The sequence below is a fragment of the Caulobacter sp. GW821-FHT10A10 genome (genome assembly GCF_059415745.1).
Genome location: NZ_JBWKNV010000004.1, coordinates 228,028 through 285,698, shown reverse-complemented (window position 1 = coordinate 285,698; position 57,671 = coordinate 228,028). Strand labels below are relative to the sequence as shown.

Genomic DNA, 57,671 nt, shown 5'->3' with positions numbered 1-57,671 from the left:
GGGCACAAGGCCCAGGAAGGCGATCGTTGGTACGCGAACGGGCGGTGCGCCCGCTCGCTAATGTCGATCTGGCCTAGACCGCGCTCGCCTCCCCGAACCTGGCGGCGGACCAGGGCGCATCGGCGACGTCGAGCGCGATCAGTTCGAGGATTGGCGCCGGCGCGCCATGCCCTTCCGCCAGGCCGTTGTCCGGCCGCGAGGGGCGGACAGCGGGCCTGGCCTTCGGCGCAGCGACGTCGTCGAGAGGGGCGGGCATGGCTATTCCGCCGCGATCTGGCCCGGCGTGCGGGTCCAGCGGTTCTCCGGAACCGGCAGGCCCAGGTGGCCGCGCAGGGTGTCGTGCTCGTACTCGGTGCGGAACAGGCCCTTGGCCTGCAGCAGCGGCACCACGTCCTCACGGAACCGGGCGAAGTCGCGCGGGCCGGTGACGTGGAAGATGAAGCCGTCGACGGCGCGTCCGACGAACCAGCGCTCGATCTCGTCGGCGACGGTCTGGGGCGAGCCGACGAAGTTGGCTTTCCAGCGGCCGAAGCGCTCGGCCGTCTGACGCACCGTCAGGTTCTCGGCCTGGGCCGTGCGGACGATGCGCTCGGCGTGGCCCTTGTAGCTGTTGAGGCTGAGCTGGCTGACGTCCGGGAACGGACCATCCAGCGGATATTGCTTGAAGTCGTGGTAGCCGAACGCCCGGCCGAGCTCGACGAGCAGCTTGTCGATCTCGCGGCTGCCGGCCCGGGCCTCGGCGATGGCCTGGGCTTCCTCGTCGGTGTCGGCGATGATCGGCGCGATGCCCGGCAGCACGCTGATGTGGTCGGGATCGCGGCCCTGCGCCGCCGCGCGGGCCTTGAGGTCGGCGTAGTATTCCACCGCGTCTTCGAAGGTGTCGACGCCGGCGAACACGCCCTCGGCGATGCGGGCGCCCAGGTCGCGGCCCGCGCCGCTGACCCCGGCCTGGAAGATCACCGGTTGGCCCTGCCTGGAGCGGCTCAGCGCCAGCGGTCCGGCGACCGAGAAGTGCTTGCCCTTGTGGTTCAGCGCATGCTGCTTGGTCTTGTCGAGGAAGACCCCGGCGGCCTTGTCGCGCGGGAAGGCGTCGTCCTCGTAGCTGTCCCACAGCCCCTGCACGACATCGACGAACTCGCCGGCCCGCTCGTAGCGCACGGCGTGGTCGAAGTGCTCGTCGCGGCCGTAGTTGCGCGCGGCGCCTTCGAGGCCCGTCGTCACCACGTTCCAGCCGGCGCGGCCCTTGCTGATGTGGTCCAGCGAGCCGAACTGGCGGGCCACGTTGTAGGGCTCCCAGTACGAGGTGGTCAGGGTGCCGACGAGGCCGATCTTCGAGGTCGAGACCGCCACCGCCGAAAGCAAGGTGAGAGGCTCCAGCCGGTTGAGGAAGTGCGGCGCGGTGTCGGGGGTGATGAACGGGCTGTCGACGATGAACACCAGGTCGAACTTGGCCGCCTCGGCCAGCCTGGCGTTGTCGATGTACCAGTTGATGTCGATGCTGGCGTCGCCGGCCAGGTCGGGATCACGCCAGCGGGTGTGGTCGGTGCCGACGCCGGCCAGGATCGCGCCGAGTTTCAGTTGGCGCTTCGCGTCATTGGTCATGATCGCCTCCATGTTTCCGTTCGAGCCTTAGCGACGGGCATGAAGTCCGAAAAATCAGCTCTTCTCATGAGCCGTATTCGAGCCGTTCAATCTTTGTGATCCGCCTTGGGTTTTCAGGCTTTCCGTCGCCTTATCTTCAGGCGGGATCAGAATTACTGGGCCTGAAGGCGCGAGACGTTCGGCGGCGCGGCCCGCCGCCGAACGTCCGGCCCTGCTAGTGCGCGCCGGCGACCATCAGGATCTGCGCCATGGTGGTGGCGATGCTCTCGACGTCGCGGTCCTTGTTGACCTCCATCCCTTCCTCCAGTGAGTGGCCGCGGAAGGTCACGAAGCCCGCGCCCAGCGTCACCGCCGGCTTGCCCAGGCTCATCGGGATGTTGGCGTCGGTCGAGCCGGCCACATAGCCCATAGGCTTGCCCAGGGCGTCGCCGACGGCGGCCAGCTGTTGCACGAACGGCGTGGTGATCGCGGTCTCGCCGACGGGGCGATCGCCGACCATCTTGTTGTCCAGGCTGATCACGCCGCGCTTGGTCGAGCGGGCGGCGTTCTCGGCCTCGACGGCCTTGGGCAGGATGGCGAGGTAGGCGTCTTCCACGGCCTTCAGCTCGGCCTTGCCCGACGAGCGCATGTCGACGGTCATCGACACCGCGAACGGGATCGAATTGACCGAGGTGCCGCCCTCCAGCAGGCCGATGTTGTAGACCGTGCGCGGATCCTCGGGGACCTTCAGCTGGCCGAATTGGCGCGCGGCGTCGGCCAGGGCGTAGGCCGGGTTCACCGTGCCGAAGTCGCCCATGCTGTGGCCGCCCGGACCCTTGAAGGTGGTCTTGTAGCGCTTGGACCCGACGCCGCCGTTGACGATCACGGTGGGGCCGCTGGGCTCCAGCGAGATGAAGGCGTCGATCCTGTCCTTGTAGGGGCCCTTGAGGAACAGCTCCTTCATGCCGCGCAGGTCGCCCGGGCCTTCTTCGCCGACGTCGCCGACGAACAGGATGTCGCTCTTGGTCTGGATGCCGGCGGCGTTGATGGCGCGCAGGATGGCCAGGATCGAGCCCAGGCCGACGGTGTCGTCGCCGATGCCGGGGGCGTAGAGCTTGTCGCCGTCGCGGCGGACCTTGGTGTCGGTGCCGGCCGGGAACACGGTGTCGAGGTGGGCGGCCACCACCAGCAGGCCGCCGCCGCCCGTACCCTTGCGCAGGCCCATGACGTTGCCGGCCGCGTCGGTCTCCAGCTCGGTCAGGCCTTCCTTGGCGAGCATGGCCAGATAGGCCTTGCCCTTCTCGGCCTCGCCGAACGGCGGGGCCGGGATCTCGGTCAGGGTGACGATGTCGGCCAGGGTCTGGTCGTAGCCGGCCGCCAGGGTCGCCTTGGCGGTCTTGAAGCCCTTGCTGGCCAGAAGAGCCTTGGCCTGCTTCGTGTAGGGCGAGGTCGGGGCCGGCGGCCGGACGTTGCCGAAGTCGACCTGGGCGGGCGGCTTGGCCGGTGTTTGGGCGGGCGCCTGGGCCAGGGCCGCGGTCGCCGCGCCGGCGCAAAGGACGGCCAGGACAGCCGCCGGGATCATGCGATGTTTCATGGGATAATCTCGATACTGATGATGGGGGATCAGAAGGTGCGGCGGACCATCACGCCCAGGGTGCGGGGCGTCAGGCTGACGACCTGGTCCAGCGCGCCGGCGGCCGAGGTGATCGAGACCGGGCCGACCGAGTTGGTCAGGTTCTGGGCGAAGGCGTAGGCGCCCCAGCCCTCGCCCTCGACGCCCACCCGAGCGCCCACGACCGTGTAGGCCGGGACCTTCTCGTAATAGACGTAGGTCGGACGGAACTGAGAGGCCGTGCCGCCGGTGTAGCTGGCGTCGAGGTGCACGAGACCGTTCATGCCGTCGGCCACCGGCCAGGTGTAGTCGGCGTTCAGCGAGCCGCTGAACTTCGGCACGAAGGGCAGGCGATCGCCGCGCAGGCCGGTCGAGCCCGACACCGTCACCGACGAGTTGGTCATGTCCTCGGTCAGCTTGGCGTCCGACACGCCGATGGCGCTGCTCAGGGTCAGGCCGGTCATCGGGCGCAGGGTGGTCTCCAGCTCCAGGCCGCGGATGCGGGCCGCGCCGGCGTTGGTGATGATGAAGAAGTTCGCGCCGACGTTGGCTTGCGCCTGCACCTGGATGTTGTCCCAGTCGATCTGGTAGGCCGACATGTTCACGGTCAGGCGACGGTCGAACCAGTCGCTCTTCACGCCCGCCTCGTAGTTCCACAGGCTGTCGGGCTGGAAGGCCACCAGGCCGCTGGTCAGACCCGGGATGTTGTTGGCGCCGCCGGGGCGGAAGCCCTTCGAGGCCTGGGCGTAGACCATCAGCGACTTGTTGAACTCGTAGTTGACGTTGACCCGCTCGACCCAGCCCTTGGCGCTGGCGTCCACCTGGCTGAAGGCGGTGACCGGCGAGTTGGAGATGACGTTGCCGATCGTCACCGCGCCCGAGACGGTCTTGTCGTAGTCGAAGCGACGGGCGCCGCCGGTCACCGTCAGGGCGTCGGTGACGTGATAGGACAGCTCGCCGAAGAAGGCGGTCTGCTTGACGTCGTTGTCGATGTAGCGCGCGCCCAGGGCGTCGAACGGCGTGACGGCCATGCCGGTGGTGGCGTCGGCGCGGGTCTGGATGCTGTCGACGTGGTCCTTGCGGGTCTCGTAGTAGACGCCGCCGGTCCAATCGAGCTTGTCCTCGAACAGGCTGCCGGCCATGCGCACTTCATGCGTCCAGGTCTCCAGGCTCATCGGCTGCCAGGAGACGGCCGGGCCGCGCGAGTCCGCCCAGGCGGTGTATTGGCTCAGCTGGGCGCTGGAGCAGGTCGCGCCCGACAGGCCGAAATAGCGGCCGCAGGCGGCGCTGCTGGTGCGGTTGTTGGCGATGTTGTTGGTCCAGTCGCTGTTCCGCAGCATCTTCCACTTGTAGTAGGACGACGTCGCCGTCAGCGTCGCGAAGTGCAGGTCCCACTCGGCGGTGACGTTGTAGAGCGCCAGCTTGGAGTTGCTCTGGGCGATGGTCTTGCGGTCGGACTTGTAGCGGCCCGCGGCGGCCGACCAGCTCGACTGGCCATCCACTTCCTCGTTCTGCAGCGCCGCCGTGGCGCGCAGCGTCAGATCCTCGGTCGGTGTGAAGGTGAACATCAGGCGGCCGCCGCTGGAGGTCGAACCGTTGATGTCCTGCTTGTTCAGCGGAACGCTGTCGACATAGCCGCCGCGCTCTTCACGATAGAGCACCAGGCGCGCGCCCAGCTTGTCCTGGATCAGCGGCACGTTGACCATGCCCTTGCCGTAGAAGCCGCCTTCGCCGCTCTTGGTGGTCGTCGCCTGGGCCTCGACCGCGCCGGCGTAGTCGTTGGTGTCGGCCTTGTTGAAGATCACCCGCAGGGTGCCGCCCATCGAGCCCGAGCCGTACAGCGTGCCCTGCGGGCCGCGCAGCACCTCGACGCGCTCGACGTCGAACAGATTGATGTCCGGCGTGGTCGAGCCGGCGTCCTGGGTGGTGCCGGTCGGGCCGGTCAGCGGGGTCTCGTCGTAGTAGAGGCCGGTGGTCGCCTCGCCGGCGCTGCGCACGCCGCGCAGGGTGATGCGGCGGTTCGACGGCGTGCCGCCGTCCAGCGCCAGGTTCGGCACCTGGCGGAAATAGTCGTTGATGCCGGTCGCGCCGATGCGGCTGAGCTGCGTCTCGCCCACCGCCGAGATGCTGAGCGGCGTCTCCTGCAGGCTGGTCGAGCGCTTCAGGGCGGTGACGATGATCTCGTCGACGGCCACGTCCGGCTGGGTGGCGGCTTCCTGGGCGTGGGCGCCGGCGGCGACCAGGCTGGCCAGCGCGCTGGTGGCCAGGGCCACGCTGCGCAGCGTGCCAAGAGCGGTGCGGTTCATGTTCTTATCCCCTTCGTTGAGGACCGGCCGTGAGCTCGGTTCCGGGCCGCAAGACGGGCGAGGGGCGTTTGCCCTTGCGACTTTTTTCGCCTCTCGGTGCGAAGGCGCGGCTCTGGTCAGGCTGTGCGCAATTTGGGCGCCTGCTGATGAAATGGGCGGCGCGGGCGGGAAACTGCGAGGCCTGGGGTGGTTCGCTCATCGCCACGCGGCCAAGTTCGCTTAGCCGGTCCTCCCGGCGGCGGGAGTACGGGGTGTCCGGACAATCGAGTTTGAGTCAGGCGACCTTCGGCCAGGCGGCGCCCGGCCAGACCCGGTCCGACGACATTGACCAGGTCGTCCGACGATATGAGGGCGTGCTGCGACGGTTCATCGCCCTGCGCGTCGGCGGCGGGGCCGATGTCGACGATCTGGTGCACGAGGTCTTCCTGCGCTTCGCCCGGCGTCCGCCCGACGAGGGCGTCGAGCGGCTGGACTCCTATCTCTTCCAGACCGCCGCCAACCTGATCCGCGACCGCGCCCGCCGCCAGCAGGTGCGCCGCCTGGCGGTTCCCGAGATCGAGGAGGCCGCCGCTTCCCAGGCGCCGGCCACCCCCGAGCAGACCCTGATCGACCGCGAGACCCTGACGGAGGTCCGTCGGGCCCTGGCCGACCTGCCCGAGCGCACCCGGCACGTCTTCCTGCTTTACCGGATCGACGGACTGCGGCATCAGGCCATCGCCGACGTCCTGGGGGTGTCGATCAGCACCGTGGAGAAGGACGTGCGACGGGCCATGGCCCATCTGACCCGACGGGTTCGCCGTCCATGACGCCCGTTTCCCAAACGCCCGACGAGGGCCTGGCCGACGTCTATGACGCTGCCGCCGACTGGCATGAACGCCGGCGCGCGCCGGGCTGGAGCCCGGCCGACGAGGCGGCCCTGACCGCCTGGCTGGAAGCCGACGCAGAGCACGTCGAGGCCTACGCCGCCATGGCCGAGGTCGAGGAATTCGTCGACGACGCCGTCGCCGCCGGCGGGCTCGAGCGCGAACTGGCCGAGGCCCGAGCCGCTTTCGCGGCCGGCAAGGCCCGCCGCTCGCGCCGCGCCTTAGCCTTGATGGCGGCGAGCGTCGCCGGCCTGGCCGTGCTGGCGGGCGCCGGCGGCCTGGCCTGGCAGCGCGCCGGTGTTTCCGAACAGAGCTACGCCGCCGCGCCGGGCCAGCGCAGCGCGGTGGTCCTGGCCGACGGTTCGCACGTGACGCTCGACGGCGGCGCGCGGCTCACCGCCCGCATCGACCGGCGAAGCCGCGCCATCACCCTGGTCGGCGGCCGGGCCTTCTTCGACGTCGCCCATGACGCCGGCCGTCCGTTCGAGGTCAGCGGCGGCGGCCATGTGGTGCGCGCCCTGGGCACGGCCTTCGAGGTCGACCTGACCCCGGCCGTGGGCGCCTACCGCGTCGCCCTGCTGCATGGCCGCGTCCGGGTGTCCGGCGGCTCGGCCCAGCCCGTTGAATTGGCTCCCGGCGAAGTCCTGCGGTCGGACGGGACGGAGGCCGGCTCGGTCTCCTCCGCCGACGTCGCCGCCGCCACCGCCTGGCGCGAGGGCCGGCTGGTGCTGAGCGGCGAGGCGCTGACCGACGCCGCGGCCGAGATCAACCGCCGGGGAGGCCGCCGGATCATCGTGCGCGGGAGCGCCAAGACCCTGAAGGTCAGCGGAGCGTTCGGCGGCGACGATCCCCTGGCCTTCGCCCGCGCGGTGGCTGTGATCCACGGCCTGACGATCGGCGAGGCGGCCGACGGGGCGATCGTCCTGTCTCCCGCCAAGGACGCCGGTGCGGCCGCGGACTGACTGGGCGGCGCGGGCCCTCGCGGGCGCCGTGCTGCTGGCTTCGGCGTCGCCGGCCCTGGCCGCGCCGCTTCGCTTCGATGTCCCGGCTGGCGCCATGGACGCCGCGTTGCAGGCCTATGCCGAGCAGACCGGCGTTGATCTGCTGTTCGCGCCCCAGGCCGTGGCCGGTCTGCGGTCGCCCGGCGGCCGCGACGTCGCCGAGCCCGAGGTGGCGCTGAAGCGCCTGCTGGGCGAAAGCGGGCTGACCGCGCGCCGTATCGGATCCGGGGCCTTCGCCATCACGCCGGCCCCTCGGCCGCGTCCGACGAAGGCCGCCGGCCGCAAGCCCCAGACTGTTCCGGCGAGCGATCCGGCCGAGGCGCTCGACGCCGTGCTGGTCCAGGCCCGCCGCCGTGACGAGCGCTTGATCGACGTGCCCGCCTCGGTCGCCGCGGTCTCGGCGGCCGATCTCGACCGGCTGGGCGGCGACGGCGTCCTGGCCCTGCGGCGGGCGGCGCTGGGGCTGACGGCCGCCGGCCAGGTCTCGACCGAGACCCCGACCCTGGTCATCCGCGGCCAGCGCCGGGCGACGGCCGGGGAGTCGGCCCTGTCGGTGATCACCTATGTCAACGAGGCCCCGCTGCCCAACAACGGCTCGATCCTGCCGTCCTTCGACCTGGCCGAGGTACAGGTGCTGCGCGGGCCGCAGGGCGTGCTGTTCGGGCGCAACACCACCGGCGGGGCGCTCTTGATCCACACCGCCGAGCCGGGGCGCCGTGGTCACGCCGGTGTCACCGTCGGCTCCTATCGCCTGCGCGAAGTCGAGGCGGCCGGCGATCTCACCCCATCCGGGGCGACGCTCGCCGCGCGGCTGGCGGTCTACGTCCTCAAACGCGACGGCCTGGTCGAGAACCTCGGCGCCGGCGACGATCTCGACGACCGCAACCAGGCGGCGGCGCGGCTGTCCCTGGCCTGGCGTCCAGATGGCCCTCTCTCGGCCCTGCTGGTGCTCGACGGCTTCCGCGCCGACGAGACTGGCAGCGCCACCATCCTGTCGGGGACCTATCCCAACCCGCCCGACGTCACCGGCGGCGGCACGGGGCGCACGCCCGAGGCCGCGCCCTATTTCGATTGCGGCGTGGCGGGATGCGACATCGACATCGCGCTGGCCCGGCAGAAGGCCTGGGGACCGCGCAAGACGCAGGTCGATCTCGCGCCGCGCTCGGACCGCCGCAACGACGGCGCGACCCTGCGCCTGGACTGGCAGGGGCAGGCGATAAACCTGCGGTCGGTCACGGCCTATCGGCGCAGCGTGCTCGACAGCGCGCTGGACTCCGACGGCTCGCCGCTGCCGCTCAATCAGCTCGTCCGCCACATCGACCTTGGCCAGCTGACCCAGGAACTGCGCGCCAGTGGGACGGGGGAGGGCGGCGCCTGGCAGGCCGGCCTGTTCTACCTGTCGACGACGCCGATCGGGGTGCAGAAGAGCCTCTGGGCCAGCGCGGTGACGCCGACCAATCCGGCGCGTGTCGAGTTCCAGTACCGCCGCGGCGAAAGCCTGGCCGGCTTCGTCGACGTCACCCGGCGCCTGGGCCGGGGTTTCGAGCTGGAGGCGGGCCTGCGTTACACCCGCGACGTGTCGAGCGCCTGCCTCGTCCGCGTCGCGGCCCCGGCGGCAGACATCTCGGAAGACGCCTGCGGCGAGGCCGGGCGCGCCCAGTCATCGGCCCCGACCTGGACCCTCGGCCTGACCTGGCGCGGCCAGCCGAACCTGACGGTCTACGCGGTGACGCGGCGGGGCTACCGCGCCGGCGGGGTCAATGCGCCGGCGTTCGGCTCGCTGCTGTCGGCCTATCAGGTCTATGCGCCGGAAAGCCTGACCGACGTCGAGCTGGGTCTGAAATGGGCCGGCGGCGCGGGCGACTGGCGCCATCGAGTCGATGCGGCCCTGTTCCGCGGCTGGTCGCGCGATGTCCAGCGGGCGCTGTTCCCGGCCGAGAACTTCGACGGCGACGGGATCGCCGCCAACGATCCGCCCAGCTTCATCATCAACGCCGGTTCTGCGACCATCAGCGGCCTGGAGCTGGGCTGGAGCGGCCGGTGGGACGATCGCCTGACCCTGTCGGCCTCGGCGACCCTGACGAAGGCCCGCTTCACCGCCCTGACCGTCCCGGCGTCCTTGGCCAGCCTGACGCCGACCGATCCGGACTCGCTGCAGTTTTCCTATTCGCCGCCCTACACGGTGCGGCTGGCGGCCGAGTGGCGGGCGGTCCAGTCGGCGCGGCTGGGCCTCTGGACCCTCTGGGGCGACGTCTACCAGAGCGGCCGCGTGCGCTATGTCGAGCGGGCGCATGACAGCAACGGCCTGCAGCACGCCTTCGCGGTCGCCAATCTGGGTCTTGACGTCAGGCCGCCGGGACGCGGCGACCTGACCCTCTCCATCGCCGTCCAGAACCTGTTCGACGAGGTCTACGCCGCCGGCGGCGGGGCGATCACGCCCGCCGTCACGGCGACGACCCTGATCTATGGCGAGCCGCGCACCGTGTCGGTCGGCCTGCGCAAGCGCTTCTAGCTGGCGGGCCCGCCGCCCAGCGCCCGCACCAGATCGACCGAGGCCTGCAGGCGTCGGGTCTCCAGCACCAGGGCCGAGCGCTCGGCCTGTAAGGCCGCGGTCTGGGCGGTGACGACCTCCAGGTAGTTGGCCGCGCCCTGGCGGTAGCGGATCATGGCCAGTTCTTCGGTGCGCTTGGCGAAGGCCATGGCGTCGTCCTGGTCCTTGGCCTCTTCGGCCAGGCGGTTGGACAGGGCCATCTGGTCTTCGACGTTGCGGAACGCCGCCAGCACCACGCCGCGATAGTTTTCGGCGGCCTGGGCGTGGGCGGCCTTGGCCGCCTCGACCTCGGCCTTGCGCTTGCCCGCGTCGAAGATCGAGCCGGCCAGTTGCGGCGCCAGCAGCCAGACTGCGTTGGGCGCGCTGAACAGATCGACCCCGCCGTCCGACTGCCAGCCGGCCTGGCCGGCGATGGTCAGGGTCGGGAAGCGCGCGGCCTGGGCCACGCCGATCTGGGCGTTGGCGGCGGCGGCGCGGCGCTCGGCGGCGGCGATGTCGGGCCGCCGCTGTAACAGCACCGACGGTACGCCGACTGGCGTCCTCGGCACGGTCAGCGACGCCTGGACCGGCGGCAGGTCGAAGCTGGAAGCGGTCTCGCCGACCAGGGCGGCGATGGCGTGCTCGTAGAGCGCCCGCTGGGCGGCCACGTCGCTGAGTTGGGCCTTGGCGGTCGACAGCTGGTTCTTCGCCCGGCTGACGTCGAGGCCGGTCGCCGCCCCGCCGTCGTGACGGATCTGGGTGAGGTCCAGCGCCTTCTGATAGGCCGCGACGGTGTCGGCCAGCAGGCGCGACTGGGCGTCGAGACCGCGCAGGGCCAGATAGCTGTCGGCCAGTTCGGCCTGCAGGCTCAGGCGCACCGATTGTAGGTCGGCGGCGCTGGCCTGCGCCTGGGCGCCGCTGGCGGCGACCTGATTGCGCACCCGTCCCCAGAGATCGATCTCGTAGGACGCGCTGGCGACGGCCTGGCGGGTCGAATACTCGTCCACGCCGCCATTGCGCAGGGGCGCGTTGTCGGATCGGCGCTGGCGGCTGGCCAGGGCGCCGCCGTCGATCGATGGGAACAGGCCCGCGCGCGCCTGGCCGGCCAGGGCGACGGCCTGATCGTGGGCGGCGGTCGCGGCGGCGAGGCCGGGGTTGGCCTTGGCCGCTCGCGCCTCCAGGTCGTTCAGCACCGGATCGCCGTAGACGGCCCACCAGTCGCCGCGCGGCTGGTCGTCGGCTGGCGCGGCCGGGGTCCAGGGGCCGGTCTCCTTGAAGGCGACGGGCGTGGTGATAGCCGGCGCGACATAGGCCGGAGCGCTGGCGCAGGCGGCTAGCACCGAGGCGGCGGCCGCGACCAGAAGCAGGGTACGCGCCTCAACCCTTCGCATGGGCCGCTCCCTGAGCGGCGCCGGCCACCCGCACGAGGTCGCCGTCCGACAAGGCTTCAGGCGGATTGTCGATCACCCGCTCGCCCGCTTGCAGACCCGCGCCGATCTCGACCTCGGTCCCCAGGTCGCGGACGATGGCGATGGTGCGCACCTTCACACGGCCGTCGCCGCCGACCACGGCCACGGTCGGGCCACCGTGCTTGAACAGGATCGCCGTCGCCGGGATCCGTGTCGTGGTCGCTGCGGCCGGCAGCTTGAACGCCGCCTGGGCGTAGGCGCCGGGCTTGAGGCGGCCGTCGGGATTGTCGATCTGCAGCTCGACCAGCATGGCGCCGTTGCGGCCCACCGACTGGGCGTCGTTGACCACCGAGGCGGTGAAGGTTTGGCCCGGATATTCCGGCACGCTCAGCTGGGCGCTCAGGCCGCGATGCACCAGGGCCGAATAGTTCTGCGGAACGCTGACATAGACCCGCATGCGGTGCTGGTCGGCCACCGTAAACAGCGCTGTGTCCGCCGAGCCGCCCACGGAGATCAGCTGGCCGATGTCGGTGTTGCGGGCTGTGACCACGCCGTCGAACGGGGCGGTGATGCGCTTGAACGACTGCTGGGCCAACAGGCGGGCCAGATCGGCCTGGGCGGCGTTGACCGCCGAGCTGCGGGCGGCCAGGTCGCCGGTCTTCTCGTCGGCCTCCTGGCGGGAGACGGCGTCCTGGGCGACCAGGCCCTCCCAGCGCTTGGCGGTCAGGGCCGACAGCCGCTGGTTGGCCTGGGCGGTGGCCAGGTTGGCGCGGGCCTGCAGCACCTGCTGGTCGAGGTCGGGCGTGTCGATCTCGGCCAGCACCTGTCCGGCCTTCACCCGCTGGCCGATGTCGACGTACCAGCGCTTGAGATAGCCGCTGGTCCGGGCGTGGATCGGGGCGGTGTAGAACGCCTGCACGTCGCCCGGCAGCACCAGGTCGGCATGGCCGCCGCCGGCCACCGGCGCCAGGGCGACCGTCGGAATGGCCTGGTCGTGGGTCCAACTCTTCAGCGACTGGTCGGCGTGGACGCGGGCGGCGAGGCCCCCCGCCACCACCACGGCGGCCAGGACCAGTCCGGCGGCGCCGGCCAGCTTCAGCCGGCGGGTCGAGATCGCGCCGTGCGAAGGAGCGGCTTGTTGATCAGGCATGGGACGATGCTCCGGTGGTCGGTCCGGCGGGAAGGGTTTGGTCGGCGGTCTTGCGGCCGTGGACGAGGCGGAAGACCACGGGCACGAACAGCAGGGTGGCGGTGGTGGCGAAGATCAGGCCGCCGATGACGGCCCGGCCCAGCGGCGCGTTCTGCTCGCCGCCTTCGCCCAGACCCAGCGCCATCGGCGCCATGCCGATGATCATGGCCAGGGCCGTCATCAGCACCGGGCGGAAGCGGGTGAAGCCGGCCTCGATGGCGGCGGTCAGGGCGTCGCCGGTGGCTTCCAGCCGCTCGCGGGCGAAGCTGACCACCAGGATCGAGTTGGCCGTGGCCACGCCCATGCACATGATCGCCCCGGTCAGGGCCGGCACCGAAAGCGTGGTGCCGGTGGCGAACAGCATCCAGACGATGCCGGCAAGGGCTGCGGGCAGGGCGGTGATGATCACGAACGGGTCCAGCCACGACTGGAAGTTCACGACGATCAGCAGGTAGATCAGCACGATCGCGGCGACGAGGCCGAAGCCCAGGCCCGAGAAGGCGGCGTTCATCGTCACCATCTGGCCGCGCAGGGCCACCGTCGCGCCCTTCGGACGCTCCTTGGCCAGGTCCTTCAGCACCTTGTTGATGTCGGCCGTCACCGCGCCCAGGTCGCGACCCTGCGGGGTGGCGTAGATGTCGAGCACCGGCTGGATGTCGTAGTGGCTGACCACGGCCGGCGCCGTGTCGCGCTTGATCACGCCGAGGCCGCCCAGCATCTGGGCGTGCTGCGCATTGGCCGCCGTCCCGGTGATCGGGATGCCGTTCAGATCCGACAGCGAGCCGGCGCGGTATTCCGGCACCTGGGCGACGATCGGATAGGACACGCCGTTCTTGGGGTTCAGCCAGAAGGTCGGCGAAACCTGCGAGCTGCCGGCCAGCGAGGCCACGACGCTGTTGGTCACGTCGCGTTCGGTCAGGCCCAGCTGGGCCATGCGCGAGCGGTCGACGTCGACCCGCAGCTGCGGCGCGCCTTCCGGCTGGTGCAGGCGCACGTCGGCCAGGCCTCGGATGGTCTTCAGTCGCGCCAGGATCTTGGCGGCGTAGGCGCGGTTGGCCGCGGCGTTAGGGCCGGAGATCTGCAGGTCGATGGGCGAGGGGGCGCCGAAGTTGAGGATCTGGCTGATGATGTCGGCCGGCAGGAACGAGAAGGTCGCGCCGGGGAACTGGCGGGGCAGCTCCTCGCGCAGCTTCTTGACGTAGTCCGCCGTCGGGCCGTGCTCGGGCTTTAGCGCGACGAAGATGTCGCCGTCCTGCGGGCCGATCAGGCCTGAGTTGCTGTAGACCATGTTGATGGCGCTGTTGGGGATGCCGATGTTGTCGACGATCGAGCCCACCTCGTCGGCCGGCACCACCTTGCGGATCGCCTCTTCCACCTGGCCGAACAACAGCGAGGTGTCGTCCAGCCGCGTGCCGACGGGGGCGCGGACGTGCAGGGTGATCTGGCCGGCGTCCACCGTCGGGAAGAAGTTGCGGCCCAGGAACGGCGTCAGGGCGAAAGAGGCCACGACCACCACCATGAAGCCGATGATGAACACTCGGCCCGAGCCCAGGGCCATGACCAGCAGGTTCTTGTAGCCTTCCCGCAGCTTGCCGAAGGCGGTCTCGAAGCTCCGCTGGAAGCGCACCAGCGGGTTGCGCGAGGGCTTGCCCGCGCCGCCGTGCTCGGCCGCGTGCTCGTAGTCCAGGCGCTCGCTGGCATGGGGCTTCAGCAGGTACATCGCCAGGGTCGGCACCAGGGTGCGCGACAGGATGAACGAGGCGATCATCGCGAAGACCACGGCCTCGGCCATCGGCACGAACAGGAATCCGGCCACGCCTTTGAGCATGAACATCGGCACGAAGACGATGCAGATGCAGAGCAGGGAGACGAAGGCCGGAACCACGATCTGGGCCGCGCCGTCGAGGATGGCCGTGCGCACGTCCTTGCCGTGCTCCAGGTGCCAATTGATGTTCTCGATGGTCACCGTGGCGTCGTCGACCAGGATGCCGACGGCCAGGGCCAGACCGCCCAGGGTCATGATGTTCAGGGTCTGGCCGATGGCCGACAGGGCGGCGATGGCGGCCAGGATGGCCAGCGGGATCGACACGGCGATGATCACCGTCGAGCGCCAGCTGCCCAGGAACAGCAGGATCATCAGGCTGGTCAGGGCCGCGGCGATGACGCCTTCCTTGACCACGCCCTCGATGGCGCCCTTCACGAACAGCGACTGGTCGTTCAGCGGCGTGATCTTGAAGTCGTCGGGCAGATTTTCCTTCAGGGCCGGCAGGCGGTCCTTGATCCCCTGCACGATGGCCAGGGTCGAGGCCGAGCCGTTCTTCAGGATCGTCGACAGCACCGCCCGCGCGCCGTCCACGTGCACCACGTTGGTCTGCGGGGCCGAGCCGTCGCGCACCTGGCCGACGTCGCGGATGTAGATCGTCGCGCCGTCGATCGTCTTGATCGGCAGGCTGTTCAACTCCTCGATCGTCTCGGCCGCGTCGTTGAGGCGGACGTTGTACTGGAAGGTGCCGATCTTGATCGTGCCGGCGGGCAGGATCTGGTTCTGGGCGGCCAGGGCGTTGGAGACGTCCTGCGCCGACAGCCCCTTGGACTGCAGGGCGACCGGATCCAGATCGATCATGATCTGGCGGACCTTGCCGCCGTATGGATACGGAATGGCCGCGCCGGGCACGCTGATCAGGTTGGGGCGCACCACCGTCTGCGACAGGTCGAACAGCTTCTGTTCCGACAGGCCCTTGCCCGACTGTGCCAGCTGCAGGATCGGCACGGTGGCGGCGCTGTAGTTGATGATCAGCGGCGGGGTCGTGCCGGCCGGCATCTGCTTGACGGCCGTCTGCGAAATCGAGGTCACCTGGGCGGTGGCCGTGCGGATGTCGACGCCGGGCTGGAAGTAGATCTTCACCACGCCGATGCCGGGCAGCGACTGGCTCTCGATATGGTCGATGTCGTTGACCGTCGTCGACAGCACCCGCTCATAAGGCGTGACGATGCGGCCCGACATCTCCTGCGGCGACAGGCCGGCATATTGCCAGGCCACGCCGATCACCGGCACGCGGATCTCGGGGAAGATATCCGTGGGCGTGCCGAGGGCCGCCAGGACGCCGAAGATCAGGATCAGCATCGCCATCACGATGAACGTGAGCGGGCGTTGCAGGGCGATGCGGACGATAGCGTTCAAGCGGCCTGCTCCGGACTTGCAGCAGTGGACGATCCCGCGCGCCCTGCGTCCGGGGGGGAGGGGCCGGGCGCGCGGAATCTGCGCGTACTCAAGCTGCGCCGCCGGGTGATGCGCCCGCCCGCCTAAACCTGCCGTCTCAGCCGGATGAAAATCCTGTCATGTTGAGGGCGCGGGACGAAAAATGGGCTGGACCGCGTCGGCCCCCGCAGTTGCGCTATTCGAGGTCCAGCCGGTAGCCGTGGCCGCGCAGGGTGGTCAGCAGCGGCCGTCCGAAGGTGGCCTCCAGCTTCAGGCGCAGGCGCGCCACCGCCGTGCGCACCCGTTCGGGGCGCGGATCGTCGCCTTCGCCCCAGACGTGCTTGAGGATCTGCTCGGCGCTCAGAACCTGGCCGGCGTGCTCGGCCATGTAGGCCAGCAGCGCGTATTCGCGGCTGGGCAGGACGAGGCTGGCCTCGCCCAGCGCGACCTTGCGGCCGGCGGCGTCGAACCGCAGGCCCGTCGGGGCCGCCGGACCCGGCGCCAGGCGGGCCAGCGCGGTCAGGCGAGCTTCAAGCTCGACGACATGCACCGGCCGGATCAGGCAGGCGTCGGCTCCGGCCCGCAAGGCGGCCGTGCGGGCGGCGGGCGAGGCCTGGTCGGCGATCAGCACCAGCAGGGCGCGCTCGCCCCGGCGCGACAGGGCGGCCAGCGGGGCGTCGGCCGGCGCGGCCACTTCCAGCAGCACCGCGTCATAGTCCTCGCCGGCGCTGGCGCTGGCCGCGTCGTCCAGGCTGTCCAGGCTCTCGACCACATGGCCGGCCTGGATCAGGGCCCGGGCCAGGTAGAGGTCGCGCGGCCGGTGGCTGGCGTGCAGCAGCCGCATCTAGGCCTCGAGCCCGCGCGGCCAGCAGTCGATGGCGATCCGCAGGCCCGGCTGCGCGTCCTCCAGCGACAGGGTGAAATGGTGCATGCGGGCGATGGCCGCGACGATGCTCAGACCCAGGCCCGAGCCCGGCCGATCCAGCGTGCGCTGCGAGCGGTGGAAGCGGTTCAGCACCGCCTCGCGCTCGTCCTCGGGCACGCCCGGCCCGTTGTCGACCACCTCGATGCGCGGTCCTTCGTCGAGCGCCAGCAGGCGCAGAGTCACCCGCCCGCCGCGCGGGGTGAACTTCAGGGCGTTGTCGACCAGGTTGCTGACCGCCTCGAACAGCAGGGCCGGATCGGCGAAGACGGTCGGGGCCTCGGCCGCGAAGTCGGTCTCGATAGCCACGCCCAGATCCTCGGCCGCCGGGTCGTGCAGCTCGAACACCTGCTCCAGCACATCCTGCAGCCGCACCGCCTCGAAACAGGCCTGGCGGTCGCGGCGCTCGATCTCGCCGATGCGGGTCAGGGCGCGGAAGCGCACCAGCAGTTCGTCGGTCTCCTCCAGGGCCCGCTCAATCATCTCGCGCCGCCCGGCTTCGTCCGGGCTCGTGTCCTGGGTGGCGCGGTAGAGCGCCGCGCGCAGCCGGTTCAGCGGCGTACGCAGGTCGTGGGCCACGTTGTCGCCGACGCTCTTGACCTCCCACAGCAGGCGCTCGGTCTCGTCCATCATGCCGTTGGCGAGGCTGGCCAGCATGTCGATCTCGTCGCGCCGGTGCGACACCGGCAGGCGCACGCCCAGCCGGCCGGCCAGCGCCGCACGGCTGGCGGTCCGCAACTGCTCCACCCGGCGCAGGGGCGGAATGCTGAGCAGGGCGGCGGCCGACAGGCCCAGCAGCAGGATCAGCGCCCCGCTGACCATCAGGGCGTTGACGATGATGTCGCGCAGCCCCGTCAGCACCTTGGCGTCGTGGACGATGAACAGCTGCTCGCCCCAGGGCAGGCGGCGCACCAGGCCCCGCGCGCCGGGCTGCAGGCCGGGTTCGTTCAGCGTGCGCGGCCGGTTGTCGGCCTCGGCGTTGTCGGGCAGGCGGCGGACATTGCCGGTGATCCACACCCCGTCGGCCGAGAACAGGCCGTAATAGGCGATCGCCCGGCCGTCGGCGGCCACGGCGGCCCGCACCCGCTCGGGCAGGGTGTCGGCCGGGCCGTTGGCCAGGACGGTGCTCTCGCTGACGATGATCGCGTCGAGCTGGCGGGTGATGTAGCCGGCGGTGCGCCAGTAGATCATGCCCAGCAGGGCCATCACGGCCACGGCGAACACCGCGCCGTTCAGCAGGGTCAGGCGGAACGGGCTGGCCCGCCAGAGGTCACGCGGGCGCATGCAGCGCGTATCCCGAACCCCGGACGGTGTGCAGCAGCTGCGGCGCGCCCGGCCGGTCGACCTTCCTGCGCAGGCGGCCCAGATGCACGTCGATGAGGTTGGTGCCCGGGTCGAAGTGATAGCCCCACACCGCCTCGAAGATCATCGTCCGGGTCAGCACCTGGCCGGAGTTGCGGGCCATGAACTCCAGCAGCTTGTACTCGGTCGGCATCAGCCGGATCTCGACCCCGCCGCGATGGACGGTGCGGGCCAGAAGGTCGATTACCAGGTCGGCCACGGTCAGGGTGGTCTGGCGTGGCGCGCTGGTCCGGCGGCGCAGCAGCACCTCCAGCCGCGCGGCCAGCTCCTCGGAGGCGAAGGGCTTGGTCATGTAATCGTCGCCGCCGGCCCGCAGGCCCTTCACCCGCTCGTCGACGTCGCTGAGCGCGCTGATCATCAACACCGGCGTCTCGACGCCCGCCCCGCGCATGACGGTGACGATGGCCAGGCCGTCCAGGCCCGGAAGCATGCGGTCCAGGGTGACGGCGTCGAAGTCGCCGCTGGCCGCCCGGATCAGGCCCTGGCGGCCGTCGGCCACCAGCTCCACCTCGAAGCCGTGCTGCTCCAGCTCGGCGACGATCTCCTGGCCGGTGCTCGGATCGTCTTCGATGGCGAGGATCTTGGGCATCTGGTCCCGCACTACTCCCTCCCGCCGCGCCCCTCAAGCGCGCCGAGAGGCGACCTTCGCCGTGCACTCGGTCTTCGGCGACGGGGCGGGGATCCATGACGCACCGCATGGCGAACGTCCGCGCGGGGTGCTAGAGGCCCGCGCGACGACCTCAGGAATTCGAGAAAACCAGGCGATGATTCAACCGGGCGCGACCTTCAAGGACAATCTTCAGCAGTTGCCGGCCATCGACGGCGTCGAGCGCATCGATCTGGTCGACGCCGATGGAGCGGTGGTCGCCAGCATCGAGAACCAGCCCGGCAAGCAAGGCTCGCTCGCCGTCTACCAGCATCTGAAGCAGCGCTTCGGCGCACTGAACGCGGAAGCTGCCGAGCACGGCCTGGCCGTGTTCGCCGAGCACTCGGCGGACGCGCGCGAGCGTCCGGGCGCGCATCCGAACGTCGACCGCCTGCTCGCGATCGCCGCCGGCGGCGCCCCGCTGAGCATCGAAGTCGTCGCCGTCGGCGGCTGACCGCTAGGCCGATGTCCCGCCCGCGTTCGGACGGGCGGCGTTCTGGAACGCCGTGATGTTCGCCGGCATCTCGGGCGGGATGTCGAAGGCCGCTTCGCCTGCCAGATTGCCGGTTCTATGGAGGTTCAGCGCCTGGGCCCGGCATCTTGACGGCGTGACGCCGTAGGCGGCGCGAAAGGCGCGCCCTGCGGCCGTGTGGCTCTCGAACCCCCAGCGGCGCAAGATCGTGACGATCCGTTCGCGTGCCTGAGAAGGGTCGGACAGATCGCGGAACACGCCGGTCAGCCGACGCCCGAGAATGTATTTTCCGATGCCTCCGTGTGGTTCGAACATGCGGTAGAGGGTCGGGCGCGTCACGAAGAACTGGGCGGCGAGGGCGGCCGGGCCGAGTTCGGGGTCGCCGATCTCCCTGTCGATGCGCCGGCGGATGGCCCGGAACTGGCTCCTGCGCAGCTCGGCGCGGGTCGCCGCGCGGCTCTGGCTGTTGGCCCGCACGACGCCGGCCAGCAGGGCCGCTGTGGCCTGGCTCCATTCCAGTCCCTGGGCGAGGGTCAGGCTCGAGCCTTGCCGCCACATCTCTTCCAGGTGTTCGCGAACGGCGACGCCGGCCTCGCTGTCTCGGCGCAGCACCAGCCCGTGCACGTCGCCCGCGTCCGCCAGCAGCGGCAGGAGCAGGTCGCGAGCGACGATGGCCGACAGGTTGTCGATCCCGTCCGTGCGCAAGGCGGCCGGGCGGGACAGGTCGAGCACGCAGACGTCGCCCGGTTTCACCGCGTGCTCGGCGCCGTCCAGCGTCAGGACGAAGCCGTGGGTCCGATAGAACTGGACATGGAAGTGATCGACGCCGGTTCGCGCGATGGTCTGCGGGCTACGGACCATGATCGACGCGGGGGCCTGGGACATGCCCAGCTTGATCGGCCCGTAGTCGTAGAGGGCGAAGTCCATGACGTAGTCGGCGCGGACCTCGGGCGACGGCGCTTCCAGCTCGAACATCGTCGCCAGCAGTTCGCGGCAGGCGGCGAAGCTGTCGGCGTAGTCGGCGCCGATCCGGGCCGCCAGGTGCGGCAGACGATCATCCTGGGCGCCGTTCGCCATGCGTCGAATCCCCGTGGCCAAGCTGTCGGCGACACCCTTTTAGCGCGGTCTGAACCTCGATCTTTCGACCAGGTGTCTCAAACTGCATCCCATCAGCGGCGTCTCAAGCCGATTGCGCGCCGGGCCGCCGGTCCTCGACGACGAAGCGAGCGAGGCTGGCCGTCGCACCGTTCGGATCGGCCTGGTCGGAGACCGCGCGCAGGTCGACCTCCAGCCGGTCGGGCCGCGCGTCGAGCAGCAGGTAGCCGGACCGCTCGATATCCGCAAAGCGCAGGTGCGGGTTGCGGGCGCGGGCCTCTCCATAGCGGGCGCGTGGCGCATGGCTGGCGGCCAGACAGGTGGTCACCAGTTCGGTGGCGACCACCGGCGTCTCCGGCCGTTCGGGCGTCGCATGCAGGTCGGCGACCAGGAAGGCGTGGATGTCGCCGCCCAGGGTCACGGGATTGCGGACGGCCGGCTGGGTCAAGGCGCCCATCAGCCGGCGCCGGGCGGCGGGGTAGCCGTCCCACTGGTCGGACATCACGCCCTCGGGCGTTTGGATCGGCGCGATCGGGGTCTGCTGGGCCAGCAGGGTCCAGCGGGCGGTCTCGCGCTCAAGGCCCTCGGCCAGCCAGGCCTCCTGGGCCGCGCCGAGCATGGTGCGGTCGGGCGCGTCGAGCTGCGCGCAGTCGCGGCGAGGGCGGTTGCCGGCCTGGCGCGGGGCGTTGCAGGCCTGGGCCGAGCGGTACTGGCGGCCGTCCAGGACCGGCAGGGCGACGAGGTCGCCCCAGGCCAGGCGGCGATAGAGCCTGGGCGCATCCGGTCGCGCCCACAGGCTGGGCCGCACCGGCATGTGCTCGAAATAGGCCTGGTAGGCGGCCTGCCGACGGCGGGCGAAGACGGGCGCCTCCAGCGCCTTCAGATTGGCGAGATCCGCATAGTCGTTCTCGACCTCGTGGTCGTCCCAGGTCACCGCCCAGGGCAGCAGGCGGTGGGCCTCGCGCAGGTCGGCGTCCGACTTGTAGAGCGCGTGGCGGCGGCGATAGCCCTCAAGATCCACTGGCTCCGGGCCGTCGAACGACCGGACCTTGGGAAACTGGGCGTAGCTGTTCTCGTAGATGTAGTCGCCCAGCTGGACGACCAGGTCCGGCTCGGCGGCGACGAGGTCGCGATAGGCGGTGAACCAGCCGAGCTCGAAGTGCTGGCACGAGGTCGCCGCGATCCTGGCCCGGCTCGCCTGGCGGGGCGCCGTGGCGGTGCGGCCGACCGGGCTGACCGCGCCCAGGGCGTGGAACCTGTACCAGTAGGGCCTGCCGGGACGCAGGCCAGTGATCTCGACGTGCACGGCGTGGGCCAGGGACGGCGACGCGGCCCGCCGCCCCTTGCGGATGATGCGGGTGAAAGTCTCGTCCTCGGCGACCTCGTAGGTCACCGGCACGGACGGCGCGTCCAGCGGCGCGCCATGGGCGCTGAGCCGGGTCCACAGCACGAAGCCGTCGAGACTCGGATCGCCGCTGGCGACGCCCAGCGCGAAGGGATCGAGGCCCGCCCTGCGGTCCATCTCCATCCCCAGCACGGCGTCGGCGCGCGCCAGGGCCAGGGCGGCCGAGGCGGCCACCAGGCCGCGGCGGGTGAGATGGGTCATGGCGGGCCTCCCTTGGCTCACGACATCAGAAGTCGAACCGCGCGCCGACGCCCCAGGTGGCCGGCGCCCCCACGAGGCGCGCCGCGCCGTTCAGTTCGGGGAAATAGACCTCGTCGGTGATGTTCTTGCCGTAGGCGTAGAGCGTCCAGTTCGACGGGGTCGCCAGCTCCATCCGCAGATTGACCAGGGTGTAGGGCTGGGCGGTGTTGCCCGGCAGGGCGTTGAGGCGGTTGCTCTCCTCGCCGTGATGGGTGACGCCCAGGCGGCTGCGCAGGTTCCAGCCGCCGTCCAGGAACAGCACGTGGTTCAGGGCCAGGGTCGCCGAGACGTCCGGGGCGCCCGGCAGCGGATCGCCGACCGTCGCCAGCACGTCGGCCACGCGGTTGGAGCTGAACGACAGCACCTCGGTGTCCAGCCAGGTGGCGTTGGCGTCCAGTTGCAGGCTCTGGCGCTCGCTGCGCAGCACCTGCACGTTCAGGCCGACCTCGAAGCCCTCGCTGCTGGCCTTGCCGACATTGGCCCGGCCGTTGGTGTCGTTGGCCAGACGCGTGGTGGCCTGCAATTCGCTGAACCGGTAGCGGAAGGCGTCGAGCGACAGGCGCACGCGGCCGGTGGTCCAGCGCAGGCCGGCCTCGTAGGCCTTCACGGTCTCGGAGGCGAAGGGCTTGGTCTCGGCGACCGTGAAGATCGAGGTGCCGTCGAAGCCGCCGCCGCGATAGCCTGTGCCGGCCGAGACGAAGACGTTGAGGTCGTCGGTGACGTCGTACTTGGCGGTCAGGCGGCCCGAGACGTTGTCGTCGTTGAAGGTCTCGTCCCACGAGAAGTTGGCCGTGGTGGCGAAGGTGGTCGTGAAGGTGCTGATGCCCCACGGATTGCGGTCGACGTTTCTGCCCTTGTAGTCGGCGTCGTCGCGCGTGTAGCGCAGGCCCGCCGAGATCTGCAGGCGCTCGATGGGCCGGTAGTCGACCTGGCCGAACAGGGCCAGGCTGGACCGCTGCTGCTTGTGCAGGTTGTCGTAGACGGTCAGGGCCGTGTAGCTGATCCAGTTGGTGTCGAACTTGACCTCGTCGGTGACGTAGAAGGCGCCGGCGATCCAGTCGACCTTGCCGCCGGTGTCGTCGGCCAGGCGCAGTTCCAGCGAGGCCTGGCTCAGCTTTTCGTCGGCGTCGAAGTACGAGGCCGGGTAGGGCGAGCCGTCGCCGTTGCCCTGGATCGACCGCGTCGAACCCTGCCAGCCGCCGACGGCGGTGAAGTTCAGGTTCTCCTTCACGCGATGGGCCAGGGTGGCCGAAGCGCCGTAGATGTCGATGCTCTGGGTCGGATAGCCGGTCGAGTAGAACTCGTAGGGGTCGGCGTTCTCGCCGGCGTTGGCGATGGTGGCGTCCTGGCTGCGGGCGATGCGGTCGTACTGGCGGGTGTCGCCGCGGTCGCGGCTGCCGAACAGCTTGACCGTCAGGTCGGTCTCGGGGGCGAGGGCCAGGTCGATGGTGGCGCGGGCGGCGAACAGGTCCTTGTCGCCGAAGCCTTCGCGGCGGCCGGGATCGGTCAGGGCCGGCACCTGGGTCTGGACCACGCCGCGCACCGACGGCTGGTAGCCGGCCAGCGTGCCGGCCCCCGCGCCGGTCATGAACCCGCCGCCGTTCTGGGCCAGCACCGCGATGCGGACGCCGAGGTTGTCGCTGACCGGACCGCCAGCCGAGGCCTCGAACTCGGTGTAGTCGTAGCTGCCGTATTCGACGCGGGCCGAGCCCTCGAAGTCCTTGCCGGGGCCGCGGGTGATGGCGTTGATCACGCCGGCCGTGGTGTTACGGCCATAGAGCGTGCCTTGCGGGCCTTTCAGCACCTCGACGCGGTCCAGATCGAACAGCGGCATGCCGAGATAGGCGTTGGAGGTCTGGTAGACGCCGTCGACGTGCAGGGCGACGGACGGGTTGCCGTTGGGCTTGTAGTCGTCGGCCCCGCCGATGCCGCGGATGCTGATCAGGCCGTAGTTGGTGCCGCCGAAGGCGTAGTTCACCGACAGGCCGGCCACCTCGTCGACGAGGTCGGTGACGCTGGTGACGCCCCGCCGCGAGGCGTCGGCGCCCTCGACCACGGCGACGGCCATCGGCACGTCTTCGATAGCGGCCGAGCGCTTCTGGGCGGTGACGACCACCTCGTCGAGTTGGCTGACCTCGGCGCGCTCTTCGACGGCGGCGGTGATGGTGAAGGTGCGCTCGCCGGTGGCGACGGCCTTCAGGCCGGTGCCGGCCAGCAGGCGCTCCAAGGCCTCGGCCGGGGTGCGGGCGCCGGCCACCGTCGCGCCGCGCTTGCCGCGCACCAGGGCGGGCGCATAGAGCAGCTGGATGTCGGCCTGGCGGGCCAGGGCCGGTAGGGCCAGCTCCAGCGGCTGGCTTTGCAGGCTCAGCGCCGCGGGGCCGCTCGTCTGGGCCAGGGCCGGGGAGGCCAGGCCCGACGCCAGGCCGAGGGCGGCCACCGCGCCGCAGGCCAGCAGGTTGCGTCGAAGCGCACGTGTAGTGAAGCTCGTCATGGATATGGTCCTAAACAGCCGCCGGCCCCCTGACCGATCGACTCCAGGAACCGCCGCCATGGACGAACCCTCATCCCGTCGTGAAAATTTCACGCAGCGAACGGCGGTCTCTAGGTCGCGGAGGCGGCCGTGATCGACCAGGTCGAGCTCCCGACCTGGCGCACGTCGAGGCCGAAAGCCGCCTGCATGGCCTGGGCGAATTCCCGCGCGCCGTCGTAGCGGAACGATCCGGAGATGCGGATCGACCCCAGTTCCGGCTGGGCCAGCACCAGCTGGTCGCGGGAATAGCGGTTGAAGGCGGCCACGACGTCGGCCAGCGCCTCGTCGTCGAACACCAGTCGCCCCGTCCGCCACGCCGTCAGCCCCTCCGCGTCCGACGCCGTCGTGACGGCCGGAGCCTCGGCCGGACCGGAGACCATCTGGCCGGCGCGGATCGCCAGCGGCCGGGCGCCGCCCGCGTCGGCGGCGACCTGAAGGGCGCCGTCCTCAAGCAGGATCTGCGCCCGCGCGCCGTCGAGCGAGACCTGGAAGCGTCCGCCGGCGCTTTCGGCGACCCGGTCGCCGGCGATCAGCCGGAACGGTTTGCCCTGGCGGATCTCGAAATAGGCCTGGCCCTCTTCGAGCCGCGCCGCGCGCTTGGAGCCGCCATAGCCGACCCGCAGTTTCGACAGCGGCGCCAGGGTGACGCGCGAGCCGTCGGGCAGGGAGGTCGTCAGCCGCTCTCCGGGACCGGTGCGGATCGTGGCCTGGGCCGCGCCGGCCATCATCAGACCGACCCCGCCGGCGATCGCCGCGGCGGTCGCGCCGCCGGCCATGCCGAGGACCGCCCGCCGGCTGGGTCCCGACGCCTTGCGCAGGGCGGCCGAGCGCATGCGCAGCAGCTCGCGGTCGCCGCCGGCCTCGCCCAGCGCTTCCCAGCTCCGTTCCAGTTCGTCGAAGGCCCGGGCGTTGTCGGCCTCGCCCAGCCAGTCGGCGAAGTCCCGCTGCTCGTCCAGCGACAGGCGGCCGCCCTCGACCTTGGCGAACCAGCGGGCCGAGGCGTCGGGAGCTTTCGGGGCGCCGGCCATCAGACCTCCTCCCGCAGGGCGTCGCGCAGCACGATCATGGCCCGGGCCAGATGCTTTTCGACGGCGCTGACCGAAATCCGCAGGCGGGCGGCGATCTCGGCGTGGGTCATGTCCTCGAACCGGCGCAGGATCACGATCGTCCGGGCGCGCGGCGGCAGCGACTTCAGGGCCGTGCGCAGCCGCGCCAGGTTCTGGCGTCCGCCGACCACCTGCTCGGCGCCCGGCAGGTCGTCGGCCGGATCCAGCGTCTGAAGGTCCACAGGACCGCCCTCGAGCCGCGCCCGGTCGCGACGCGCCTTGTCGCGCAGCAGGTTGGCGGCCGCCTCGAAGACGTAGCCGTCGACGTTCTCCAGCGCCATCAGGCCCCGGCGACGCAGCAGCCGCAGGAACAGGTCCTGCACCAGTTCCTCGGCGTCGAGCCGCGAGCCGGTGCGGCGGGCGAAGTAGCTGAGCAGCGGCGCGCGCAGGCGGCGGGTCAGGGCCTCGAAGCGCTCGGCGCCGTCGATGTCGCCAGACTCTCGAACCGCACAGCCGTCATAAAGGGGCAAGGGCATGGGCGGCCCATGCCAGCGGGCGGCGACAGTCGTGTGACACTCTGGGCGTCGCCACGCGGATCACATCGGCGCCGAGCGCGAGCCCCTATCGGGCCGGCGCGCGGTATTCGGCGTCCGTCACGGGACCCAGCCAGGTCACGCTCTTGCCGTCCAAGGCCTCGGCCACCGCCACGTGGGTCATGGCGCTGGCGGGCGTCGCGCCGTGCCAGTGCCTGACGCCGGGCGGCGTCCAGACCACGTCGCCGGGCCTGATCCGACGAACCGGCTCGCCCTCGGCCTGGACCAGGCCTTCCCCTTCGGTGACGATCAGGAGTTGGCCCAGTGGGTGGCTGTGCCAGTTGGAGCGCGCGCCCGGCTGGAAGGTGACGGTGGCGCCGCCGAGCCGCGCCTGTCCGTCGCCCTTGAACGGCGAGGCGACGGTGACCGCCCCGGTGAAGGTGGCGGCCGGCCCCTGGATCGGCTGAGCGCCCGGCGGAATGATCACCAGGCCTTCGGCGGCGGCCGGCGCCGGCGCGTTCGCGTCCAGGCCCTTGAACACCTTGTCGGCCACGGCGACCGCGGCGGTCGCCTTAGGCCAGCCGGCGTAGAAGGCCAGGTGGGTCAGCGCTTCGCCGACCTGCGCCCGCGTCAGGCCGTTTTCGAGGCCAAGGCCGATGTGAAAGGCCAGCCCGGCCTCATCGCCATTGGCCGCCAGCGCCGCGATCGTCGCCAGGCTGCGGTCGCGCGGGGTAAGATCGGGCCGTCGCCACAGGTCGCCGAACAAGACGTCGTTGGTCAGGGCCGCCAGCTTGGGCGCGACCGGCCCGATCGTCGCCGTCACCGTCCGGGCGCGCGCGGCGTCCGAAGCGGGAACGGGCAGGCTGGCGCTCGGCGGCGCGTGCAAGGACGCTATGTCGACGCCTCGGTCGGTGAACACCTTTTCGACGACCTCCAGCGACGACACCGCATTGGGCCAGCCGGTGTAGAAGGCCAGATGGGTGACGACCCCGGCGATCTCGCCGGGTTTGACGCCGTTATCCAGCGCGCGGCCCAGATGGCCGGCGAGTTGGGCGGTCTTGCCGGTGGCGATCAGCACCGACACCGTCACGAGGCTGCGATCGCGCGGACTGAGCGCGGGGCTCACCCAGACGTCGCCAAACAGCACGTCGTCGGTATAGCCGGCGAGGCCGGGGGCGACGGCCTGCATGGCCTTGGGCGCGACGGACTTGCGCTCCTGGGCCTCGACCGGGGTCGCCAGCGTCAGGGCCGCCATGGCGGCGACGACAGGCTTCATGGGAAACTCCTTCGAGTAGGAATGAGCATCAGATCTTGGCGGGGGCTTCGACTTCCGAGAAAGCCAGGACGCCTTCGGGGAGCCGCAGTCCCTGAATCTGGATCGCCGAGGCGGCGGCGTTCAGTTCGCCGAGCTCGGCGGGCGTGAAGCGGATGGCCGCGGCGCCGGCGTTGTCGATCATGTGCGCCATCTGGGTCGTGCCCGGGATCGGCACGATCCACGGCTTCTGGGCGAGCAGCCAGGCCAGGGCGATCTGGCCGGGCGTCGCCGACTTGCGCTGCGCCCAGGTCTTCAGCAGATCGACCAGGGCCAGGTTGTGGGCCAGGTTCTCCGGGGCGAACCGGCCTTCAACCTTGCGGATGTCGCCGTCGGCGAAGCGCGTGCCCGCGTCGATGGCCCCGTTGAGGAAGCCCACGCCCAGCGGGCTCCAGCACACGAAGCCGATGCCCAGTTCCTCGCAGGTCGGCAGCACCCACTTTTCCGGGCCGCGCCAGAGCAGCGAATACTCGTTCTGGACGGCGGTGACGGGCAGGGCGGCATGGGCGCGGCGCAGGGTTTGCGGGCCCATTTCGCTGAGCCCCCAGTGCAGGATCTTGCCCTGCTTCATCAGGTCCTGGATCGCGCCGGCGACATCCTCGATCGGCACGGCCGGATCGACGCGGTGCTGGTAGAGCAGGTCGATACGGTCGGTGCGCAGGCGCTTGAGGCTGCCCTCGACCGCCACCTTGATGTGCTCGGGACGACTGTTGAGGCCCGGGCCGCGCCGGCCGGTCTCGGGATCGATGTTCCAGCCGAACTTGCTGGCGACCGTCACCTTGTCCCGGAACGGCCGGATCGCCTCGCCCAGGATCCGCTCGTTCTCGAACGGACCGTAGGCCTCCGCCGTGTCGAAGAAGGTGATCCCCCGGTCGTGCGCCGCCCGAAGGATGTTCAGCATCTCCGGCCGGTAGGGGACCGTGGTCGGATAGGCGCGGTGCATGTTCTGCACGCCCATGCCGATGCTGGACACCTCCAGCTTGCCGAGCATGCGGTGGTCGCCCTGGGCCGTGGACGTTCTAGCCCTGGCCGGCGTTGCCGACGCGCCGGTAGCCGCAGCGGCGGCCGGCAGCGCCAGGCTGAGCGCCAGGAGATCGCGGCGTCCGACACTGATGGTCTTGGATGTCTTGTCGTCCATGGAAATCTCCTGTCGCGGCGGAATGGATCAGCGGCCGGTCTGGGCCAGGACGGCTTCCGGCAGGCGCGCGCCCTGGATCGGAATCTTCGCGGCGGCGCCGGCGATCTGGGTCAGGTCCGAGGCCGTCAACTCGACGCCGGCAGCGCCCAGGTTCTCTTCCAGTCGATGGATCTTGGTGGTGCCGGGGATCGGGATGATCCAGGGCTTCTGGGCCATCAGCCAGGCCAGGGCGATCTGAGCCGGAGTCGCTTGCTTCTGTTCGGCGATGGCCTTCAGCAGATCGACCAGCGCCATGTTGGCGGCGCGGGCGTCGGTGGCGAAGCGCGGCGAGATCGAGCGGAAGTCGGTCGGGTCCAGCTTGGTGGTCTCGTCGATCTTGCCGGTCAGGAAGCCGGTCCCCAGCGGGCTGAACGGCACGAAGCCGATGCCCAGTTCCTCGCAGGCCGCGAGGATCCCGTTGTGCTCCACGTCGCGGGTCCACAGCGAATACTCGTTCTGCAGGGCGGCGACCGGCTGCACGGCGTGGGCGCGTCGCAGCGACTCCACGCTAGGCTCCGAAAGTCCGAAATGCCCCACCTTGCCGGCCGCGATCAGGTCCTTCACGGCGCCCGCGACATCCTCCATTGGCACGGCGGGATCGACCCGGTGCTGGTAGAGCAGGTCGATATGGTCGGTGCGCAGGCGTTGCAGTTGAGCCTCGACGACCGCCTTGATGTGCTCGGGCCGGCTGTTGAGGCCGCCGGTTCGCGCCCCGGTCGCCAGATCGATGTCGAAGCCGAACTTGGTGGCGATCACGACCTCGTCGCGAAACGGCGCCACGGCCACGCCGACCAAAGCCTCGTTGGCGAAAGGACCATAGGCCTCGGCCGTGTCGAACAGGGTCACGCCGCCGTCGAACGCGGCCTGGATCACGGCGATCGCTTCTCCGCGCGGCGTGGCCGGACCATAGGCGGCGGTCAGCCCCATGCAGCCGTAGCCTAGGGCGGAGACTTCCAGGCCGGCCTGGCCGAGTTTGCGCTTTTGCATGTTGGTTCTCCGAGGATTGAGGGATCAGGCGCGGGCGATCTGGCCGAGCCAGTCGCGGACCTGGGTCATGGTGCGGCGCTCCTGGTCGGCCTCCATCGAGAAGGCCGGAGTCAGGCTCGCGTTCGGGGCCAGGCGCTTGAGGACCGCGAGGCTGTCGCCAAGGCCGTAGCCACCGTGGGTGATCACCGGCCGGACGGTCTTGCCCGAGAGGTCATGGGCGGCCAGGAAGCTGCGGACGACCGGCGGGACGGTCTCGCCCCAGATCGGAAAGCAGAGAAAGACCGTGTCGTAGGCGGCGAGATTGCGGACGCTCGCCTGCAATGGCGGCCGCACGCCAGCGTCCCGTTCCTGACGCGCCTGCTCGACCGTCTGCTCGTAGTCGTCGGGGTAGGGCGTGGCGGGCAGGATCTCGAACAGGTCGGCCTTCAGCTCGCGATGCAGCTGGCCGGCGATGACCCGGGTGTTCCCCGAGCGCGTGAAATAGGCGACCAGGGTGCGCGAACCGGCGACCCGGTCTTTTGCGGCGCAGGCGCTGGTTCCGGCGGCCAGGACGATGGCGGCGGACGCTCCAAAGGCGGTGCGGCGCGACATGCCCGGATCCTGGTCTTGCATTCGGTGCTCCTGACGTTCGCGAACGCGGAGCCCCCAGCGCCTTCGCATGACCGGCAAGATAGGCCTGGCCCGTTCCGGCGATTAGGCCCCATAATCGCGATGTCGTTTTTAGTGAGACTAACAAATGGGGCAGGGCTTCGACGAACTCGCCGTCTTCGCCGCGGTGGCCAGGGAGCGCAGCTTCACCCGCGCCGGCGCCAAGCTGGGCGTCTCGCCCTCGGCGCTCAGCCAGACGATCAAGGGCCTGGAAGGGCGGCTGGGCGTTCGCCTTCTGACGCGCACGACCCGCAGCGTCGCGCCGACCGAGGCCGGAGATCGCCTGCTTCAGACCATCGCGCCGCGTTTCGAGGAAATCGAACAGGCGCTGGTCGCTCTGGCCGAGATGCGGGAGCGTCCGGCCGGCACGATCCGCATCACGGCCGGCGAGCATGCCGCCCGTTCGGTTCTGCAGCCCGGCCTGGCCAGGCTGTTGCCGGACTATCCCGACATCCGCGTCGAGATCGTCGTCGACTACGGCATGGTCGACATCGTATCGGAAGGGTTCGACGCGGGCGTGCGCCTGGGTGAACAGGTGGCCAAGGACATGATCGCCCTGCGCATCGGCCCGGACATGCGGATGGCCGTGGTCGGCTCCCCGGCCTATTTCGCAAGCCGCCGGAAGCCGGAAAGCCCCCAGGACCTCACCGATCACAACTGCATCAACATGCGCCTGCCCACCTATGGCGGCCTCTTTCCCTGGGAGTTCGAGAAGGACGGCCGCGAGGTGAAGGTGCGGGTCGACGGCCAGTTGATCTTCAACACCATCCGCCAGCGGCTGGACTCGGCGCTGCAGGGCCTGGGCCTCGCCTACATGCCAGAGGACGTCGCCGCGCCCTGCATCGCATCGGGCGAGCTGGTCCGGGTGCTGGAGGACTGGTGTCCGCCGTTTTCCGGCTACCATCTCTATTATCCGAGCCGGCGCCACGCCTCGCCGGCGTTCGCCATGCTCACCGATGCGCTCCGGTTCAAGGACCGCTGACCGGGGCGGTCGGTCGATTTGTTAGAAGAGCTAACGAGACCAAGTCCTTTCCGCCCGCTAATCGCGCTTTCCGGGGCGCGATAGTCTTTCTTCGACACCGAAGGGAGACCCATCGTGGACCGGACGAACAGCTTTTCATCCCGCGCCGGCGTCCTGGCGCTCTGCGCGGTACTGGGCCTTCCCTTCGCGGGGACCGCGGCGGCGCAGACACTGAAGTCCATCCAGACGCCGGGCAAACCGCTGGTGCTGAAGGCCAGGGGCAGCTTCTTCGTGGGCGGACGATCGGTCGAGCAGAAGGCCGGGGAGATCCTGCTGGGTCCCGACGACAGCGTCACCGTCGACCAGATGTATGTCGAGTACATGGTCCCGACCGGCAGGACCAAGGTCCCGGTGGTGATGATCCACGGCGCGGGCCTCAGCGGAAAGAGCTACGACACCACGCCCGACGGCCGCATGGGCTGGTACGAGTATTTCGTCCGCAAGGCCCATCCGACCTATGTCGTCGATCAGGTCGGCCGGGCGCGGTCCGGGTTCAATCAGGCGGCGATCAACAACAGGCTGTCGGGCGCAAGCAGCGCGCCGTCGGGAGCGGTGGCGCCGACCGCGCCGGGCGCGCCAACCGCGATCGGGCAGGGGGCCTTTCGCTTTGGCGACCGTGTCGGCGTCTGGACCAACTTCCGCTTTGGGCCGAAGTTCGGTGAAGCGTTTCCGGGCGCCCAGTTCCCCATCGACGTCGTCGGCGAGCTTTCCAAGCAGGCCATCCCCGACCTGACCTCTCAGCTTCCCTCGCCCAATCCCACGTTCAAGGCACTGTCCGATCTGGCCATCGACCTGGATGGCGCGGTCCTGATCAGTCACTCCCAGTCCGGACCCTTTCCGATGGACGCGGCGCTGGTGAACCCGCGGGGCGTCGCGGGCATTGTCGCCGTCGAACCGGGCGCCTGCCGGGCCAGCTACACCGACGAGCAGATCGCCAGGCTGGCCAGGATCCCGACCCTGGTGGTGTTCGGCGACAACCTGTCGGTCCAGACCGGCCTTGGCGGCATCACTTGGCAGGACCGGCTGGAGGGGTGCCGCGCCTACGCCCGGCGCATCGAGGCGGCCGGTGGACGGGTGGATATCATCGCGACGGCCGAGCAGGGCGTCCGCGGCAACAGCCACATGTTGATGCAGGACCGGAACAACCTCCAGATCGCCGACCTGATCCTGGCGTGGATCGACAAGCGGGCCGTGCGCAATCCATAGGTCGGTTCCCGAGCGGCTGGACGCGGATCGCGCCAGGAGGCAAGACTGAGCCGTATCAGCGAGGCGGCTCATCCTGCACCATCACCATCACGTCTGGACCTTCGTCGCGCTTTCGTTCGGCGTCGCGGTCTTCGGCTCCTGGACCGCGCTGGACCTGGCCCGGCGCGTATCCGGCCATCTGGGCCGCGCGCGGCTGGTCTGGACCAGCACCGCCGCCATCGCGATGGGCCTGAGCATCTGGTCGATGCACTTCATCGCCATGCTGAGCTTCGATCCCGGCGTCCCGGTCGCCTATGATCCCGGCCTGACGCTTGCTTCCCTGGCCCTGGCGGTCGGTTCGACCTGGGCCGCCTTTCTCAGCGCGACGCGCGAGCGGGCGGGGCGGGCGAGCCTGCTGGCCGCCGGCGCGGCCATGGGGGGCGGGATCTGCCTGATGCACTATGTCGGCATGGCGGCGCTGCATTCGGCGGCGTCGCTGGGTTATCGGCCAGGCCTCGTCGCCATCTCGCTGGTCATCGCCGTCGTCGCCTCGACGGCCGCGCTGGTGGTCGCGCGGGGCGCCCATGGCGCGGCGGCCAGGCTCCTGGCGGCGGTGCTGCTGGGCGCGGCCGTGGTCGGCATGCACTACACCGCCATGGCCGCCCTGGAGCTGGCGGTCGTGGGAGGAGGGCGGCATGCGTCGCCGCCCGGCGTGCAGCCGTTCCTGGTCGGGGTGGGCGTGGCGGCCGGCACGCTGCTGGTTCTGTTCCTGGCGCTGATGGCCTCGCTTTACGACCAGCGGGGCAACGTCCTTCAGGCCCTCGGCGCCGGCGGGGTCGGCTACTGGGAGTTCGACCTGACGACCGGAGTGCTGCGCGTCTCCGGGCACGGCAAGTCGCTGTTCGGGCTGAAACCCGACGACGAACTGACCCTGGAGCGATGGCTGGGCGCCCTGTCGGAAGAGGACCGCGCGCGGCGCGAGAAGGCTTTCGAGAGCGTGCTGCGCACCGGCGGCGACTACGACATCGAATATCGCCTGGTCGAGCAGGACCGCTGGGTCAATGTGCGCGGCAAGGTGCTGCGCGACGCTCGCGGCCGGCCCCGGCGGATGATGGGCGTGGTGCTCGACGTCACCGACCGCCACATGGCCTTCGCGGCGGTCACCGCCAGCGAGCGCCGCCTGCGCCTGCTGACCAACGAGCTGAACCACCGGGTCAAGAACACCCTGGCCACCATCCAGTCGATCGCGGCCCATACCGCCCGGCGCTCGGGCTCCGTGGCCGAGTTTCGCGCCGCCTTCGAGGACCGCCTGATGGCGCTTTCGGGGACGCACAACATCCTGACCCAGTCCAGCTGGGAGGCGGTGGCGATCGGCGACCTCCTGGCCCAGGAGCTGGCGCCCTATCCCGAGGGCCAATACGTGCTCAGCGGCGAGCGCCTGGAGTTCGGATCGCGCCAGGCCCTGGCGCTGGGGCTGATCTTCCATGAGCTGGCGACCAATGCGGCCAAGTACGGCGCCCTGTCGGTCCCGACGGGCTGCGTCCACGTGACCTGGCGCGCACGGCCGTCGCAGGGCGGATCCGCGCGTCTGACCCTCGAGTGGCGGGAGGAGGGCGGTCCCGCGGTCACTCAGCCCAAGACCCTGGGCTTCGGTTCGCGGCTCATCCAGGTGAGCGGCCAGCAGGACCTGGGTGGAACCGTGCGCATGGCCTACGAGGAAACTGGGCTCGTCTGCGTCCTGGAGGCGCCGCTACCGGACCTCGCGCCGTCGGCGCCGCTCGACGCGGTTCTGGACTAGCGGCCGGCCGCTCCGGTCTCAGGCGAGCGTCGGCATGCCGTCCAGCAGCTTGTCGAGCGTCACAGGATAGTCCCGTACCCGCACGCCCGTGGCGTTGTAGACGGCGTTGGCCACGGCGGCGGCCACGCCGCAGATGCCCAGCTCTCCGACCCCCTTGGCCTTCATCGGCGACGACATGGGGTCTGTTTCGTCGAGGAAGACCACCTCCTGGTGCGGAATGTCCGCATGGACCGGGACCTCGTAGCCCGCCAGGTCGTGGTTGACGAAGAAGCCCAGGCGCTTGTCGACCGCCAGTTCCTCCATCAGCGCCGCGCCCGCGCCCATGGTCATGGCGCCGATCACCTGGCTGCGGGCGGACTTGGGGTTCAGGATCCGGCCGGCCGCGCAGACGGCCAGCATGCGGCGGATGCGGATTTCCGCCGTGGCCGCGTCGACGCCGACCTCGACGAAATGGCCGCCGAAGGTCGACTGCTGGTGGGTCTTGGTCAGGTCGCCGTATTCCATGACGTCTTCGGCGACGAGGGGGCCGTCGGCCGCTGCCCGGGCCAGCGGCGCGCCAGCGGCGCCGGCCTTCACCTGGCCGTCCGCGAATTCCGCGCTCGCAGGATCGAGGCCCAGCTTGGTCGCCGCCGCCTCGCGCAGCTTCATGCAGGCCGCGTAGACCCCCGCCGTCGAGCTGTTGCCGCCCCACTGGCCGCCGGACCCGGCCGAGACCGGAAAGGTGGAATCACCCAGCTTCACCGTCACCCGGTGCAACGGCACGCCCATCATCTCGGCGGCGGTCTGGGCGATGATCGTGTAGCTGCCGGTGCCGATGTCGGTCATGTCGGTCTCGACCGTGATCTGGCCGGAGGTCTCCAACCGCACCCGCGCCGCCGACTTCATGACCATGTTGTTGCGGAACGCCGCCGCCACGCCCATGCCAACCAGCCAGCGTCCGTCGCGAACCTGACCAGGGCGCGCCTGGCGCCTGTTCCAGCCGAAGCGGTCGACGCCCGTGCGCAGGCATTCGACCAGCCGCCGCTGCGAGAACGGGCGTCCGGGCTTTTCCGGATCGACCTGGGTGTCGTTGAGGATGCGGAGCTCGACCGGGTCCATGCCCAGCTTTTCGGCCAGTTCGTCGATCGCCACTTCCAGCGCCATCAGCCCTGGCGCCTCGCCGGGCGCGCGCATGGCGTTGCCCTCGGGCAGGTCCAGCACGGCCAGCTTCATCTTGGTCATGCGGTTGGCCCCGGCGTAGAGCAGCCGGGTCTGCTGGGTGGCGGTCTCGGGGCCGCCGCCGGGCAGGTCGCCCGACCAGCTCTCGTGACCGATGGCCGTGATCCTGCCGTCCTGGGTCGCGCCGATGCGGATGCGCTGGATGGTGGCCGGGCGGTGGGTGGTGTTGTTGAACATCAGCGGCCGGGGCAGGGCGATCTTGACCGGTCGCCCCGTCGCCTTGGCGCCCAGCGCCGCCAGGATCGCGTCGGCGCGGACGAACAGCTTTCCGCCGAAGCCGCCGCCGATATAGGGCGACACCAGCCGGACGTCGTCCTTAGGAATCCCAAGCGTCTTGGCCACGTCGCCCCGGCTCCAGGCGATCATCTGGTTGGACGTCCAGAGGGTCAGCTTGTCGCCCTTCCAGGCCGCGATGCTCGCGTGCGGCTCCATCATCGCGTGGGCCTGGTCGGGGGTGGTGTAGGCCTCGTCCAGTTTCACCGGCGCGGCGGCGAAGGCCGTGTCGAAATCGCCGACGGCGGTGTCGGGATTGTCCTTGGCCGGCGGCGCGCCGTCCTTGGCCGAGGCCAGGTCGAACGTTCCCTTCGCGCGCTCGTAGTCGACCTTGATCAGCGCTGCGGCCGAGCGGGCCTGCTCGAAGGTCTCGGCGACCACGACCGCGACGGCCTGGTGGTAGTGCTCGATCTCGGGCCCGCCCAGCAGCCTGGCGGTGTTGTTGTCGCCCTTGCCCAGCTTGCCGGCGGTCTGGGCGGTGACGACGGCCAGCACACCGGGCGCGGCCTTGGCGCGGCCAAGGTCCATGGCCTTGATCCGGCCCTTGGCGATCGCCGAACCCACGACATAGCCGTAAGCGACGCCCTCGAGCGCGTCGTGGCGCTCATAGGCGTAGGGCGCAGTCCCGGTGGTCTTCAGCGGGCCGTCGATGCGGTCGACCGGCTTGCCGACGATCTTCAGCTGGTCGATCGGATTGGTCGTGGCGGGGGTGTCGAACTTCATCGGATCATCCCCGGGCCTGGGCCATCGCCGCGCCCAGGGCGCGCTCGGCCAGGGTCAGCTTGAAAGCGTTCTGCGCGGTGGTGCGGGCGCCCGACAGCAAGGCGTCGGCCGCCGCCTTGGCGCCGCGCGGTATGGCGGCTTCGGCCGCCTCGACGCGCCAGGGCTTGTGCGCCACGCCGCCGAGCGCGACGCGGCCGGAACCGTCCTCGTGGATGATCGTCGCCACCGACACCAGGGCGAAGGCGTACGACGCCCGGTCGCGCACCTTGTGATAGGCCTGCTTGCCGCCAACCGGCTTGGGCAGGGTGACGGCGGTGATCAGTTCGCCGGGCGCCAGCGCCGTCTCGACATGCGGGGTCTCCCCCGGCAGGCGGTGGAACTCGGCGATCGGGATCATGCGGGTCGCGCCGTCCGGCCGGACGGTCTCGACCACGGCGTCGAGCAGCCGCATGGCCACCGCCATGTCGCTGGGATGGGTGGCGATGCAGGCCTGGCTGCTCCCCAGCACCGCGTGCGAGCGCGTGAAGCCGCCGATCGCCGAGCAGCCCGCGCCGGGGCTGCGTTTGTTGCACGGCATGTTGGTGTCGTAGAAATAGGGGCAGCGCGTGCGCTGCAGCAGGTTGCCGGCCGTGGTCGCCTTGTTGCGCAGCTGTCCCGAGGCGCCGGCCAGCAGCGCGCGCGACAGCACCGGATAGTCCTTGCGCACCCGCTTGTCGGCGGCGAGGTCGGTGTTGCGCGCCAGGGCGCCGATGCGCAGGCCGCCGTCCCGCGTGGCCTTGATCTCGTCCAGCTTCAGGTCGCCCAGGTCGATCAGGCGGCGCGGCGTCTCGATCTCCAGCTTCATCAGGTCGAGCAGGTTGGTGCCGCCGGCGATGAACCGCGCGCCCGGATCGCCGGCCGCCGCCGCGGCGGCTTCCGCCGGCGTGCGGGCGCGCTCGTAGGTGAAGGCCCTCATGTCCGCTCTCCCTGGGCCAGGCCCCCGGCGGCTTCGGCGATCGCCTCGACGATGTTGGAATAGGCCCCGCAGCGACAGATGTTGCCGCTCATCCGCTCGCGCAGTTCGGCCTCGGTCAGCCTGGGCTTGTCGGACAGGTCGGCGGTGACGTGGCTGGGCACGCCGGCCTTGATCTCGTCCAGCATCGCCTTGGCCGAACAAATCTGGCCCGGCGTGCAGTAGCCGCACTGGTAGCCGTCGTGCCTGACGAAGGCCGCCTGCAGCGGGTGCAGCCGGTCGGGCGTTCCCAGGCCCTCGATCGTGGTGATCGCATCGCCCTCGTGCATCACCGCCAGGGTCAGGCAGGCGTTGATCCGCCGGCCCTCGACGATGACCGTGCAGGCGCCGCACTGGCCGTGGTCGCAGCCCTTCTTGGTGCCGGTCAGCTTCAGGTGCTCGCGCAGGGCGTCGAGAAGGGTGGTGCGGGTGTCGAGGTTCAGGCTCTGCTTGCGGCCGTTCACCTCGAGCGTGACCGTGGCCAAGCTAGGCGCGTCCTGCGCCGGAGCGGCCGTGGCGCTAGGAGCGCTGACGACGGCGGCCGAGGCCGCGCCGACGGCCATCAGACCACGCCTTGAAAGGCCGGTGTCCGATTGTGCGACCATGCCATCCTCCGATCCTCCGCGCACCAACAACGACTAAGCGGGCGGGACGGCCGCCGGTTGCCACGGATCGGTCGAGGTTAGCCGAAGGAAGGCAAGCGGATTGGGGGCTTTTCCTCTACGAGGTGCTGAGCCGCGCTCATCAATCCGCATTTGACGCCCCGGAAGGTCGAGTTCGGAAGCGACGCTTCGAAGTCCGGGATCAGGCGACCCGTCGTGACGCGCCGCCGATCGCCTCGGGGGCGCCCACGTTCAAATGAGCCCGAAGCAGATCGACCAGTTCGAGATGCAGTTGCGTGGGGGCGCGATCGGCCCGGCTGACGACGTCGATCCCGAGGCCCGCCTCGACCGGAAAGAACGGCATCTTCGCCAGCGCCAGGCCGCCGCAACGGCTTTCGTGCTCGGTCATCAGCGCCAGCCGGTCGCTGCCCGCGACGAAGTGGCCGACGATGGCCCCCTCGGAGGCGGCGAAGGCGACCTGAGGCGGAGACATGCCGGCGAACAGCGCCTCGCGCGCGGTCTCGCGCGCCGAGCCAGGCGTTCCCCCCACCCAGTCATAGGCGATCAGTTGATCGAGCGTGGCGGTTTCAGAGCCGCTCAGGGGATGTCCAGGCCGTCCGAACACGAAATAGGGCGTGCTGACCAGCCGCTCCTTGATCTGGTCGCGACCGATTTCCTCGATGTCGCCGACGACAAGGTCGACCTCGCCCGCGCGCAGCCTTTCCACCAATTCGACGGGGCCCTCGCGAAGCACCGTGATGCGCGCGCCGGCATGCCGCGTCGCCAGTTCGGCCAGGACGCGCGCCAGGAAGCGGTTGCCGAACGCCTGGGCTGCGCCGACGACGATGGATGTCTCGGCGTTGGTCTGCTGCGCGTGCAGTTCGCGCACGCCGATCGCCAGGTCCTCTCGCAGGGCGCGAATGCGTTCGGCGAAAGCCTTGGCCCGCGGGGTGAAGCGGGTTCCGTCCGGCGTGCGCACGAAAAGCGGCCCGGTCAGCTTTTCCAGGACGCCGGCCGATCGACGAAGCCCCTCCCGCGTCACGCCGCCGGCGAGCGCGGCTCGTTCGAGGGATCCGGTCTCCAGCACGCCCGACAGGGTCCTCACCTGGGCGGGGGTCAGGCAATGCTCCACGGCCTTGCGGTCGGCCGGACCAAGGTCGGCGATCGTCTTGTCCAACTGGGCGCAGATCCGATCGACCCGGGCGTGGAGCAGCCTGCCGAGCGGGGTCAAGGTCATGCCGCTGGGGCCGCGCTCCAGCAGGCTCGCCGCCACCTTGTCCTGAAGCTGCGAAAGGGCCTGGGTCGCGGCGGGCTGGGAAACGCCGCAGGCGTGCGCGGCGCGCTGTATGCCGCCGTGATGTCCCACGGCGACGAACAGCCTCAGCTGCCTGAAGCTGATCGAGGCGCAGCGATCATGCACGTCCCTCGGGGTCATCGTCCGTCATCGATCCAGCGGCCACCGGCGGTTTGGGCCAGGATTGCCGATCTAAATACCACCTAGGCTTGGCCTCCAGCAAGCCGAGCGCCGGCCGATGAGGCCCGCCTTGCTCTACCTGCGACACGGACAGGGTCGGGCGACGCGCTGGCCTACAGCGATCCGTCATGCGTGAGGCGTGCGTGAAAATTATATAATGGCGACAAAAACAAATATGCATGCCCGCAGCCGCCTGCGTGACAGTGCGGACAAATAAAATAATCGACAGGGGAGTGAACGTGCCAATGAGCCATCGGCTTTCGAAGGGCTTGCTGCTCAGCGCCAGCGTGTCCGCACTGGCGTTGCCTGCGCATGCCCAGACCTCGGCGGACGCCAACGCCACGGTGAGCGAAGTAATTGTCACCGGTTCGCGTATTCCGACCAACGGCGACAACAGTCCCACGCCATTGACGGTCGTCAGCACCCTGCAGTTGCTGGCGTCGACCCCGACGTCCGTCGCAGCCGCCCTGCAGCAACTGCCGGTGTTCCAGAACTCGATGGGCCAGAACAGCGGCACCGGCGGCGGCAACGGCGGGCCCAACGGCGCGGCCAACGCCCCGAATATCCGCAGCCTCGGCCTTTATCGCACTCTCACCCTGTTCGACGGCAAGCGGCTCCAGCCCAGCACCGACACGGGCCTGGTGACGATCGACATGTTCCCGCAGATGCTGCTGCAGCGGGTCGACGTCGTCACCGGCGGCGTCTCCGCGGTCTACGGCTCCGACGCCATATCGGGGGTCGTGAATTTCGTCACCGACGCCAAGTTCAACGGCCTGTCGGTCAAGGCCCAGCGCGGCGTTTCTGCGCGCGGCGACGATCGGACGACCGACATCGGCGTCGCCGCCGGAACGAGCCTGTTCGACGGGCGCGGCCATGTCGAAGCCAGTCTCGAATACAACGACGATCCCGGCATTCTCGACATGTTCAGCCGCGATCTGGGGCAGCTCTGGCAGATCGAGGGCGGGGTGGCCGGCTCTACCGCGACGCCGGGCTCGGCGGCCAACCCGTTCAAGCTCTATTCGAACGTCCACAACGCTTCTCTGACGAGCGGCGGCCTGATCCGGTCGGGCCCGCTGGCCGGCCAGACCTTTTCATCCAATGGGGTCCTGTCGGCCTTTCAGAACGGCGCCGCCACCGGCACCTCGGGATTCCAGATCGGCGGCGACGGCGCCTACAACAACGACAGTTCGCTGAAAGGCGCGCTGCGCGCCAAGCGGGCGTTCGCGCGGTTCGACTACGACCTGACCGACACGCTGCACTTCTATCTGGAAGGGTTCGGCGCGAAGAACCGCAATGCGTACAACGACACCACGCTCACCATGAGCAACGTGACGCTGCGTTCGCAGAACCCGTTCCTGCCGGCCGCCTACCAGTATGGAACGGCCACGACGACCTTCACCCTCAGCAAGCAGCTCGGTCCGCAGCTTGGCCCGCACACCAAGGTCTTCGACCTCGGCAGCTACTTCGTGAACGGCGGGCTCAGGGGAAAGCTCGGCAACTACGTTTGGGAACTGGGCGCGGCGCACGGCGTGTCGACCCAGAAGTGGACCACGGAACGCAACATAAACCTGCAGCATCTGGCGGCCGCGCTGGACTCCGTCTCGGTCGGCGGGAACATCGTGTGCCGGATCAACGCCGACGCCATCGCCACCAACGACGACGCGGCCTGCGCGCCGTTCAATCCCTTCGGTCCGAACGCGGCCTCGGCTCAGTCGATCGCGTATCTGACCGACAGGACCGTCGGCAAGGCCAAGGGGACGATCGCCGACATCACCGGATCCATCACCGGTTCGCCGTTCGAGACCTGGGCCGGGCCGGTGAATGTCGCGCTGTCGGGAGAGTGGCGTCGCGTCGGCCTGTCGGCGACCAGCGAGGTGCCGCCGGAGGACAAGGCCGACTGCACGGGCATCCTCTACAACTGCACCCAGGGCACGACCAATCTTCACCAGGTCACCTTCGGCGTCACGCCGCTGGTGCACCAGACCGTCCAGGAGGCGGCGCTGGAGGTCGAGGTCCCGCTGCTGAAGGACGCGCCGCTGGCGCAGGACCTGAGCGTCAACCTGGCCGGTCGCTACGCCAATTATGACAGCTTCGGCGGCGCATGGACCTGGAAGGTCGGCGGCGTCTGGCGGGTCAATGACGAGCTGACGATCCGCGCGACCCGCTCGCGCGACTTCAGGGCGCCCAACCTCAACAACCTCTACGGCCCCGGCACGGTCAGCCGCTCCACGGTCATCGACCAGCTGACCGGCGCGACCCTGGTCAATGCACCCAATCAGGGCGGCGGCAATCCGGACCTGAAGCCCGAGATCGGCAACACCCTGACCGCGGGCCTGGTCTATCGGCCTGGCTGGCTGACCGGCGCCAGCGTCTCCGTCGATTTCTACGCCATCAAGATCAAGGACGCGATCACCGCCCTGAACGGGGCGAACGTGACGGTGCAGAAGCTCTGCATCGCCAGCGGGGGAACGTCCTCGCTCTGTGACCTGATCGTCCGGCCCAACGGCTACACCGACACCAGCACGGCGAACAACGCGACCTACTTCTACACCCGCTCGGTCAACGCCGCGGAGATCTACACCAGGGGCGTGGACCTCGAGTCGAGCTACGCGACCCAGCTCCTGGGCCGGCCGCTCTCGCTTCGGGTGCTGACCACCTATCAGCCGGTCCTGCGCCAGGACACGCCGAGCATCGGGGTTGTCGATATGGCGGGCTACGCCTACGCCCCGGCCGGCGGCCTGGGCGCCTCTCCGAAATGGCGCGTGACCAGCTTCGCCAGCTATGCGCTGACCGATCAGTTCAAGGCGACGGTGTCGACCCGCTGGCGCAGCGCTCTCGGGTGGAACGCTGACAAGACGCTGGCCTATGACGAGCCCAAGATCTCGTCCTTCTGGACAGCCAACCTCAATCTCGCCTTCTCGCCCGAGATCCAGGGCGCCAGGCCCGAGTTCTTCTTCAATATCCAGAACCTCTTCGACAAGTCTCCGCCGATCGCGATCAACTCGTCGGCCGACGCCGGGCGGTTCGGCGCCTACCTGCAGTCGGACGACCTGGTCGGCCGCTACTACACGACGGGCGTCCGTCTCAAGTTCTGATCATCGCGACAGCAACAAGCTCCTGGAAAGCACGAGACCATGGATCGTAGAATCTCCCGCCTGGCGTTGCTTGCGACGACGCTGATCGCGCCCCTGGCCATCGCCGCGGCCGTCGTGGCGCCGACGATCGCGCCGGCCCAGTCCGGGGCGCGCCCTCCGCCGACGGCCGCCCCGCCCGCGGACGGCCCGCTCCTGGCCGGGGCGGCGCGGATCGACATCACCCCCGCCGTCGAAGACCTGCCCAAGCCGTTCGAAACCATCGAGAGCCGGCTCCATGTCCGGACCGTGGTGCTGGACTCGGGCGGCAAGCGCGCGGTGCTGGTGGTCGGCGACCTGCCGATGTTCGCGCCCGACATCTTCGAAGACACGATGGCGCGCATCGCCAAGGCCTCCGGCGCGCCGCCGGAGAACATCCTGCTGGCCGTCACCCACACCCACGACACGGTGCGGATGGACAACAATCCCGTCGGCATCATCCTGCCGGGGTCCGAGAAGATCACCCGCATGACCACCGACGCCATCGTCGCGTCGGTGCAGCAGGCGATCGCCAACCGCCGGTCGGCGCGGGCGGGCTACGCCAACGGCGTTTTCCGGCTGGCCGGGCGCAACGAAGGCGGTCCAGGCGCCGAGGGGGCGGCCGAAAGCGGCCGGACCCAGAGCACGGACGCTTCGATCGGCGTGTTCAAGGTCGAAACCCTGCAGGGCGAGCCCATCGCCCTGATGGTCAGCAACGGCCCGGGCCCCGGCGTGCCGGGGCTGGGCGGCGGCAAGCGCTCGAAGGTCAGCGCTGACATGGTCGGCATGGTCGAGCGCTATGTCGAGCAGCGCTTCGGCGACAAGGTCGTGGCGATGTACACGGTTGGCGCGCCGATGGGGATCGCCATGAACCCCGGGCGCAAGGGAGCGGGCCTGACCCCGCCCGAGCCGAACGCGGTCAAGGGCGCGGTGGCGACCGTGCTGGGCGAGGAGGTCGTGGCGACCGCGCTCAGGATCAAGACCTCGGACAAGCTGACCATCGCCGGCTCGCTCGAAGTCCTGATGTGTCCCGGCAAGTCGACGTTCCCGCTCAACAATCCGGGCTCCTGCTCCGATGCGCCGGGCTCGAAGCTGCCCCGATGCGTGTTCACCGACACCGACATCGCGCCCGTGCCGCTGCGGTTCGGAACCATCCAGCTCAGCGATTTCACCATCGTCCACAGCGACGCGAACGTGATGCCGCCCCTCTGGGCCAGGGTGAAGCAGGGCGCGCCCCGGCCCGCCAGCACCATGCTCGTGTCGCTGGGCTACGGCCCGGTCCACTACGTCGTGCCCGACGAGGACTATCCCTCCAACAGCTATCCGGTGACGGCGACCATGGCCAAGCGCGGCTGCGCGGCGGGCGGCTTCGTCGACGGCGCGCTCAAGATGGTCAACGCCTCCAGGGCCAGCGGCGGATGACGACCCCGGAGCGACCTTCAACCCAATCGAGACCGACCATGACAGATGTCCAACCCGGCAAGTTCCACCCCAAGGCCGCGCTGAAAGGCTACACGCTCAATCGCATGTGCTTCACGCTCAATTCGGCGGAGAACCGCGCCGCCTTCACCGCCGATCCGGACGGCTACTGCGCGCGGTTCGGCCTCAACGACGAGGAAGTCGCTGCGGTGCGGTCGCGGGACAAGAAGCGGCTCTTCGCAGCGGGGGGAAACATGTACTTCCTGGCCAAGCTCGACCGGGTTCCCAAGCCGCAGGGAGCACGCTGATGGGCGTCGTCATCGGAGGACTGGGCACAAGCCACGTGCCGATGATCGGCCGGGCGATCGCGGCCAACACGCAGGCCGAGGTGCCGTTCGCGCCGTTCTTCGCCAGCTTCGACAGGGTCCACGCGTGGCTGGGCGAGGCCAGGCCCGACGTCGTGATCGTCTTCTACAACGATCATGGCCTCAACTTCTTCCTCGACAACATGCCGACCTTCGCGATCGGGGTGGCGCACGACTATCGCAACGCCGACGAGGGGTGGGGGCCGCCCGAGCCGAGGACCTTCCGCGGCGACGCGGAGCTCGCCTGGCACATCGTCGGGTCGCTGATGGCCGACGAGTTCGATGTCTCCACCTGCCAGGAGATGATCTTCGATCACGCCGGCATCACCGCCCTGGACCTGCTTTTCCCGGCCGACGGCGCGGGGCATGGCGACATCCCCGTCGCCACGATCCCGATCATGATCAACGGCGTCCTGCCGCCGCTGCCGACGCCCGCCCGCTGCTACAAGCTGGGGCAGGCGATCGGTCGCGCCATTCGCTCCTTCCCCGGCGATCGTCGGGTCCTGCTGGTCGGCAGCGGCGGGCTGAGCCACGAGCTCGGCATCAGCGGCAAGATCAACCAGGACTTCGACCGGCTGACCCTCGAGAAGATCGAGCACGACCCGCAAGCCCTGACTCAATTCACCAATGACGAGATCGTCGATCTGGCCGGCGCCCAGGGGCTGGAACTGATGACCTGGCTGGCCATGCGCGGCGCGGCCGCGGGCGGCGACATCGTCACCAGCATCTATCACGCCCCGATCTCGCATACGGGCGGCGCGATGATGCTGATCGACACACGCGAAGGCGAACGCTGATGACCAAGGCCGTTTCCCTGAGCGCGCCGACTGAAAAGGCGCCGTCGCGCGCCAAGCACTGGGGCATTCTGCTGCTGCTCTCGGTCGGCGTGCTGATCGCCTATGCCGACCGCTCCAGCATCTCCGCGGCGCTGGCCAACAAGGACTTCGTCCACCACTTCGGCATGACGTCCGTCGGCCGGGGCTGGGTCGGGGCGGCGTTCTTCTGGGCCTATGCGGCCGCCCTGATGCCCTTGGGCTGGGTGGTCGACCGCTATGGCGCGAAGATCCCCTACGCCATCTGCTTTTCGCTCTGGTGTCTGGCCACGGCGGCGACAGGGGCCATGCCGGCCCTGATGGGCATCGTGATCATGCGTTCGCTGGTCGGGGCGGCCGAGGGGGTCGTGATGCCGGCCAGCTACCGCTGGATCCGCCACAACGTGCCCGAGCGCCACACGGGCGCGGCGCTGGGCGTGTTCTCGTTCGGCAACAAGGTCGGAACAGCCATCGGCGCGCCGATGGGCGCCTGGCTGATCACGGCCTCGGACTGGCGGCTGATGTTCGTCATCACCGGGGCGTGCGGCCTGTTGTGGCTCGTCCCCTGGATGATGCGCGTGCAGAACGACTTTCCACGCAAGGACCAGCGCGCCGAGGCCCGGCGGCGGGCCGCCTCGGTGCCGTTCGGGCGCATCATCACCTCGCCGGTGGTCTGGGGCGGGATCATCGTCAACTTCTGCTACAGCTACTTCGTCTTCTTCTGCATGACCTGGATGCCGTCCTACCTGGTCGAGCAGCGCGGGCTGTCGCTGACCAATTCGGGGCTCTACACCTTCTTCAGCTTCGCTGGCATCGCGATCGTCGCCGTCGTCGCGGGCTGGGCGGCCGACCGCATCATCGATCGCGGCGGGGACCCGGTGGTGACGCGCAAGGTGTTCATCGTCGCCGGCTTCATCGGCGCGACGACGGTGCTGTTCGGCGCCTACGCCCACAGCCTGGGCGCGGCCCTGTTCTGGAACATCTTCTCGTTGTCTTGCCTTGGCCTCGCCAGCGCCAACAACCTCGCCCTCACCAAGGTCACGCTCATTCCGAAGCCGGCCATCGGCATGATCGTCGGCGTCCAGCACGTCGCCGCGGGACTGTCCGGCGGCGCGGCGGCGGCGATCTCCGGCTGGCTGCTCCACGTCAGCGGCGGTTACCAGCTGCCGATGCTGGTGATCGTGGTGTTCCTGGTGCTGGGGGCCACGACGTCCGTCGTGCTGCTGCGCCCCAGATGGTCGCCGAAGGTGACGGACGGGGAGGCGTGATCCGTCCGCCCCCAACCCCTTGTGACGCGCCGATCCCAGGTTTCGGAAAATTTCCGGCCGGCGTCCGGGGGGAACTCGCCGCCTGACGCATCTAACCCTCAAACAAACGGGCAAGCGCCCAAGAACGAGGGGAAACGATGAAGCGCTATCCGAGCATTTTCTGTGGGGTCTCGCTGGCGGTCATGCTCGCGGCGACCGGCGCGGCGGCGCAGGAGCGGACCTTCGACGTGCCGGCCGGACCGGCGTCCGACGCCATTCCGCTGTTCGCGCGCCAGGCCGGCGTCCAGATTATCGCTCCGGCCGGCCGCCTGAAAGGCGTCTCGACCCCGGCGGTGAAGGGCCGCCAGGACGCCCGCGCGGCGCTGAAGACCTTCCTGGCCGCGACCAATCTCGAGATCGCCGCCGACAACGGCTCGGTGATCATCCTGCGCGAGGCCGCGTCCCCCGCCGCCGCCCAGCAGACGTCCGCCAGCAGCGACGCCGACGAGGGCGGCGCCGAGCTGGCCGAGGTGATCGTCACCGCCGCGCGCCAGACCCAGAACATGCAGAAGGTCTCGGCCGCCGTGCAGGTGGTGGGCGGCGACGAACTGCGCCGGCAGGCGGCGAGCAACGTCTCGCAGGTCTTCGCCTCCACCCCCAGCGTGCAGGTCACGGCCCAGCCAGGCGGCTTCTCGATCGACATCCGAGGGCAGGGCGGCGACATGCCGTCGGGCACCACCCAGGGCTCGGTCGCGCTTGAGTTCGACGGGGTCTACAGCATCCTGTCGCAGTCCTCGATGGTCGGCTTCTTCGACGTCGATCGCGTCGAGGTGCTGCCGGGGCCTCAGAGCACCCGCTATGGCCCCAACGCCGACGGCGGCGTGGTCAATGTCATCACCAAGGACCCGATCCTGAACGACGCCTCGGGCGCGGCGACGCTGAGCGTCGGCAACTACGGCCTGGTGCGCGGCGAGGCGGCCCAGAACCTGGCGCTCGGCGACAAGGCCGCCCTGCGGATCTCGGCCGCGGCGATCCATCGCGACGCCTATCTGAAGCCGATCGGCGCCAACGCCGTGGGCCAGTCGGTGCGCCTGAAGTTCCTGGCGCAGCCCACCGACGACCTGACCCTGAAGCTGGCCTACCAGTACGACCACATCGGCGGCACGGGTCCGGGCGTCGAGCCCTATGTGATGTCCAAGGTCGCGCCCTACAGCGGCGATAGCATCAACGACGCCTCCAATCCCTGGGACATGGGCGACAGCTCGACCAACACCACCTCGTCGGACAACAAGGCCGACATCAAGCAGCAGACCCTGACGGCCAATCTCGGCTATCGGATCTCCGATTGGGGCGTGTTCGACGCCACCGCGTCCTACACCAAGGTGGCCGGCAAGGAGACCGACTGCTACGCCGGCGGCCCGCCCTGGATCACGGGCGGCGACCACGCCTGCTACCAGTACTATCAGTTCGCGCCGTTCCATCAGTTCTCGACCGAGGCGCGCCTGCACAACGCGCCGGGCGCCGAGATCCTGTGGAACCTGGGCTACTACCACTTCGACTATCGGCGCGGGACCTACAACAACACCTCGGGCAACGTGCCCTCCGGCATCGTCGGCGGCACCATCGCGGCCACGACCACCAACGCCCTGTTCGGCGAGTTGACCTATCCGGTGAGCGAACGTCTGCGCGTGATCGTCGGCGGCCGCCAGAGCTATGACACCCGTGAGCTGAAGCCGGCCGGGATCGCTGCCAACTATTCCCGCGACCTGCACCATTTCGACTATCGGCTGGGCGGCGAGTTCGACGTCTCGCCGACCTCAATGGCCTATCTGACCGTCTCGACCGGCTATCGTCCCGGCGGCCTGACCGGCTACGACACCACCAGGTCCAAGCCCTACACCTACGAGAGCGAGGTCAATACGGCCTTCGAGCTGGGGTCGAAGAACCGCTTCCTCGACAACCGCCTGCAGGTCAACGCCGACCTCTTCTACTACAAGCAGGACGGCTATCAGAACATCGACACCTACCACGGCTTCGTGCCGTCGACCGGCGGTTCGGCCTGCACGCCCAACGACGCGCGCCCGTCCTGCACGGTGCCGACCTTCAACCTCGACGCTCATGCCATTGGCTTGGAGACCCAGGTGCGGTTCAACCTGACGCGGGTCGACACCGTGGGCCTGAACGCCACCTGGCTGAAGGCCAAGTTCGACAAGAGCCAGGGGACCTGCGCGACCGTCGGGGCGCCGACCACGGCCGGTTGCTGGATCGGCTATAACGACCAGGGGACCGACGCCCTGCTGTTCTTCGACGTGGCCGGCGCGGTGCAGCCGCACTCGCCGAACTTCGCCGGGACCCTGACCTATCGCCACAGCTTCGAATTCGCCTCGGGCGCTTCGCTGGCCGTGGGCGGCGAGGTCTTCTACAGCGGCGGCTACTGGGTGCACCCGGTGCAGGACGCCTCGAAGTACGGCTGGCAGCCGGCCTATACGCAGGGCGGGTTGAACGCCAGCTACACCCCGGCCGACGGCCCGTGGAGCCTCAGCGCTTATGTCCGCAACATCAGCAACTACGCCGTCAAGCAGTCGACCTTGCCGGTGACCACGATCGGCGATCCGCGCACCTTCGGCCTGACGCTGAGCACCCGCTGGTGATCAACGACGCCCGGCCGTCCACGCGGCCGGGCGAAACATGCAGGCCCCGAACGGAGACGACAGATGGGTGCGAAGACCGGGATGGCCATGGGGGCCGCGATGATGCTGACGCTGGCGATCGCCGCCGTCGCGTCGCCGGCGATGGCGCAACTGCGGGCCGGCGCCGGCAAGGCCGAGATCGTGCTGGGGCAGAACCTGCTGCCGATGCAGGGCTTCTCGGCGCAGCACGATCCGCTGCAGGCTCGGGTGCTGGTGGTCGAGGCCGGCGGTCGCCGCGCCGCCTTGGCCGTGATCGACCTGACCTCGATCTTCGCCGACGAGGTCGCGGCCATGCAGGGCGTGGTGGCCGACGCGACCGGCGTGGAGCCGGCGAACGTCCTGATCGTCGCCAGCCACACCTTCTCGGCGCCGCACATCATGCCGGTCGGCCGGCCGTTCCCCGGGCTGGAGTCCGAGGCCGAGCAACGCAAGAACGCCCTGTTCAAGGCCGCGGTCGAGGACGCCCTGAAGCAGGCGGCCCTGGCGGCCAATCACCTGAGGCCGGCCAGGCTGGGCGCGGGCCGGGGCGTCAGCGACATCAACATCAACCGTGACCAGCACACGCCGGAGGGCTTCTGGCTGGGCGTCGACAGCGCCGGCGCGTCCGACAAGACCCTTTCCGTGGTGCGGATCGAGGACGAGGCCCGCCATCCCATCGCGCTCTTGGCCAACTACGCCGTGCAGCCGTCGGTCATGGACCAGGCGATCGTCTCCGGCGGCGGCAAGGCCGTCACCGGCGACCTGGCCGGCGCGGCCATGCGGCGCGTCGAGGCGCTGTACGGGGAGGGGACGGTCGGCTTCTTCCTGATCGGCGCGGCCGGCGACCAGGCGCCGATCCTGAAGGCCGTCCGCGCGGTTCCCGACAAGGATGGCCGGTTGACGAGCGTCGACATCGGCGAGCGCGGCTATCTGCTGGTCGATCTTCTGGGCGAGCGCCTAGCCCAGGACGTGGTGCGCACCAGCGAGCGCATGGCGCCGCCCGCCGACGTGGCGCTGGTCGACGTCGCCAGCGGCGCGGTCGATCTCACCGCCCAGGCGCGACCCAAGGCGCTGGCGGACCTCAAGCCCAGCAAGGCCTACGCCTTCACGCCGGCGGGTCCCACGACCGCGCCGTTCACGATCCTGCGTCTAGGCCCTGTGGCCATCGCCGGGGTCCAGGTCGAGCTGTCCAGCGAGACGGGACGGCAGATCCGGTCCCAGTCGCCGTTCGCCGACACGCTGGTGACGACGATGGTCAACGGCGCGGCCAAGTACATGCCCGAGACGGCCGCCTATGACAAAATCACCTACGAGGCCATGAATTCGTCCTTCGCCCGCGGCTCGGCCGAAACGCTCGCGGCCGAGGTCGTCGGCCGGTTGCGGGAGCTCGGCGCGGGCCAGTCCAGCAAGTGATCACGGGACCTCCCGCTGGTCCGGGAGCCCACCAGCGTTCTCCCGCCGGACGGCGCGAGGATCGAGAATGAGAAGGGTTTGAGGAATGGGACGCATGAAAGGCCTGTCGCGGCGCAACTTCGTATCGATCGGCGCGGCCCTGGCGTCGGCCGGCGGGCTGGGCGTGCGCAAGAGCCGGGCCCAGGCCGACGGCTTCACGGCGGCGACCTCCGCGGTGGGCGTCAGGCGCAAGAGCGCCGGCCCCGGCCTGCAGGCCATCGATGCGCTCTGCGAAGTCACCGGCGGTGGTCAGAAGGTCTACGGGATCGCGGTCGAGTACGACGTGGCGATCGACCCCGCGAGCCTGGCCCTGGACACCTACGGCGCCGCGGTCTTTCCGGCGGCCAAGGGCTTCTTCGCGGGCATGCCCCAGTCGGTCGACAAGAACGCCACCACGGCGCAGGCCGCGGCGCGAAGCCCGGTGGCCGTCTACACCAACGCCACGCCCGCCCTGCGTGCCGATCGCGCCAGCGTGGCTGGTCCCTATGTCATCGTGGAGTTCGCGCGAGACCCGGACCTCAGCCTCCCGACGGGCGACAGCGACAAGGTGGCCCTGACGCAGGACAAGGATGTCAGGACAGCGGCCGGCGCCGTCTATCCGGCCAGCAAGACCGTCTGGAGCAATGCCGGACCTCGCGGCAACAGCGTCGTCATTCGCGGCGTCGACGCCTGGGAGCAGAACCACTGGTGGTGGGACGACACGCGCTCGGCCTGGCTGGAATACAGCATCTATCTGCCCAAGTCGTTCCTGGCGAAGGGCGGCGAGAACAAGGCCTATCCGCTGGTCCTGGCCGTCACCCACTCGGGAACCAGCTATGACGGCACCTGCGCCCAGACCCTGACCGAGCAATGCATCGCCAGCATCTGGAGCCTGCCCGAGGAGCAGGCGCGGAACGAATGCGTGGTCATCACGCCGCGCTACGAGCGCACGACGATGAACGACTACTGGGAGCACACCGCCGACGTCGAGAACACCTACAGACTGGTGCAGTCGTTGCTCAGCAACAGCTGGAACTTCGGCAATCCCAACCTCGACGACCGCAGGGACAAGGTGCTGAAGATCGACCCCAAGCGGGTCTATTGCACCGGCTGGTCGATGGGGGCCATGACCTCCCTGTGGCTGATGGCCAAGCACCCCCAGACCTTCGCGGCCGGCCTGATCATCGCCGGCCAGCAGCGGCCCGCCGACGTCGCGACCCTGGCCAAGCAGAAGCTGCTGATCATCACCGGGACGGAGGACAGCAAGGCCACGCCCTGGAACGAGCAGTGCGTTCCGATCTGGGAGCATACGGGAGGCAAGGTGACCCGGCCGGCCGAACGCCTGGACCCCGCCCTGATCTTCCCGGTCGAGAAGCAGCAGGCGCTGACCTCCCAGATCGACGGCTATCTGGGCAAGGGCGGGGACATCACCTTCCTGACCTTCGAGGGCGTCGACCACATGGCCTCGGCTCGAAAGTTCTTCCACATCCAGGCGGCCCGCGACTGGCTGTTCAGGCAGGTGAAGGCCTAGAGGCGCCTTTCCTTTCTACCTCCGACGACTTCGCCCGGCGCCGTGCGCCGGGCTTTCTTCGTTCGGAAGTACAGGCGATGCGATCGGAAAATAGAAACACGGCGCTGGTGATAGGTTCTGCGCGCGCCGTAAATCATCGCCTGACCATCGTGTTACCGTCCAGCAAAGATCATGCTTTGGGAGGTTGGGCGTGAGCGGACAGGTTTCTTTCGAACGCTATTCACGGGTGGCCGTGTTCCTGCATTGGGTGATGGCCGCGCTCATCCTCGCCAATCTGGTTCTGGCGGTGATCTCGGCCAATTCCGAGGGGGATACGCACCGGTTCGTGCTGAACCTGCACAAGTCGATCGGCTTCAGCGTGCTGCTGCTCAGCCTGATCCGGCTGGCCTGGCGGCTCTATCGCCCGCCGCCGCCGATGCTGGCGGGCAAGGCGGCCTGGGAGCGTCCCGTCGCCGGGATCGTGCACACGGCCTTCTACTTCATGATGGTGCTGATCCCGTTCCTGGGCTGGTGGGTCAGCTCGGCCGCGCCCAAGCGCCATGCGATCAACGTGCTGGGCTGGGAGGCGCCGTTCCTGCCTGTCATGCAGGGCAAGGCCTTCGCCGGCGCGGCGATGTCCGGCCACAAGGTGCTGGGCTTCACCATGGCCGCGCTGCTGGTGCTGCACATCGGCGCGGCGCTGAAGCACCACTTCATTGATCGCGACAAGGTCCTGAGCCGCATGACCTTTCCGCCCCTTCGGCCGCGCGCCTGACGCCTGAAAGCCGCTTCGCGACCGCGCCGGAATCAATGCACGCCGTCGTCGATTGAATGATCGCCGCGGCCTGGCTTTGGTCATGCTGGCGGTCACGATGCGGCCCAGCGCCGCGTCGTCGGGCCGCCGTCTCGGCGTCGGCCCCAACGACTTGGGAGGACGGCGCCCGTGAAGAGGCCCGCAGAAGACCAGGCGCTTGAAGCCCGCGCCTATTTCGACCCGGAGCGCGCGCTCTGGCTGTCGCGCAACATCCTGCCTCACGAACCGGCGCTGCGCCGATGGCTGCTGAAGCGTCGCCAGCCGCCGGCCGACATCGACGATCTGATCCAGGAGAGCTACGCCAAGATCTCCGGGCTCAAGTCCGTGGCCCACATCGATCATCCGAAGGCCTATTTCTTCCAGACCGCCCAGTCGTTGATCCTGCGCCAGGCCAGGCGCGCCAAGGTCATTCCCATCGGCGCGATGGAGAGCCTGGATATTCCGAGCCTTACCGACGAACTCTCGCCCGAGCGCCAGGTCGCCGGCCGGGAAGAACTGCGCCTGATCAACGAGGCGCTGGAGACCTTTCCAAGCAAGCGCCGCGAGGCCTTCCGCATGCGCAAGGTCGAGGGGCTGTCGCAGAAGGAAGTCGCCGCGCGGCTGGGCCTGACCGAGAAGGCGGTGGAGAAGCACGTCGCCCGCGCGGTGGGCCTGCTGATAAATCTTTACAGCCGTGGCGGGAAAATGGGTTCTGGCGCATCTATCATGGAGACCATCCGCTCCCGGTTCAGGCGTGACTAGACGAGACACTAGCCAGGAAATCGACGAAGCCGCCGCCGCCTGGGCGGCGCGCATCGATCGTGGCCCCTTGACCGACGACGAGCGCGGGGCGCTCGACGCCTGGTTGGACGGCGATGTCCGCCGCCAGGGCGCCTTCGCGCGCGCCAACGCCGTCATGGCCCGTCTGGACTCCGCCTATCCCACGTTGGAGGCCGCCTACAGCCTGCGCGGATCGGCCATGCTGCGCCGTCGCCTGATCGGCGGCGGCCTGGCCGCCGGGTTCGCCGGCGTCGTCCTGGTCGGCGCGCGGTCCTGGAGCGCGCCCCTGGTCCTGAAGTCGTCCAAGGGCGAGGTGCGGCGGGTGCCGCTGCCGGACGGCTCGAACGTGACCCTCAACACCGCTTCGCTGGTCAAGGTCCGCTACACCTCCAGGGCCCGCGACGTTCAGCTGCTGTCGGGCGAGGCGCTGTTCAACGTCGCGCCGGATCCACAGCGGCCCTTCCTTGTGCGGGCCGGCGAGGTGAGCCTGGCCGGGCAGTCGGGCAGCTTCGTGGTGCGCAAGGATGAGCAGGGACCTGTCCGGGTCCTCGTCCAGGGCGGACATGTCGAGATGACCTGCAAGGGCGCGCCCGCGCCACGCCTGGTCGCCGCCAACACGGCCGCCGTCGCGCCCGACGGCGATCTGGGCGGTCGCGAGGCGCCGCATCCCGTCAGGCTGGACCCTGACGAGGTTTCCCGGCGCCTCAGCTGGCAGGACGGCCTGCTGTCCTTCAACGGCGAGACCCTGGCCCAGGCGGCCAGCGAGTTCGCGCGCTATTCCTCGACGCGGATCATCGTCGATGATCCGGCCTTGGCGTCCGAAACCCTGACCGGCCTCTATGCCTCGAGCGATCCGGGCGGTTTCGCCCGCGACGTCGCGGTGTCGCTGGGCGCGCGTACGGTCAGCACGGCGGACGGCGTGCACATCCTTCGCTAGTGTTGCGGACCTGAAAATATATTGCCGCTGGGGAGGGGGAAATCTCCTCTCGGCGCATCTTTTCCCAAAACAACGGGCGACAGCCCACGCAGGGGGAAACGATGACCACCACTTCACGCATGTTCTGCGGCGCGTCCTTGGCGGTTCTGCTTTGCGCGACCAGCGCCATGGCCCAGGACCGCACCTTCGACGTCCCGGCCGGTCCCGCGGCCAACGCCATTCCCATCTTCGCCCGCCAGGCCGGTCTCCAGATCGTCGCGCCGGCCGGCCGCCTGAAGGGGGTCTCGACCCCGGCCGTAAAGGGGCGTCACGACGCCCGCGCCGCCCTCAAGACCCTTTTGATCGGCGCCAACCTGGAGATCGCCAGCGACAACGGCTCGACGATCATCCTGCGCGAGGCCGGGAGCGCCGCCGGCCCCCAGCCCGACCGGGCGGCCGAACCCGCCCAGGCCGCCGGATCCACGATTGAGGAAGCCTCGGCCGTCACCGAGGTGGTGGTCACCGGTTCGCGCGTGATCCGCAACGGCAACAACAGCCCGACCCCGATCACCGTCGTTCCGGCCGAGGACATCCAGCGTGTCCAGCCGACCACCATCGCCGACGGCCTGAACCAGCTGCCGGTCTTCTCCAGTCCGCGCAACCAGTACGGCAATCCCAACGCCGGCGTCGGCGGCGGGGCGGGCGGCAACGCGGCCGCCAACCAGCTGAACCTCCGCAACCTGGGCTCGGTGCGCAACCTGATCCTGCTCGACGGCCATCGCGTGCCGCCGACCTCGGTCAACGGCATCGTCGATGTCGACATGATCCCGCAGATGCTGCTGCAGCGGGTCGATACGGTCACCGGCGGCGTCTCGGCCGTCTATGGCTCGGACGCGGTGACCGGCGTCGTCAACTTCGTCACCGACACCAAGTTCAACGGCCTGAAGCTGGCCGCCCAGGCGGGCGTCTCCAAGTACGGCGACGACGAGCAGCAGAGCTTCGGCGTCGCCTACGGCCGCAAGATCCTCGACGGTCGCGGCCATTTCGAAGGCAGCTACGAGTACCGCAACGACGAAGGCGTGCTGCGCCGCTCGGATCGCCCGTGGTTCAAACAGCAGAGCATCAGCGGCGCCGGCACGACGGCCGCGCCCTACCAGCTCTACAGCGACGTGCGCCTGCTGAACTTCCCGTTCGGCGGCAAGATCACCAACGGCGCGCTGTCAGGTCAGTATTTCGCTACCGACGGGGTGCTGAGCCCCTTCGTCAACGGGACCGCGATCAACGGCTCCAGCTGCTGCCAGGTCGGCGGGGCAGGGGGCTACTACGATTCTTCGCTGAAGGCGCCGCTGCGCAGCCACCAGGCCTATGCCCGCTTCGACTACGACCTGACCGACGACGTGCACGCCTATGCGGCCGTCAGCTTCAACGACAAGCGCAACGAACAGTATCTGACCCCGCCGCTGCTCAGCAACGTGACCATGAGCAGCACGAACGCCTACCTGGCCTCGGCCTACCAGACCCAGCTGGCTACCGCCGGCCAATCGACCTTCACCTTCAACCGCATGTTCGCCCAGGCGCCGCGGCTGAACCCGGTCGCCGAGGAGCGCCAGACGACGGTCAATATCGGGCTGGACGGCAAGCTCGGCGACTACAGCTGGGGCCTGAACTACACCCACGGCGGCGCGCGCCTGAAGACGACGCTGAACAACAACCCCAACAACCAGCGCCTGGCCGCGGCCCTCGACGCGGTGATCAGCCCGACCACGGGCCAGCCGGTCTGCTACGCCTCGCTGACCAACAGCGCCTACGCCAACTGCGTGCCGCTGAACGTCTTCGGCCCCACCTCGGCCAGCCAGACGGCGATGGACTACATCATGGGCAGCACGCACATGGTCGCCGACACGGGCCTGGACGCGTTCTCTGCCGAGATCGGCGGCGCGCCGTTCTCGACCTGGGCGGGGCCGGTGAACATGGCGCTGTCGGCCGAGTGGCGCCGGCTGGAATACCAGTCTTCCAGCGACGCCCTGCCCACCGACCGGGCCAACTGCGCGGGCCTGCGCTACAACTGCGCGAGCTCGACGGTCCTCTACCAGAACACCTTCGCCGCCCGCTCGCCGGTCAGCGACGAGGTCAAGGAGGCCGCCGCCGAGATCGACGTGCCGCTGCTCGACGGCGTCGTCCTGGCCAAGTCGCTGAACCTCAACGGCGCGGCCCGCTTCACCAGCTACGCCAGCAGCGGGAACTACTGGACCTGGAAGCTGGGTCTGGACTGGCACCTGACCGACGACCTACGGGTGCGGGCCACGCGCTCGCGCGACATCCGCGCGCCGACCCTCGACGACCTCTACGCCCCGGCCTCGGTCAACGTCCTGACCAACAAGGACGAACTGACCGGCCTGACCCCGGGCCTGACCGCCGGCACCTCGCCGGTGCCGGGTCTTTCGGCCGGCAATCCCGACCTGAAGGCCGAGATCGGCCACACCAGCACGGTCGGCGTCGTCTGGCAGGCCCTGCCGCGCCTCAGCTTCGCGCTGGACGCCTACTGGATCCGCATCAGCGACGCGATCACCAACATCCAAGGCTTCAACCCGACCATCCAGAAGGCCTGCTACGACAGCGGCGGCTCCTCACCCTACTGCGCCCTGCAGGTCCGCCCGCTTGGCTACACCAACACCTCGGCGGCCAACCTGGTCACCCAGTGGATCTCGACGGTGATCAACATCGCCGAGATCGAGAGCAACGGCGTCGACTTCGAGGCCAACTACGGGACCGAGCTCTTCGGTCGCTCGCTGTCGCTGCGAGGCCTGGCCAGCTACCAGCCGCACATCTACTACCGCACGCCCGCGCTGGTGACGATCGACGCCGCCGGCAGCGCCTTCGGCACCAACGGCCTGCAGGCCAGCCCCAAGCTGCGCCTGACCGGCTTCCTGCGCTACGTCATCACCGACACCCTGACCATCGACGTCATGGAGCGCTGGCGCAGCGAGCTGAAGCACAGCGCCGATCCCACCCAGGTCTGGACCGACAACCACGTCGATGCCTTCGCCACGACCAACGTCAACCTGCTGTTCCGACCCAAGGACGCGTTCGGCGACGCCGAATACTTCCTCAACGTCCAGAACCTGTTCAACGCCACCCCGCCGGCCACCGCCTTCTTCGGCGCGGCCACCATCCCGGGGCAGTTCGGCGGCTTCGCCATCGGCGACGATCCGACCGGCCGCTACGTCACGGTCGGCGCGCGGATGAAGTTCTAGCGTCCCCCCCTGGGT

42 protein-coding genes are annotated in these 57,671 nt (G+C 69.7%); 19 read left to right on the top strand and 23 right to left on the bottom strand.

Going from position 1 to position 57,671, the window contains the following annotated elements; all coding sequences use genetic code 11:
- Nucleotides 1–73: 73 nt before the first annotated feature.
- The 4 genes from AC07NS_RS13365 to AC07NS_RS13350 form a co-directional block, all read right to left on the bottom strand.
- Nucleotides 74–256: a hypothetical protein gene (locus AC07NS_RS13365; protein ID WP_494603917.1), complete on the bottom strand. Its 183-nt coding sequence runs from the start codon at nt 254–256 to the stop codon at nt 74–76.
- A 2-nt stretch (nt 257–258) separates the two neighbouring features.
- Entirely contained in the window at nt 259–1,602 is a 1,344-nt protein-coding gene (locus AC07NS_RS13360) for an LLM class flavin-dependent oxidoreductase (protein ID WP_494603915.1), read from the bottom strand.
- A gap of 214 nt (nt 1,603–1,816) precedes the next feature.
- The gene (locus tag AC07NS_RS13355) at nt 1,817–3,175 is read right to left on the bottom strand and encodes a M20/M25/M40 family metallo-hydrolase (RefSeq protein ID WP_494603913.1); all 1,359 of its coding nucleotides are present in this window, start codon (nt 3,173–3,175) and stop codon (nt 1,817–1,819) included.
- 29 nt (nt 3,176–3,204) lie between these two features.
- Nucleotides 3,205–5,499 (bottom strand): TonB-dependent receptor, encoded by a 2,295-nt coding sequence (locus AC07NS_RS13350; RefSeq protein ID WP_494603911.1) that lies wholly within the window; start codon nt 5,497–5,499, stop codon nt 3,205–3,207.
- Nucleotides 5,500–5,768: 269 nt separating this feature from the next.
- On the opposite strand from AC07NS_RS13350, the gene AC07NS_RS13345 reads away from it, so the two are divergent.
- From AC07NS_RS13345 to AC07NS_RS13335, 3 genes are read left to right on the top strand one after another with little or no spacing between them, the layout of a single operon-like run.
- Nucleotides 5,769–6,305 carry an RNA polymerase sigma factor gene (locus tag AC07NS_RS13345; RefSeq protein ID WP_494603909.1) on the top strand — a complete coding sequence of 179 codons (537 nt, stop codon included), beginning with the start codon at nt 5,769–5,771 and terminating at the stop codon, nt 6,303–6,305.
- Nucleotides 6,302–7,324: a FecR family protein gene (locus AC07NS_RS13340; protein WP_494603907.1), complete on the top strand. Its 1,023-nt coding sequence runs from the start codon at nt 6,302–6,304 to the stop codon at nt 7,322–7,324. The genes AC07NS_RS13345 and AC07NS_RS13340 overlap by 4 nt, the downstream gene beginning before the upstream one ends.
- Nucleotides 7,308–9,875, top strand: coding sequence for a TonB-dependent receptor (locus AC07NS_RS13335; protein WP_494603905.1), 2,568 nt, complete (start codon nt 7,308–7,310; stop codon nt 9,873–9,875). Before AC07NS_RS13340 ends, AC07NS_RS13335 begins: the two co-directional genes overlap by 17 nt.
- On the opposite strand, the gene AC07NS_RS13330 is transcribed toward AC07NS_RS13335, so the two are convergent.
- The 6 genes from AC07NS_RS13330 to AC07NS_RS13305 form a co-directional block, all read right to left on the bottom strand.
- Nucleotides 9,872–11,284, bottom strand: a complete 1,413-nt coding sequence (locus tag AC07NS_RS13330) for an efflux transporter outer membrane subunit (protein ID WP_494603903.1) — start codon at nt 11,282–11,284, stop codon at nt 9,872–9,874. The genes AC07NS_RS13335 and AC07NS_RS13330 overlap by 4 nt on opposite strands.
- On the bottom strand, nt 11,271–12,452 hold the full coding sequence (locus AC07NS_RS13325; protein ID WP_494603902.1) for an efflux RND transporter periplasmic adaptor subunit: 1,182 nt from the start codon (nt 12,450–12,452) through the stop codon (nt 11,271–11,273). The genes AC07NS_RS13330 and AC07NS_RS13325 overlap by 14 nt, the downstream gene beginning before the upstream one ends.
- A complete protein-coding gene (locus tag AC07NS_RS13320; protein ID WP_494603900.1) occupies nt 12,445–15,672 on the bottom strand; it encodes an efflux RND transporter permease subunit in 3,228 nt (1,075 codons plus the stop codon). Before AC07NS_RS13320 ends, AC07NS_RS13325 begins: the two co-directional genes overlap by 8 nt.
- A gap of 214 nt (nt 15,673–15,886) precedes the next feature.
- Nucleotides 15,887–16,534 carry a winged helix-turn-helix transcriptional regulator gene (locus AC07NS_RS13315; RefSeq protein ID WP_494603898.1) on the bottom strand — a complete coding sequence of 216 codons (648 nt, stop codon included), beginning with the start codon at nt 16,532–16,534 and terminating at the stop codon, nt 15,887–15,889.
- Nucleotides 16,535–17,896: a sensor histidine kinase gene (locus tag AC07NS_RS13310; RefSeq protein ID WP_494603896.1), complete on the bottom strand. Its 1,362-nt coding sequence runs from the start codon at nt 17,894–17,896 to the stop codon at nt 16,535–16,537.
- The gene (locus tag AC07NS_RS13305) at nt 17,883–18,563 is read right to left on the bottom strand and encodes a response regulator transcription factor (protein WP_494603894.1); all 681 of its coding nucleotides are present in this window, start codon (nt 18,561–18,563) and stop codon (nt 17,883–17,885) included. The genes AC07NS_RS13310 and AC07NS_RS13305 overlap by 14 nt, the downstream gene beginning before the upstream one ends.
- Before the next feature lie 61 nt (nt 18,564–18,624).
- Between AC07NS_RS13305 and AC07NS_RS13300 the strand changes: the two genes are divergently transcribed.
- Nucleotides 18,625–19,074 (top strand): DUF2322 family protein, encoded by a 450-nt coding sequence (locus tag AC07NS_RS13300; RefSeq protein WP_494603892.1) that lies wholly within the window; start codon nt 18,625–18,627, stop codon nt 19,072–19,074.
- Between the two features lie 3 nt (nt 19,075–19,077).
- Here the strand turns inward: AC07NS_RS13300 and AC07NS_RS13295 are convergent, their stop codons facing one another.
- The 9 genes from AC07NS_RS13295 to AC07NS_RS13255 form a co-directional block, all read right to left on the bottom strand.
- Entirely contained in the window at nt 19,078–20,169 is a 1,092-nt protein-coding gene (locus AC07NS_RS13295; protein WP_494603891.1) for a helix-turn-helix domain-containing protein, read from the bottom strand.
- Nucleotides 20,170–20,272: 103 nt separating this feature from the next.
- Nucleotides 20,273–21,793: an alkaline phosphatase D family protein gene (locus AC07NS_RS13290; protein WP_494603889.1), complete on the bottom strand. Its 1,521-nt coding sequence runs from the start codon at nt 21,791–21,793 to the stop codon at nt 20,273–20,275.
- Between the two features lie 25 nt (nt 21,794–21,818).
- Nucleotides 21,819–24,323 (bottom strand): TonB-dependent receptor, encoded by a 2,505-nt coding sequence (locus AC07NS_RS13285; protein WP_494603887.1) that lies wholly within the window; start codon nt 24,321–24,323, stop codon nt 21,819–21,821.
- A 110-nt stretch (nt 24,324–24,433) separates the two neighbouring features.
- A complete protein-coding gene (locus AC07NS_RS13280; RefSeq protein WP_494603885.1) occupies nt 24,434–25,390 on the bottom strand; it encodes a FecR family protein in 957 nt (318 codons plus the stop codon).
- The gene (locus AC07NS_RS13275) at nt 25,390–25,944 is read right to left on the bottom strand and encodes an RNA polymerase sigma factor (RefSeq protein WP_494603884.1); all 555 of its coding nucleotides are present in this window, start codon (nt 25,942–25,944) and stop codon (nt 25,390–25,392) included. Before AC07NS_RS13275 ends, AC07NS_RS13280 begins: the two co-directional genes overlap by 1 nt.
- A gap of 85 nt (nt 25,945–26,029) precedes the next feature.
- Nucleotides 26,030–27,217, bottom strand: a complete 1,188-nt coding sequence (locus tag AC07NS_RS13270; protein WP_494603882.1) for a (R)-mandelonitrile lyase — start codon at nt 27,215–27,217, stop codon at nt 26,030–26,032.
- 28 nt (nt 27,218–27,245) lie between these two features.
- The gene (locus AC07NS_RS13265) at nt 27,246–28,391 is read right to left on the bottom strand and encodes an aldo/keto reductase (protein ID WP_494603880.1); all 1,146 of its coding nucleotides are present in this window, start codon (nt 28,389–28,391) and stop codon (nt 27,246–27,248) included.
- 27 nt (nt 28,392–28,418) lie between these two features.
- Nucleotides 28,419–29,417 carry an aldo/keto reductase gene (locus tag AC07NS_RS13260; RefSeq protein WP_494603878.1) on the bottom strand — a complete coding sequence of 333 codons (999 nt, stop codon included), beginning with the start codon at nt 29,415–29,417 and terminating at the stop codon, nt 28,419–28,421.
- A gap of 24 nt (nt 29,418–29,441) precedes the next feature.
- Complete coding sequence (locus AC07NS_RS13255) at nt 29,442–30,029, bottom strand: flavodoxin (protein WP_494603877.1); 588 nt, start codon at nt 30,027–30,029, stop codon at nt 29,442–29,444.
- Between the two features lie 124 nt (nt 30,030–30,153).
- On the opposite strand from AC07NS_RS13255, the gene AC07NS_RS13250 reads away from it, so the two are divergent.
- The 3 genes from AC07NS_RS13250 to AC07NS_RS13240 all read left to right on the top strand — a co-directional run bounded on the left by AC07NS_RS13250 (nt 30,154) and on the right by AC07NS_RS13240 (nt 34,069).
- Nucleotides 30,154–31,047 carry a LysR family transcriptional regulator gene (locus AC07NS_RS13250; RefSeq protein ID WP_494603876.1) on the top strand — a complete coding sequence of 298 codons (894 nt, stop codon included), beginning with the start codon at nt 30,154–30,156 and terminating at the stop codon, nt 31,045–31,047.
- Between the two features lie 114 nt (nt 31,048–31,161).
- Nucleotides 31,162–32,292, top strand: a complete 1,131-nt coding sequence (locus tag AC07NS_RS13245; protein ID WP_494603875.1) for an alpha/beta hydrolase family protein — start codon at nt 31,162–31,164, stop codon at nt 32,290–32,292.
- Nucleotides 32,293–32,515: 223 nt separating this feature from the next.
- The gene (locus AC07NS_RS13240; RefSeq protein WP_494603874.1) at nt 32,516–34,069 is read left to right on the top strand and encodes a sensor histidine kinase; all 1,554 of its coding nucleotides are present in this window, start codon (nt 32,516–32,518) and stop codon (nt 34,067–34,069) included.
- A gap of 18 nt (nt 34,070–34,087) precedes the next feature.
- Here the strand turns inward: AC07NS_RS13240 and paoC are convergent, their stop codons facing one another.
- From paoC to AC07NS_RS13220, 4 genes are all read right to left on the bottom strand, one after another.
- Nucleotides 34,088–36,283 (bottom strand): aldehyde oxidoreductase molybdenum-binding subunit PaoC, encoded by a 2,196-nt coding sequence (paoC, locus tag AC07NS_RS13235; RefSeq protein ID WP_494603872.1) that lies wholly within the window; start codon nt 36,281–36,283, stop codon nt 34,088–34,090.
- Nucleotides 36,284–36,287: 4 nt separating this feature from the next.
- Entirely contained in the window at nt 36,288–37,238 is a 951-nt protein-coding gene (locus AC07NS_RS13230) for an FAD binding domain-containing protein (RefSeq protein ID WP_494603871.1), read from the bottom strand.
- Nucleotides 37,235–37,879 (bottom strand): aldehyde dehydrogenase iron-sulfur subunit PaoA, encoded by a 645-nt coding sequence (paoA, locus tag AC07NS_RS13225; protein ID WP_494603870.1) that lies wholly within the window; start codon nt 37,877–37,879, stop codon nt 37,235–37,237. The genes AC07NS_RS13230 and paoA overlap by 4 nt, the downstream gene beginning before the upstream one ends.
- Before the next feature lie 199 nt (nt 37,880–38,078).
- Complete coding sequence (locus tag AC07NS_RS13220) at nt 38,079–39,311, bottom strand: LysR family transcriptional regulator (protein WP_494603869.1); 1,233 nt, start codon at nt 39,309–39,311, stop codon at nt 38,079–38,081.
- Between the two features lie 284 nt (nt 39,312–39,595).
- Here AC07NS_RS13220 and AC07NS_RS13215 point away from each other — a divergent pair, with 284 nt between their 5' ends.
- The 12 genes from AC07NS_RS13215 (at nt 39,596) to AC07NS_RS13160 (ending at nt 57,656) form a co-directional block, all read left to right on the top strand.
- Entirely contained in the window at nt 39,596–42,445 is a 2,850-nt protein-coding gene (locus AC07NS_RS13215; RefSeq protein WP_494603867.1) for a TonB-dependent receptor domain-containing protein, read from the top strand.
- A gap of 39 nt (nt 42,446–42,484) precedes the next feature.
- Complete coding sequence (locus AC07NS_RS13210) at nt 42,485–43,882, top strand: hypothetical protein (protein WP_494603865.1); 1,398 nt, start codon at nt 42,485–42,487, stop codon at nt 43,880–43,882.
- A gap of 38 nt (nt 43,883–43,920) precedes the next feature.
- Nucleotides 43,921–44,187: a hypothetical protein gene (locus tag AC07NS_RS13205; protein WP_494603863.1), complete on the top strand. Its 267-nt coding sequence runs from the start codon at nt 43,921–43,923 to the stop codon at nt 44,185–44,187.
- Nucleotides 44,187–45,041 (top strand): class III extradiol dioxygenase family protein, encoded by an 855-nt coding sequence (locus tag AC07NS_RS13200; protein WP_494603861.1) that lies wholly within the window; start codon nt 44,187–44,189, stop codon nt 45,039–45,041. Before AC07NS_RS13205 ends, AC07NS_RS13200 begins: the two co-directional genes overlap by 1 nt.
- On the top strand, nt 45,041–46,324 hold the full coding sequence (locus AC07NS_RS13195) for an MFS transporter (protein ID WP_494603858.1): 1,284 nt from the start codon (nt 45,041–45,043) through the stop codon (nt 46,322–46,324). Before AC07NS_RS13200 ends, AC07NS_RS13195 begins: the two co-directional genes overlap by 1 nt.
- A 137-nt stretch (nt 46,325–46,461) precedes the next feature.
- Nucleotides 46,462–48,954, top strand: coding sequence for a TonB-dependent receptor (locus tag AC07NS_RS13190; protein WP_494603856.1), 2,493 nt, complete (start codon nt 46,462–46,464; stop codon nt 48,952–48,954).
- Nucleotides 48,955–49,017: 63 nt separating this feature from the next.
- Nucleotides 49,018–50,385 (top strand): hypothetical protein, encoded by a 1,368-nt coding sequence (locus tag AC07NS_RS13185; RefSeq protein ID WP_494603854.1) that lies wholly within the window; start codon nt 49,018–49,020, stop codon nt 50,383–50,385.
- Nucleotides 50,386–50,479: 94 nt separating this feature from the next.
- Nucleotides 50,480–51,934 carry a prolyl oligopeptidase family serine peptidase gene (locus tag AC07NS_RS13180; RefSeq protein WP_494603852.1) on the top strand — a complete coding sequence of 485 codons (1,455 nt, stop codon included), beginning with the start codon at nt 50,480–50,482 and terminating at the stop codon, nt 51,932–51,934.
- 190 nt (nt 51,935–52,124) lie between these two features.
- Entirely contained in the window at nt 52,125–52,688 is a 564-nt protein-coding gene (locus tag AC07NS_RS13175; RefSeq protein WP_494603850.1) for a cytochrome b, read from the top strand.
- Between the two features lie 168 nt (nt 52,689–52,856).
- Nucleotides 52,857–53,468 carry an RNA polymerase sigma factor gene (locus tag AC07NS_RS13170; protein WP_494603848.1) on the top strand — a complete coding sequence of 204 codons (612 nt, stop codon included), beginning with the start codon at nt 52,857–52,859 and terminating at the stop codon, nt 53,466–53,468.
- Nucleotides 53,461–54,423, top strand: a complete 963-nt coding sequence (locus tag AC07NS_RS13165) for a FecR family protein (protein WP_494603846.1) — start codon at nt 53,461–53,463, stop codon at nt 54,421–54,423. Before AC07NS_RS13170 ends, AC07NS_RS13165 begins: the two co-directional genes overlap by 8 nt.
- Before the next feature lie 101 nt (nt 54,424–54,524).
- Nucleotides 54,525–57,656 (top strand): TonB-dependent receptor domain-containing protein, encoded by a 3,132-nt coding sequence (locus tag AC07NS_RS13160; protein WP_494603845.1) that lies wholly within the window; start codon nt 54,525–54,527, stop codon nt 57,654–57,656.
- Nucleotides 57,657–57,671 lie beyond the last annotated feature (15 nt).

What these genes read in the sequence shown, in the direction of transcription:
- AC07NS_RS13330 (WP_494603903.1), bottom strand. Translation starts at nt 11,284, where the DNA reads ATGCGAAGGGTTGAGGCGCGTACCCTGCTTCTGGTCGCGGCCGCCGCC.
- AC07NS_RS13260 (WP_494603878.1), bottom strand. Translation starts at nt 29,417, where the DNA reads ATGCAAAAGCGCAAACTCGGCCAGGCCGGCCTGGAAGTCTCCGCCCTA.
- AC07NS_RS13195 (WP_494603858.1), top strand. Translation starts at nt 45,041, where the DNA reads ATGACCAAGGCCGTTTCCCTGAGCGCGCCGACTGAAAAGGCGCCGTCG.
- AC07NS_RS13185 (WP_494603854.1), top strand. Translation starts at nt 49,018, where the DNA reads ATGGGTGCGAAGACCGGGATGGCCATGGGGGCCGCGATGATGCTGACG.
- AC07NS_RS13215 (WP_494603867.1), top strand. Translation starts at nt 39,596, where the DNA reads ATGAGCCATCGGCTTTCGAAGGGCTTGCTGCTCAGCGCCAGCGTGTCC.
- AC07NS_RS13250 (WP_494603876.1), top strand. Translation starts at nt 30,154, where the DNA reads ATGGGGCAGGGCTTCGACGAACTCGCCGTCTTCGCCGCGGTGGCCAGG.
- AC07NS_RS13210 (WP_494603865.1), top strand. Translation starts at nt 42,485, where the DNA reads ATGGATCGTAGAATCTCCCGCCTGGCGTTGCTTGCGACGACGCTGATC.
- AC07NS_RS13310 (WP_494603896.1), bottom strand. Translation starts at nt 17,896, where the DNA reads ATGCGCCCGCGTGACCTCTGGCGGGCCAGCCCGTTCCGCCTGACCCTG.
- AC07NS_RS13340 (WP_494603907.1), top strand. Translation starts at nt 6,302, where the DNA reads ATGACGCCCGTTTCCCAAACGCCCGACGAGGGCCTGGCCGACGTCTAT.
- AC07NS_RS13270 (WP_494603882.1), bottom strand. Translation starts at nt 27,217, where the DNA reads ATGAAGCCTGTCGTCGCCGCCATGGCGGCCCTGACGCTGGCGACCCCG.
- paoA (WP_494603870.1), bottom strand. Translation starts at nt 37,879, where the DNA reads ATGGTCGCACAATCGGACACCGGCCTTTCAAGGCGTGGTCTGATGGCC.
- AC07NS_RS13180 (WP_494603852.1), top strand. Translation starts at nt 50,480, where the DNA reads ATGAAAGGCCTGTCGCGGCGCAACTTCGTATCGATCGGCGCGGCCCTG.
- AC07NS_RS13355 (WP_494603913.1), bottom strand. Translation starts at nt 3,175, where the DNA reads ATGAAACATCGCATGATCCCGGCGGCTGTCCTGGCCGTCCTTTGCGCC.
- AC07NS_RS13205 (WP_494603863.1), top strand. Translation starts at nt 43,921, where the DNA reads ATGACAGATGTCCAACCCGGCAAGTTCCACCCCAAGGCCGCGCTGAAA.
- AC07NS_RS13280 (WP_494603885.1), bottom strand. Translation starts at nt 25,390, where the DNA reads ATGGCCGGCGCCCCGAAAGCTCCCGACGCCTCGGCCCGCTGGTTCGCC.
- AC07NS_RS13230 (WP_494603871.1), bottom strand. Translation starts at nt 37,238, where the DNA reads ATGAGGGCCTTCACCTACGAGCGCGCCCGCACGCCGGCGGAAGCCGCC.
- paoC (WP_494603872.1), bottom strand. Translation starts at nt 36,283, where the DNA reads ATGAAGTTCGACACCCCCGCCACGACCAATCCGATCGACCAGCTGAAG.
- AC07NS_RS13275 (WP_494603884.1), bottom strand. Translation starts at nt 25,944, where the DNA reads ATGCCCTTGCCCCTTTATGACGGCTGTGCGGTTCGAGAGTCTGGCGAC.
- AC07NS_RS13360 (WP_494603915.1), bottom strand. Translation starts at nt 1,602, where the DNA reads ATGACCAATGACGCGAAGCGCCAACTGAAACTCGGCGCGATCCTGGCC.
- AC07NS_RS13305 (WP_494603894.1), bottom strand. Translation starts at nt 18,563, where the DNA reads ATGCCCAAGATCCTCGCCATCGAAGACGATCCGAGCACCGGCCAGGAG.
- AC07NS_RS13255 (WP_494603877.1), bottom strand. Translation starts at nt 30,029, where the DNA reads ATGCAAGACCAGGATCCGGGCATGTCGCGCCGCACCGCCTTTGGAGCG.
- AC07NS_RS13265 (WP_494603880.1), bottom strand. Translation starts at nt 28,391, where the DNA reads ATGGACGACAAGACATCCAAGACCATCAGTGTCGGACGCCGCGATCTC.
- AC07NS_RS13350 (WP_494603911.1), bottom strand. Translation starts at nt 5,499, where the DNA reads ATGAACCGCACCGCTCTTGGCACGCTGCGCAGCGTGGCCCTGGCCACC.
- AC07NS_RS13325 (WP_494603902.1), bottom strand. Translation starts at nt 12,452, where the DNA reads ATGCCTGATCAACAAGCCGCTCCTTCGCACGGCGCGATCTCGACCCGC.
- AC07NS_RS13190 (WP_494603856.1), top strand. Translation starts at nt 46,462, where the DNA reads ATGAAGCGCTATCCGAGCATTTTCTGTGGGGTCTCGCTGGCGGTCATG.
- AC07NS_RS13200 (WP_494603861.1), top strand. Translation starts at nt 44,187, where the DNA reads ATGGGCGTCGTCATCGGAGGACTGGGCACAAGCCACGTGCCGATGATC.
- AC07NS_RS13285 (WP_494603887.1), bottom strand. Translation starts at nt 24,323, where the DNA reads ATGACGAGCTTCACTACACGTGCGCTTCGACGCAACCTGCTGGCCTGC.
- AC07NS_RS13365 (WP_494603917.1), bottom strand. Translation starts at nt 256, where the DNA reads ATGCCCGCCCCTCTCGACGACGTCGCTGCGCCGAAGGCCAGGCCCGCT.
- AC07NS_RS13220 (WP_494603869.1), bottom strand. Translation starts at nt 39,311, where the DNA reads ATGACCCCGAGGGACGTGCATGATCGCTGCGCCTCGATCAGCTTCAGG.
- AC07NS_RS13160 (WP_494603845.1), top strand. Translation starts at nt 54,525, where the DNA reads ATGACCACCACTTCACGCATGTTCTGCGGCGCGTCCTTGGCGGTTCTG.
- AC07NS_RS13315 (WP_494603898.1), bottom strand. Translation starts at nt 16,534, where the DNA reads ATGCGGCTGCTGCACGCCAGCCACCGGCCGCGCGACCTCTACCTGGCC.
- AC07NS_RS13240 (WP_494603874.1), top strand. Translation starts at nt 32,516, where the DNA reads ATGGGCCTGAGCATCTGGTCGATGCACTTCATCGCCATGCTGAGCTTC.
- AC07NS_RS13290 (WP_494603889.1), bottom strand. Translation starts at nt 21,793, where the DNA reads ATGACCCATCTCACCCGCCGCGGCCTGGTGGCCGCCTCGGCCGCCCTG.
- AC07NS_RS13295 (WP_494603891.1), bottom strand. Translation starts at nt 20,169, where the DNA reads ATGGCGAACGGCGCCCAGGATGATCGTCTGCCGCACCTGGCGGCCCGG.